Raw genomic sequence first — 57,671 nt, 5'->3', positions numbered from 1 at the left:
AGCATCCTCCATGAACGTATCCACCGACTCCTCATCCGCCACATCACCGGTGAGGGGAACTGCTTTTATTCCAAACTTAGTTTCCAGGTACCCGGCATATCCTGTAAGCTGCGTCAGCCGGGATGAAATATCCATCAGCGCCACATCCGCCCCCAATTCCGCAAAGGCATGGGCACAGCTTCGTCCAATCCCTCCTGCAGCCCCTGTCACAAGGGCCTTTTTCCCCTTTAGCCCAAACATGTCCCTGACACTCCCCAGCTGTTCCATTTTCAACGAATTATAATCCATTAAGTAACCTCCTCCTGTAAATCTCCTTCTGTTTTCAGTTAACCCCATTATATCCGCACTTAACTTTTACCATAAAGTTCATCTTGCGACATCTTTGTCAAAGTTGTGGCATTATTTGAACTACTAATCCTCCTGTCATTGTTCTACATTAAATTCAGATTGACTTTAAGGAGGTGACAAAATGTCAGAATGCAGATTTATGCATGTGGGCATGACAGTCAGTGATCTTCAGCAGACCGAGGCGTTCTATACACGGTATTTTGGTTTCAAAAAGACTCTGGACAGCTGCTTTAAGCCGGAATTTTTTGCAGCCTATGGATCCCTGTATCATCTTCCCAATGGCACGGGATGCCGCTTTGGCTTCCTGGAAGCGCCGGACGGAACTGTCATTGAGCTCTTCCAGTTCAGCGTCCAGGTTCCATGCGAGGCAGCTGTTTGGAACAAGCCCGGCTATCACCATATCTGCCTGAGGGTACCTGATATAAAAGAGATCTGCCAACGCATGGAAGAGGAAGGCGTGGAGTTCTTTTTTAAACCGTCTGAGCGCGGAAAAAAGGGAGAAGACAAGTACTGGGTATTCTTAAAGGATCCTGACGGAAACATGATCGAACTTCAGCAGAATTAGGAGGTAACCTATGAATGACAGGAACGAAGTGGACAGGCTTAAAGATCTGGCCTGTGAAATGAGGAAAAAGCTGCTGTACCTGTGCGGTCACTATGAAGGCAGCGTTCATATTGGAGGCGACCTTTCCATGGCAGACCTTCTGATCGGTCTTTTTCACCACGGACTCCATGTGGACCCGGAAAACATTTCCATGGAGGACAGGGACCGGTTTATCCTATCCAAAGGCCACGGAGCCGTATGTATGTATATTGCCATGGCCATGAGAGGATTTTTTGATTATGATGAGATACTATCCACCTACGGAAAACTGGACAGCGCATTCGGAATGCATCCCTGCAAGGTCCAGCTGCCGGGCGTGGAATGCTCCACAGGTTCTCTGGGGCACGGACTGTCCATGGCCGTGGGAATGGCCCTTTCCGCCAGGTATAAAAAACAGGGACACCGCGTTTTCTGCATGCTGGGAGATGGTGAGACCACCGAGGGATCCGTATGGGAAGCCGCCCTTACCGCCCCTTCCTACAAGCTGGGAAACCTGATTGCCCTGATTGACAGAAATAAACAGTTTATGACCACGTTTTCCGAGAAACCTATGATCCTGGAGCCATATGGGGATAAATGGAAAGCCTTTGGCTGGAATGTGAAAGAGATTGACGGACATGATATGGCGCAGATTATAAATGCCCTTGACAGCCTGCCCTCCTGTGATTCGCATGTGCCCACTGCTATTGTATGCCACACAGTCAAAGGAAAGGGCGTATCTTTTATGGAGCGCAACATTGGCTGGCATGCAGGTTCCCTTTCCCTGGAGGATATGGAACAGGCCATTGCCCAGGTAGATGCTGCGCGATGCAGGGAAAGGAGTGTGACATCATGAGTAAAACCACCAACTTCAGCCTTCGTCTATCCGGTAGAAGCGTGATTGGGGACACGCTCCACGAAATCGGAGCAGCGGACAGCCGGCTTTTTGTGTGCACTCCGGATATTGGCGGTGCATTAAAGTCTTTCCGTGACGATTTCCCGGAGCGGTATATTGACACCGGCATCACGGAACAGAATGTCATTGGCCTGGCTGCCGGACTGGCCCTGGAAGGCAATATTCCCGTGGTCATGGGAATGATCCCATTCCTGTCCATGAGAGCCTGCGAACAGGTGAGGACCGATGTGTGCTACCAGAATCTGCCTGTGCGCATCATTGGGACAGGGGGAGGCCTTACCTCCGGCGGCGGCTCCACCCATAACGCCATGGAGGACATCTCCATCATGAAAACCTTTGTGAATATGACCGTGCTCTCCATCGGCGACCCCAACCTGATACGTGACGCGCTGTATATTGGAATGGAATACCCGGGTCCCATGTATATCCGCCTGGCACAGGGTAAATCTGACACTGTCATCTATGAAAAGGGCAGCGTATCCCTGTCCATAGGAAAGGGAATCGTGGCAAGGGACGGCCGGGATCTGACCATCTTTGTCCACGGCGAACTGATCGTGGATGCATTGTCCGCTGCCCGGATGCTGGAAGAACAGGGAATCCAGGCCCGTGTGGTGGATATGGTATCCATCAAACCCCTGGATGACGAACTGGTCCTACGGTGCATCAAAGAAACCCAAAATATCCTGGTCCTGGAGGACCATCTTATGTACGGAGGACTGGCAAGTTCCATCGCCGACCTGATCTGCGACCGTCAGGTCTTTCCCAGACAATTCAGACGGATGGGAATCCCCCAGGTCTATGCCGGTTTCGGAAGCGGCCCCCAGCTGCGGGAAAAATACCATTACGACAGCCGGTCATGCTTTCAGGCCGCCCTGGAAATGGTTAAAGGGCCGGACGGAGCAAATTAGCTGCCGCCTGACCCCTGGAGTATATTAACCCCTGGAGGATGTTAATGCATCTCGCCCTTCCGCCCATACCTGCCCTCAATCTCCTGCTGGGATCTGCCGCCGGCCTCCAGCATGTTTTCCAGGATCTCTTCCTTTGTCCTGCCTGCGGTGTCCCTGCCCGCAGGTATGACATAGTTGCATTCATTGTCATCCATAAAACGGGCGGCTTCCAGAAGGCGCCTTTCATCCTCCCTGGGGATGGCCAGGAATCCATGCTTATCTGCATGGATCAGTTGTCCCGGAAGCACAGGGCAGCCAAATACTTCCACTTCACAGTTCCATCTCACCGGTATACTGTGGGCATGGCCCACACACATGCGCCGGGCAATGGCCTTAAACCCCGCGTTCATCATCTCATCCACATCCCGGACCGCACCGTCCGTAATGGTTCCCACGCATCCAAGGGCACGGTGGGCATTGCTGCTGACTTCTCCCCAAAAGGAGCCGTAAGTCTCAGGCTTATCCAGGTCCTGAAGCACCACGATCTTGGGACCCGGTATGCCGGCCACATATTCCCTGTATTCTTTCCATGCAGTCTCATTCTTCTTATGGTCCTTGTTGGAAGGCTCAAACTGCAGAGTGACCGCATATCCTACCATAGGCCCCATATAAGGCATGAAGTCCGTCACCGCTTCTTTGTTAAAATGTCTGGTAATATCATGGTTTGTAATCTGCTCCCATCCATTGTAGATCGTTGGCGTATTCCATCGTTTCAGCTTTAACAGCTCGCTGATCTCCAGTCTGTCACCATTACTGCTGCCCATATCTTATACCTCCTGCATGCGTTTTTCCTGTATGAAATGATTTCAGGATGCTATTGTAAGTATATCATATAGGTTGAGCGGGGAACAGATGACAATATATAATTTAATAATATCCATCCCTTGTCCACTGTACCAGGGGAAGCTCCCTCGCCCATGCAAGTTTTCCCATTTCCCCTGCAATGCGGTTGGCCGCTTCATTAACCTCTTCAGTGATATGCTCCTCATTACCTGTCAGTAACTCTCTATCTTCAATTACAAACCGCCCATCAATGATTACAGATTCTATCTCACTTCCCCTTGCGGAGTATACAAGATTGGGAACCAGATTCCGTATAGGATATTCATAAATAGGGTTCATATGAGGAGCTGACAGATCAATTATTATTATGTCTGCTAATTTTCCTTCTTTTAAAGATCCAACCGTGTCTGCCATATTCAATGCCTCTGCCGCTTCAATCGTAGCCATGCGCAAAATCTTCCAGGACGGCATACATGTTGCATCATGGTTCTTATATTTATGGATCAGGGAAGCGTACTTCATTTCATCAAACATAACCGTACAATTACAAATCTGGTCTGTTCCCAGACCTACCCTCCCTCCAAAATCCGCAAACTCCTGGGCAGGAGGCAGCGCTCCTCTAACAACGGAAATACTTGTGCTGCACAGCGCCAAAGCAGCCCCTGATCTGGCTACCTGGCATACCTCGTCCATGGTTGCATATGTCATATGGGCTGCCAGCAATTTATTATTGAGATATCCCAAAGAATCTAAAAGTTCTACCGGCCGTTTTCCTGTTCGCAGCTGTGTCTGTATAATTTCCTCTTTTGTCTGCACCAGATGTGTAAATATCCCCACATCATCTTTATCTGATAAATATTTAATTTCTTCTAGCATTTCAGGTGAACACATAGCGGCTGAATGAGGGCCATAGCGACAGGTAATCCTCCCTCCAAAACTTTGGTGATATTGCTCCACTAATTTTCTGTTGTTTGACAGCTTTCTCTCTCCCACCGCAGGGTCCAGAGGTATCAGCTCCTCCACTTCAATTACAGACACATCCGGCGGCAGTTCATTGATCATGCCGCTGACAACGGCCCTGGTTCCTAATTCTATGTGATTTTTTACAATCTCTGTCATAGGAGAGTAGTAATCCCCAAATGTTGTAATACCGGAATGCAATGCTTCTACAATATTGAGACGGGAGGCTTTTATAAAATCATCAGCATCAGCAACCCCCAAAAGAGGCAAGATCCCCTTAAATCTCCATATCTTTCCCGGCAGGTCCTGGGCACAGCTACGTACAATGGCATCACCTGTATGCATATGTACATTAACAAATCCCGGCATCACCGCCTTACCCTTAGCATTTATATAACGGTGTGCCTTGTATTGGGCAAGGACCTCTTTTTCTGTCCCCACTGTTATGATCTTATTATCTTTGACCCCAACAGCTCCCTGATTAATGATTCCGGTCCCAGCACCCTCCATTGTGATCACATAGCCACCATGGATAATAAAATCAAGCGTCATAGTCATTTCCTCTCAAAATTGTCTATTTGAATCCCAGGTATGCTTCCTGGATAAAGGGATTGTTCAGAAGTTCATTTCCTGTTCCACTCATTTGGATCTTTCCCAGATTTAAAATGTAGCCCATATCAGCGGTTTCAAGCGCAAGCTGGGCATTCTGTTCCACAATCAGCATTGTTGTGCCATGGGTTTTATTAATCTGTCTGAATTTATCAAACATTTCATCAATAATAATGGGTGCTAAGCCCAGAGATGGTTCATCCAGCATCATCAGTTTGGGAGCAGCCATCAACGCCCTGCCTACGGCCAGCATCTGTTGCTCTCCTCCTGATAAAGTACCACTCATTTGCTTTGCCCGTTCCTTTAACCGCGGAAAGAGTTCAAAGACCTCTTCAATCCGGTCTTTGATAACCGATTTACTTTTTTCTGAATAGGCCCCTACTTTCAGATTATCCAATACGGTAAGATTGACAAATATTTTCCTACCCTCCGGTACCAGACAAATACCGTTTTGTGCGAACTGGTAGATTTTAGGGGGCAGTTTTTTTCCTTCAAACTCTATGGTTCCGTTTCCAATTTCTTTATCACCTGCAATGGCCTTAAGCAACGTTGACTTACCTGCACCATTTGCGCCGATAATTGACACGATCTCTCCCTTCCGGATATCCAGAGAAATACCATGAAGGGCTTGGATTCCCCCATAAAACACCTGCAGTTCTTTTATGGACAGCAATAGATCGTCCTTATATTCAGGCATCGTGTCTCCTCCTCTCCCCCAGATATGCAGTAATCACATCCGGATTTTTCTGAATTTCTTCCGGAGTTCCTGTCGCCAGCATTTGTCCAAGATTAAGGACATGGATGGTCCGACATACTTCCATAACCACCTCCAAATGATGCTCAATTAAAACAATGGCAATACCGGTATCTTTGTGAAGCTGTCTCAAAAAGGATACCAGTTCCAAACTTTCCGCTGTATTCATTCCGGCAGCCGGCTCATCTAAGAACAAAAGCTGGGGATTCGTTGCCATTGCACGGGCAATCTCCACTTTTCTCTGTATGCCGTAAGGAAGAGAACCAACCTCTGTATCCTTATATTGTAAAATCCCAACCTGATCCAAATAGTGAAGACAGGTTTTCTCTATCTCCCTGTCCTTTTTAGATACATAGGGTAAGCGCAGCATTGCAGACACTGTATTATAGCTAGGACGGCTCTCAAGTCCAATTGCCACATTATTAAGGGCTGACATCTTTGGATAGATACGTATATTCTGAAATGTCCGGGCAATTCCCAAATGTGAGATTTTATCCGGTCTGATGCCATTTAAACGCTTCCCGCCAAAATAAACATCTCCCTTAGTCGGTGGAACAACTCCGGTAACCGCATTAAACACCGTAGTTTTTCCTGCTCCATTAGGACCGATCAGCCCCACAAAATCTCCCTGCTCTAAAGAAAAAGACACATCCTGCACTGCCTTCACACCACCGAAATAAATTGATAGGTTTTTGATATCCAGCAAAGCCATGGCTACACCTCCTTTTTCTTTTCATGCCTGCCGGTCAGCTGCCCTATCCACCTTAAAACCGGCTTTAACGATAATTCCTTATATCCCATCAATCCTTCCGGCCGCAGGCGCATGGTAAGAATTAACACCAAACCATACATAGGAAGCCTCCAATTGGACATGAATCGGAGCATTTCCGGTGCGGCTGTAAGTGCCGTAGTTGCCAATGCAGGGCCTGTAACAGAGCAGACTCCCCCCAGAACAACCGCTGTCAACAGATTCGTTGACATCGTGCCTCCGAAAATATTTGGAACAATATATGTATAATAATGGGCCATCATCCCTCCGCCTACACCGCAGAAGAAAGCACTGATAATAAGCGCTTTCAGTTTTTCATGAAAAATATTTACACCTATCAATTCCGATGCATCCGCGTGGTCCCGTACCGCAATAGCTATTTTCCCATGCTGGGATTTAGCGTAGTTTCGTGCAAACCATACCGCCACAACAGCCAGAAGCACGGCCTTAGGTAAAGTGGTAAGGGAATCCAGACCGGAAAGCCCTAATGCACCGCCTACATAAGGATGATTCACATTGGACATAACCACCCTGGTAGCCTCCCCAAAACCAAAGGTAGCAATGGTAAAGCAGTCCGCGGACATCTTTCCCCGCAATGTAGGAATACCGATGATCAGACTAAATATTCCCGCAACTGCTCCTCCCCCAAGCAATGCGATAAAATAAGGAACACCAAAAAATTTTGTAAGAATTCCTGCTGTATACGCTCCCAAACACAGAAAGCAGGCATGTCCCATGGAAAACAACCCTATATAACCCGTCAAGATTGCCAACCCGGCAACGCAGACAATATTTATACAGGCACTGATCATAATTCCCTCAATATATCCCATTTGTTTTCCCCCTTTCTATAATTTGTCATGGGCGCTTTTGCCCAGCAGTCCATTTGGTTTAAATATCAGGACAACTACCAAAAGTCCGTATGCAACCAAATCCCGATAGGTTGTTGAAACATAAGCTGAAATAATCGTTTCCAGGAACCCCAGGATCAGGCCTGATATCACAGCTCCCGGTAAACTTCCAAGCCCTCCTACGGTAGCTGACACAAATCCCTTTGTGGCTACTACTCCCATATTGGGATATACCGAATATTTCATCCCATAAAAGCAGCCTGCCAATCCTGCTGTAGCTCCTGATAAAAGAAATATAACAGCAGCTACACGGTTTACATTTATTCCCATAAGTCCTGCTGTATTGGAATCGAAGGCGCTTGCTCTAATACCAAGCCCTGTTTTTGTTTTGTATAAAAAACACCATAAAAGTATTAGAAGAATGACCGAGAGCACTGCTGCCAGAATATCTGATCTGGGAACAGATACATTGTTAAAACGAATCACTACCCTTGCCCAGTCAGAAGGGAACGGACGAACCGCTCCCCCCCATAACTGTATGCAGAAATTAGGTATACACGTATTGATCCCCAAGGCCGCAATCATTAAATAGACCTTCAATGCCTTTTTCTGACGCATTGGCCTGTATATTATAACCTCCATCAGATATGATACAAAGCCGGCAACAATTAATGCAAGAATAATTCCTGCAAACAACCCCATGCCAGACTGGGAAATAGCAAACAGCGCACCAAATGCTCCCAGCATCATGACCGGCCCAAAACCAAAATTAGAAAAGTTAAATACGCTGAATACCAATGCGTAACCTACGGCAAGAAGCGCATAAACACTGCCAATGGAAACCCCAGTAATTAATTGTTGAACAATCATTTGTTAATCCCACCTTCTTTTTATTCTTCCGTGGAATCTCCGCATACAAATAGCACAAACCGTCTTTTCTAGTTGGCAGGCATTGCATATTTGCCCAGAGATTCAAACTTGCCGTCTTTTACTGTTTTAATTGTAAATTCCAGACCCTGTAAATTATGGGTCTCGGGTGAATAACCTTTATTAGGGCTGGTTATCATATCAAACCCTGTTGTTTCATCCAGTGCTTTGCGCATCTCATCCGGATTTGTTGATCCACTGGTGAGAATCGCATACTCAAGAATTTTTGCCTCGTTAAACGCTTTCAGTCCCGGCATATGCAGTGCCATACCTGTTGCCTGCTGGTAATCTTCATATTCGGCTTTAATCTCATCAAACCGCGAATCGCTCAGGTCTCCATCTGTGGCAAAAATACACCCTTCCAATGCTGGTCCTGCAAGTGTCAGCAGATCTTCGGTATCGTATACGTAATTTCCGAGAAGCTTAATATCACTAAGCCCCAGTTCTACCAACTGCTGAGCAACATATCCCGCTTCTTTGTAGCCCATAACCGGCATAAAAATGTAGTCAGGCTCCGACTGGGACAAGCTTGTCAGCTGTGCTCTAAATTCCACATCATTAATCTGATAGGTGGCTTCGGATACGATCTCGCCTCCCAACTTTGTATAAGTATCTTTGTATGCATTTGCCATATCAACTGTATCCACCTGCGTGGTTTCATATAAAACAGCTACTTTAGGGTTATTTAATTCACTATATGTATAGGAAGCCATGGTGGCGACCTGATCCGTATTTACAGGACCGCTGCGGTATGTATAAGGACGGACGCTGCCGCTGTCATCCACAGTCACAAGCTGGGATGCACTGGATGGGATATGGAGAACTCTCGCCCGGTTGCACAATTCAGCAACTGCGGCTCCCTGAGTAGAGTTACTGGGTCCAAGGATAGCCACAGCCCCTGACTGAATCAGTTTATTAGCTGCGTTTACGGCCTCTGAAAAGTCACCATCCAGGCCGGATATATCGTATGTTCTAAAATCAATTTCTCTTCCAAGCCACCCGCCTTCTGCATTAACCTTTTTAAAATAGGTTTCCAGAAGATGCTGTGGAACCAGCCCGTACATAGCGTCTGCACCGGAAGACCATCCCAGGAATCCTACAATTATTGGCCCTTCCTCGCTTTTTTTGTCAGCGACAGAACTTTCTTTCTGCGACTCTGTTTGTACGTCATTCTGTTGTGCACTTGTTTTTTCCTCGGATGGAGCCGGTGTAGCGCTCCCTGAATTTCCCGAACATGCCATTAACCCCAGCGCTAATGCGCCTGCTAAAACTACACTTAAAGCTTTCTTCATTTTTTTCATTCTACTCTTCCTTTCTAAACATGAATTTTAATATTTTAAGTACCAACTCTTACTTTACTGGCACAAGTTTCATCAAAAAGTGACGGTCATAGGTGGACAGGGGCATCAGGAACAGCTCTCCCTTTGAGTTGCCGCACATGCCATGGGCGCGGATCGGGGAATTATAAAAGCCCAGCTGGGCCACAATCTCCATATCCATATCAGCAATGGTAAGGCCGCCTCCCCGCTCAGCAATATAGACATAGGTATCATCTGCCCAGATTCCAGTTGGCTGGTACAGGTTTTCACTCATATATGCCAGTACTTCGCCGTTTTCATCAAATACATGTACGCTGTTGGCTTCCCGGTCCCCTACCCAGACCCGGTTGAACCTGTCTACCCACAGGCTGTGGGGTATGTAGAACCTGCCGGGCTCATCCCCCGGGCCGCCCCATGTCCTTAGCAGGGTACCGTCCTTGGAAAAACGGTGGACCGCAGCATTGCCGTAACCGTCACTGACAAAGATATCTCCCTTTGGCCCCATACATACGCCTGTGGGCCTGTTAAATGGAGGCGCCGCCCTTCTGATGGTCTGCACCCCGGCCCAAAAGGACCATCCCTTGTCAAAGGCCACGTCCGTGGGTACAATCTTCCCCCTTCGCTGCATCCTGCGCCACACATCTTTTTCAAAACCACTGTCACTGGGAACTCCCAGATTGCCCAGGTCCCTGATCCACTCACCGTCCTTTGTCAGTTCCCGCACCACATGGAGTCCTGTATCCACGCACAAAAGCGTGTCCTCCTCTGTTACACACAGGCTGTGCACCTCCTGGAACAGCCCCTTTCCAAAGCTCTTCACATAGTTTCCCCTGGCGTCCAGCATTACCACCGGATGTTCCGTGTCGCGGCACATCATAAACAGGTTGTCCTCTTTGTCACAGCAGCCGCCGGAATACATGGAAAACTCAAATTCATCCGGGAAATTCCCGTATTCCGGAATCAGCTCATATGACAGGCCGTTATGACTGAAAACCGAACGCCCACAGCGGTCCCTCTCCTCAAACCCTTCGATCAGCTTCATCTTTTCCTCCCTCCGCTTTGAATTCTTTATGTTTATGCCTCGCATTTAACAAAGGCTCCATATCCTGCCTGACATAGGATCTTTCCATCCCCGTAAACACGCTCGCCGCGCACATAGGTGTCCGTTACCCGGCCCTTAAGCTCCATTCCCTGATACGGTCCCTTAACACTCTTTGTCTTTGAGAAGGATTTGCTTCCGTCATAAACCCAGTTCTCATTGGGATCAATAAAAATAAAGTCCGCATCAGCTCCTGGCAGCAGGTTTCCCTTCCTGGGATACAGTCCCAGCATCCTGGCTGCATTTGCAGATGTAAGGTCCGCAAGCTTTTCCCATGACAGGCCTCTGCGGTTCACACCCTCGGATATCATGGCTGCCAGCATCACGTCATTGCATCCGAATCCACAGAACTCCTTCCAGAAATCATTGGCTCTCACCTTTTCTTCATCCGTGTATGGCCCATGGTCCGAACCGATTACATCAATGGTCCCGTCCATCACATACTCCCACATCTTCTCAACATTCTCCCTGCTGCGGAACGGAGGCGTACATTTAGCAAATGATTTTTTCTCTCTCAGCACATCCCTGTCAAAAATGAGATAATGGGGACATGTCTCCACATATACGCGCGTCCCTTCCTTTTTGGCATTGCGAAGGAATTCCGCTCCCTGGCTGATGGTGGTATGGCAGATCTCCAATCTGGCACCTGTCATTTTTGCAAACAGAACCGCCCTCTGGATCGCATCATACTCTGTCCACCACGGGCGGGCATCATCAAAGCAGGCTTCGTCCTCACACCGGATCCGGGAATAATGCTGGCATCCAAAATCCGCTGCCTCCGCATTCTCAGCATGAAGTGCGATCAGACCATCAAAGGAAGCAGCCGTCCGCATCCCGTCCACCAGATAACCATCCGTAATACGTGGATAGGCGTCTGTTGCAAAGCACATAAACCCCTTAAATCCAATACAGCCAAGATCATGCATTTCCTTCATATCCTTGATGCTGGAGGGGATCAATCCTCCCCACAGGGCAAAATCCACAACGGAGCGCTGCTCTGCAATGCCCTTTTTCAGTTCAAACCCCGGCCGGTCAATGGTGGCCGGTTCTGAGGGAAGGGGCATGTCACATATGGTAGTGATACCGCCCGAGGCAGCGCTGCAGGATCCGCAGTACCAGTCCTCCCTGAAATTATAGGGCCCCGGATCCGCCATGTGATTGTGGCTGTCAATCATACCCGGCATCACGGTCTTTCCCAGTGCATCAATCACCTCACAGTCTGCCGGAACATCCATTCCCTCGTCCAGCAGCGCCTTGATCTTCCCGTTTTCCACTAACAGTGAGACCTGGGATACATGGCCGGGGAGTACCACGTTCCCATTTACTATCAACTTTTTTTCATGTTTCATTGTGCAATCTCCACATTTTTTTGAATTTTCGATAATATTATCTTAACAAAATGAACAAAAGCTGTCAATTCAACCAATCGACAGCTTTCTGTGGATATTATTCATATTTTGCAACATAAATTTGTTGTTTTACTGACAATTCCAAGACTTCTCCACACTTCCCTGGGATGCGGCCACCACCTTTACATTAATGTCAGCCCAGGCCTTTACCTCCTTTGAAGAAATATTCCAGTCTGTAAACACATAATCGATCTGTTCCGCGGAACAAACTTTATTGAAGGCCACCTCGCTGAATTTGCTGAACTCGCACAGGACCATACGGGTATGTCCGATTTCCAGCATCTTCTTTAACACGGCCGCCTCCTCTGTGTTATATTCCGTAACCCCGTCCTGAATGGAGATCCCGTCAATGCTCACAATGGCCTTATCCACCCTAAAGTTGCCCAGCGTGTCACTGCTCATACTGCCTACCAGGCTCCGGTTGTGCTTGCGCAGGTATCCTGATGTCAGATATACGCTGCTGCTCTTATTTTCATTTAAGACAATGGCCACATCAGGTGAATTGGTGATAACAGTGAGCTGGTTCTTGCGTTCTGCCAAACATCTGGCCAGCGCCAGGGAGGTGGTCCCATTGCTCATGGCAATGGCATCCCCGTCATTGATGTATTCGGAAGCCAGCCTGGCTATGGCCTGTTTTTCCATCTGGTGCTTTTCCATCTTCCGCTCAAACTCCATCTCCTGGGCCCTCAGGTTATTGTACACAGCGCCTCCCCTGACCCGCTTGATGGAAGATTCCTTTTCCAGCTCCAACAGATCCCGGCGGATGGTTTCTATGGAAACCTGGAACACCTCTGCCAGCTGCTCAATCTTAGAAAACTTTACCTCAGACAAATACCGTACGATCTCACCCTGTCTCTTATTCTGCATGACCCACGCCCTCCCACGTTTTGTTTTCCCCCAAATTCCACATTTATTCCACATAATTTCACCGAAAAAGGGTTTTTAAAACTTTTTTTATTAAGTCTTATAGCTGAAATTTCCTGTATATTACCCATGTTTACTTTATTTTCTAAATCAAAAAACACGGATTTTTCTGTCTTGTGGAAATGATTTGGAAAAATCGCTTAGAAAACCATATTTTCTACCGCTATTTTAGCATGATAAAGTTTGGGATTCAATGACAACTTAGAAGTAGTTTTGACTATAAGCAAGGAGAGGGGGATATTTACAGGAAAATTCTACTCATTTGGCATTAATATTTGACATAATATGTAATTGAGGTTTGTGGAATCCAAAAATCCGGGAGGCGCTTTCAACATCCAAATACTCCCCGAAATAACCAGAAAAAGGGGCAAGACCGAACACCAAATTTCGGTCTTGCCCCTTCTGATCCATAATACTTACATTCTTATCCGCCGGACCGCCTTATATTACACGATCCCCTGGCCCAGCATGGCTTCTACTACCTTCTCAAATCCCGCGATATTAGCGCCCGCCACATAGTTGCCGGCCACGCCGTATCTCTCAGCCGCATCAGCAGCCTTTGCAAAGATATTGACCATGATCGTATGAAGCTTCTCATCCACTTCCTCAAAGGACCAGGACATTCTCAGCGCGTTCTGGCTCTGCTCCAGACCGGAGGTTGCCACGCCGCCTGCGTTTGCTGCCTTTCCAGGCATGAAAAGGATCTTCTTTTCAACAAACAGCTCTGTTGCCTCCAGGGTGGACGGCATGTTAGCGCCCTCTGCCACTGCAAAGCAGCCGTTTGCCAGAAGTGTCCTGGCATCCTCCAGGTTCAGCTCGTTCTGGGTAGCGCATGGAAGAGCGATATCGCATGGAATGGTCCAGATTCCCTTGCCCTCTGTGTAAACAGCGGTTGGAACAGCATCCACATACTCCTTGATGCGTGCCCTGCGGACTTCCTTGATCTCCTTAACAATATCCAGCTTAATGCCGTCCTCGTCATAGATATAGCCATTGGAGTCGCTTAAGGCAACTACCTTGGCACCCAGCTGCTGTGCCTTCTCGGTTGCGTAGATGGCAACATTTCCTGAACCGGACACAAGTACGGTCTTTCCCGCCAGTTCCTTGCCGTTGTGCTTTAACATCTCATCCAGTATATACACCAGGCCGTAGCCGGTTGCCTGTGTCCTTGCCAGAGAGCCGCCAAAGGTCAGGCCCTTGCCGGTGAGAACGCCCTCGTATAAACCGGTGATTCTCTTGTACTGGCCGAACAGGTATCCTACCTCTCTGCCGCCCACACCGATGTCGCCTGCGGGGATATCCGTATCCTTTCCAATATGACGGTACAACTCTGTCATAAAGCTCTGGCAGAACGCCATAACTTCCCTGTCGGACTTGCCCTTGGGATCAAAATTGGAGCCGCCTTTTCCACCGCCCATGGGGAGGCCGGTTAAGGAATTCTTTAAGGTCTGCTCAAATCCAAGGAATTTAAGAATGCTCTGGTTTACAGATGGGTGGAAACGAAGGCCGCCTTTGTAGGAGCCGATCGCGCTGTTAAACTGCACTCTGTATCCCTTGTTTACCTGAACCTTGCCGCTGTCATCCACCCACGGTACTCTGAATGAAACAATGCGTTCCGGTTCTGTAAAACGTTCCAGGATTCCTGCCTTGCGATACTTTTCCTCGTTGGCATCAATTACCAGTCTCAGGGAATCCAGAACTTCCTTTACTGCCTGATGGAATTCTGGTTCTCCCGGATTCTGCGATACCACTCTCTCGTAAATCTCATCAACATATGACATTTCTTTCGCCCTCCTAGGTTTATGTATGAAGTGTAGGGATGCCGTCATTTCCGCAGGGTGTCTGAAAATTACTCAAACACCCTCCAAGACACACACTTTAGAAAAAGTATAACAAGTTAATTTGTTAAAGTCAAGAACGTTGTATTTCAATTTTTTTACAGGAATTCCCATATTTTATTCGTTAATGCCCGCCAGCTCTGCCAGCTGGGCCAAAACTCCCCTGCCTCCGTTTAATGATATGGATCCTACCTTGTCGCAGATCCGCTCCAGATATTCCATTTCCTTCAGTTTAAACAGGGTCTGGTTCTCATCCATCAGTCTGGCTGTGTTTAACAGGCTCCTGGTGGACGCCACTTCCTCCCTTCGCATGATCACATTGGCCTGGGCCTTTTTTTCAGCAATGAGCACCGTGTTCATGATCTCCCTGATCTCTCCCGGCAGGATAATGTCCTTGATGCCGGCACCGGTCATCTCCACGCAGTACTCCTCCTGGCGTTCCTTCAGTTTCTCCAGCACATAGGAGCTGATCTCCTCCTTTTGGGCCAGCAATTCATCCAGCCGGTATTTCCCCACGTACTCCCTGAGCTTCAGCTGGGCATAGGTATAGAGCTGGGAAGCCACCCCCTCCACCTGCTGCACCAGACGTTCGGGGTTCACGATCCTGTAATTACAGATCACGTTCAGCCGCACGGCCACCTTGTCCGCGGTCAATATTTCCTGGCCCGAAATATCCAGCTGCTGGATCTTCATATTAAATATCTTGCAGGATACCTCCCTGCCATAGTTCCAGAAATAATAAGTTCCTGTGTCCAGCCGCTTCTCATACCGGTTGTCAAAATACAAAAGTCCGGTCTCCCCATCTTTAATTGTGATCTTCTTATAATACTTCGCGGGCATCAGGTCCATATAGTGCCTTGGCAGGCTGTCCTCCATCCAGGGCTTTGTGATATCAATGGCCTGGAATTCATTTTTCTCAAACACGTTCCAGAACAGCACCTCCGGCCTGGTTATGACCTCCCTGTATGTTTTATTGACAAACCGGATGGCAATACACTCGTCCGGCAGCACGTTTTTTATTACCCTGGATGCAAATTCCTGATCCCTCATCAGGATCTCCTCCGGAATCCCGCAGGTCTTTACCTCCCCTGTCATGGGTACTACATCCACCTGGTATCCCTGCATTTTGAGAAATGTGTATTTCCCTGCTGTCAAAAGCCTTATGAACCTTCCGCCCTTTGACAGGTAACCACATTCCTGGTCTTTGATAATATATGGTTCAACAAGGCAGTTGTTTTTCATTTCCTGAATCCTCCATTCTTACGATCTCAATTCCACATTGAGTTATACTCTTAATGCACTTTCATTTGCCAGGAAAAGTACCATGTCCGGCTTTATCCGTATCCTGGGGGCCATCCCTTTAGCAGGTGCAGTCAGGCAAAACGTCTGGCAGCTATATATATATCTTTCTAGTAAATCTTCCTTGTAAATCTTTCATATATATATAAGCCCGGTTTTCCCGAGATTCCCTGCGGTATCCGGTACGGCGCTGACCGGATACGGACTGCCTTTTTCAGGCCTTTCCATGTAAGATGCACATGGCGTCCTGATCAGGCCAAAGCACGGACATTACTTTTCCATCCTGGTGAAGAAACACTTTGGTTGTGTTTTTCTAATGATTGCTATACCACTTAGCTACATGGCAAATGCCTGCAGGCACTGGCCAGGTGGGATTTGAACCCACGACACATCATCCTATCTATCGATCACGGCAGACAACGGTATACCCCCTGCCATAGGCCGGGGCACCGGGGAGTCCCAGGAGGAAAACTCCGCCATCAGTCAGACTGCCTGTTAACTTACATCCATCCCTATCCTTTTACAACCCCGATGGTCCTGAGCCGTTTGACGGGCACAACAAGGTCCAGCTGGTTATTCATTACTTCCTGGATATCCTTATAGGCAAACCGGCTCTCCTCCGCAACATCCGCCTTTCCCTTCTTTCCCAGGATTACACCCTGTTTCTGAAGATCCACCATCACTTCCTCACAGGAAAATGCCGCCATGGCGCCTTTTCTGGAATAGCGGCGTCCTGCTCCGTGGGAGGAGGAGCAAAAGCTCTCCGGATTTCCCTTTCCCATGACCACGTAGCTGTATGAGCCCATTGCCCCGGGAATCACTGCAAGTTCCCCGTTTCCGGCCCTCACAGCGCCTTTTCTGTGCACCCATACGTCCTTGTCATAGTGGTGCTCCAAAGCCGCATAATTGTGGTGGCAGTTGATATCATGGGAAAACTTAAGCTCAAGATCCGTATATTTTCCTATATATTTTTCCAACACGGATTTTGTGGCAAGCATCATCTTTTCCCTGTTTTCCTTTGCAAAATCCATGGATAGCTGCATCCAGTTTAGGTACTGTCTTCCCTCCCCGGTATCCACGGGCAGGAATGCCAGCCGGTATTCATCCGGCACATCGCTGTACCATCTCCTGTTTAACCCCCTTGCCTTAAAATGGAAGTAATCGCACACCGACTTTCCGATATGGCGGCTTCCGGAGTGGATCATCACGCACAGATATCCCTCGTCATCTGCCTGAAGCTCAATAAAATGATTGCCTCCGCCCAGGGTTCCGATCTGGTAAAATCCTGCTTCCAGCTGCCCTAACAGCTCTGCGTCCTCCTCGTATTTTTCCAGTTCATTAAAGGCATTTTCCATGGTATAACAGGGCATCTCCGTTTTGTGATGGGCAAATCCCACCGGTACATTCCTCATAATATCCCCTACCATGGCCTGGATAAGGGATCCGTTCCCTGTCATGATCTCCCTGATATCATCCACCTTGATATTGGTCTCAGTGTAAGCCATGCCGCAGCCAATATCCACTCCCACTGCATTAGGTATGATCACGCCGTCTGTGGCTATGACCCCTCCGATGGGCATTCCCATTCCCGCATGTGTATCTGGCATGAGGCAGACCCATTTATGAAGAAACGGCAGCTGTGACAGATGATATGCCTGCTCCTGACAGCTTTTTTCCAAGTCCTTGCGTTCCTCCAGCCATACCCTGACCGGGAATCTCATCTCTTCTTTTTCATACATCACAAACATATATCTCACATCCTTCCATGTATTTGTTTTGCTTTGGCGGACCAGCGCCATTACTTTTTATGTTTGTTCCTGATCACAGCCATATCATAACGTATTTTATATGGCAAATCATTTAAAAAAAGTTGCGAACTTCCATTTCTTCCATATATAATCATATTAATATTGCTTATGAGGTGGGTGCCATGGCTGAATTTCAGGAACTAATAAAGAATTTTGACAGAATCCGGGACTATATGCGCCAATTTTACATCTATGGCTTTAAGGTGAGAAATGATTTCCAGGACAAAAGCCCCAGGACCTATGACAATGAACGCAGACGAATTGAGAGCTGGCTCTCCGACTATACCCGGTCCGATTACACATCCAAGGGAAAGCATGTATATATCAATGTGGACAGCAAGTCCATTTCCCAGAATCCCCTGTATGCCGCCTGGAAGTCCAAAAGCTTTACGGATAATGACCTGATGCTCCACTTTTTTATCCTGGACCAGCTTGTTGACGCTCCTCAGGGCATGACTGCCTCCGCCCTCTGTGATGAGATATCCCGGGACTACGGCGTTGTCTTTGACATCCAGACCCTGAGACTTAAGCTGAAGGAATACGAAAGCCTCGGCATCCTCTGCTCTGAGAAATCCGGCCGGAACCTGGTCTACCGGCTGGTGCCGCTGCCACATAATCTGGCAGCTGATCCGCCGCATGGCCTGCCACATGATCTGCCCCCCGGCTTTACATCTGGGCTGTGGCCCGATCTCATAACCGCCGTGGAATTTTTCCAGGGCGCTGCCCCCTTTGGCTTTATCGGCAGTACGGTGCTGGACCGGGAGGACATGGGTAACCGCATGTTCCAATTTAAACATCAGTTTATTGTCCATACACTGGAGGACGGCATACTGGCCCAGCTCCTGGATGCCATCCATAGGCAGTGCTCCATTACATATGAAAATAAAAGCAGCCGCAGCAACGGGATCAGCACCCACAGCGGAATACCCCTTAAAATCTTTGTCAGCACCCAGACCGGCCGCAGGTATCTGTGCATGTATTTACCGGAAAACCGCAGGTTCAGCTGTGCCCGCCTGGATTCCATCCAGAAGGTAAATGTCCTGGAGCCATATGAAGCTTATGATAAGGTTCTGGCTGATCTGAACCAGAACATGGGGAAATGCTGGGGAGTGTCCTTTGGAAGCGGCAGAAGCCGCCTGGAAGAGATCTGCATCAAGCTTTATATTGATGAGGAAAAGGAACCTTACATCCTGAACCGCCTTTACAGGGAGGGACGCGGGGGAGAAGTCATGCGGATCCGTGAAAACCAGTACCTTTACACCGGCGTCTTTTTTGATACCAATGAAATGCTGTCCTGGGTCAAGACATTTACGGGAAGGATTCTGGACATACAGGGAACCAGCCAGTTTGCCATTGCAAAGATTACCCATGACTGGGAAAAGATGTATGAGATGTACTGCACAGAAGAGACAAAGGCAGGTGAAGAACATGGAACTGTTTGATAAAGTATACGGCTGCTACTACAACATTTTAAGGCATATGCTCACGGAAGCGGCATCCCGCCCCATTACCCGCAGGGAGATGGAGGATATCTGCAAAACCTACGGTTTTCAGGAGAGTTCCCTGGCCATTCTGCCAAGGATCGAGGATCATACCTGGCCTCTGTTCCAGGAGGAAACCCCCGGTATCTTCACCTCCCGGCTGCACGGAGCGCCTCCTTCCCTGCCCCTGACAACACTGCAGAAATCCTGGCTGAAATCGCTGATCTCAGATCCCCGACTCTCCCTTTTTCTGGATGACAAACAGCAGCGGGAACTGGAGCGCTGCCTGGAGCATGTCCCTCCCTTATATGACAACAGTGACTTCTATTATTTCGACCAATATAAAGACGGGGACCCTTACCACACGCCTGAGTACAGGGAACATTTCCATACCATACTCACGGCCATCAGGGAAAACAGGGTCCTGCTGGTTGCCTATGAGGGCAAAAAAATGCGCACCCACACCTATGAAGTGGCCCCTTACCAGCTCCAGTACTCCTCAAAGGACGACAAGTTCCGTCTGTGCTGCCTTATGCATTACCGGGGACATTTCTGTAAAGGAACCCTCTTAAACCTGGGTCGTATAAAAGACTGCCGTTTGTCCCCATCTTCCATACCGGATCATTCCAGGGACCTGCGGTTTAAGCCCGTACAAAAGGCTGCCGAGCCCGTCCTGCTGGAGATCAGCGGTGAGCGCAACTCTCTGGACCGGTGTATGCTCCACTTTGCCAACTATGAAAAACACACGGAATATGATGAGGAACAAAAATGCTGGCTCTGCTCCATCTATTACGACATGGCGGATGAAACCGAGCTGCTCATAGAGATTCTGTCCTTTGGACCCGTGGTCCGTGTTCTGGGACCCGGATCATTTGTACAGCAGATACAAAGACGTGTGAAAAGACAACATGAACTATTTTATGATACATTGGGTGACGAGAGTCATGCAGAAGCTTCCATATACAAATGCGGCTTCTGAAATATTGATAAAACAGGCAGCTGCTTACGGATCAGGCAGCTGCCGCTTTTTATGTCCAGATCAATGATACGTTCCCTATTCATTCCCGGCCTTCAGCCAGCGGACCATTTCATCCGCCAACATTTCCTTTGAAGTACTTTCAGGTTTATCTCCAGTAATATATCGATATGCTTCCACCCATTCTTCCATGGAATAGGAAGCTATATTTATTTTGCGAAGTGCATATAAAATATCTTCTGTGTAAAAGCTATTATGCAGGTCTGATAAATACTGGCAGCCAGATAAATATTGCAGTCTGGGCAACAGCCCCCCCTGGTTTTTATTTGACTCCATAGAAACTCCTATTCTGCTTTTCAGCATCTATATTTTCAAATTCCCCGGTGCAACCTATACATTGCAATTATATACGACATTTATCGTAAAATCAAGGAAATGCAACCTATTTATTGCACTATGGAGGGTGACATGGAACAAAAACTAAAGCAGGATCTAAGATTGGGACCCAACATCCGTAAATACCGCCTGCAATCTCACATGACCCAGGAGCAGGTAACCGCAAAAATGCAGCTCATGGGCATCAACATTTCACGCAGCATATACTCACAGATCGAAGGTGGGACTTATAATATCCGTGTATCCGAGCTTGCCGCAATGAAGGAAATATTTAAAGTAAATTATGATTCATTCTTTGAGGGGATCACCCTGAACACCAAAGAGAAATAGAGCCAAGATGCGTGCGAACAGGCCGCCTGTCAAATGACAGGCGGCCTGCTCCAAACACAAAGGATAAAGGTATTACCCACAATGGGTACGAATTATTTACCGTAGTATGCTTTCAGATACATTTCTTTGATCTCGCTCATCAGAGGATATCTTGGGTTGGCGCCGGTACACTGGTCATCAAATGCCTGTTCTACCATGTCATCCAGCCTGTCTAAGAAGTCCTTCTCGTCAATGCCGTAATCTTTGATGCAGGCCTTGATCCCGACCGTCTTCTTAAGTTCCTCAATCTTAAGGATCAGCTTCTTAACTGCTTCCGCATCATCCTTGGCCTGGATTCCGCAGAATCTTGCACACTCTGCATATCTTGCCTGGGTATGTGGATACTGGTACTGTGAGAAAGTACCCATCTTGCGTGGATTCTCAGCAGCGTTAAAATCCACTACCAGGGAAAGGAGCAGTGCGTTTGCAACGCCGTGTGGCAGGTGGTGGAATGCGCCCAGCTTATGTGCCATGGAGTGGCATACGCCCAGGAACGCGTTGGCAAATGCCATACCAGCCATACAGGAGGCATCGGCCATCTTCTGACGGGCCTCTACATTAGTTGGTTCATTGTAAGCAGTGGGCAGGTAATCAAACACGTTCTTCATTGCTTTCAGGGCAAGGCCGTCCGTGTAATCAGTAGCCATAACGGAAGCGTATGCCTCCAGTGAGTGCACCAGAACGTCCACGCCGGATGCGCTTGTCAGTCCTCTTGGCTGGCTCATCATATTATCCGTATCCACAATTGCCATGTTTGGCAGAAGTGCATAGTCTGCCAGCGGATACTTGATACCTGTCTCCTGATCTGTGATAACGGCAAATGGTGTAACCTCGGAACCAGTACCGGAGGAAGTCGGAACAGCGATAAAATATGCTTTCTCGCCCATTTTCGGGAATGTATATACACGTTTCCTGATATCGATGAAACGCATTGCCATGTCCATGAAGTCCACTTCCGGATGCTCATACAGAACCCACATGATCTTGGCAGCATCCATTGCGGAACCGCCGCCCATTGCGATGATCACATCAGGCTCAAAGTCTCTCATAAGCTTTGCGCCGGCCTGTGCATTGGCCAGGGTCGGATCCGGCTGTACATCGGAGAATACAGTATAGGTAAGTCCCATCTCATTAAGACGGTCTGTAATCACATGCGTATATCCATTCTTATACAGGAAGGAGTCTGTTACGATAAATGCCCTCTTCTTGCCCATTACATCCTTAAGCTCATTTAATGCCACAGGCAGACAGCCCTTCTTAAAGTATACCTTCTCAGGCGCACGGAACCACAGCATGTTCTCTCTCCTTTCAGCAACGGTCTTTATATTCAGTAAATGCTTTACACCAACGTTCTCAGATACGGAGTTTCCGCCCCAGGAGCCGCAGCCCAGTGTTAAGGAAGGAGCCAGCTTAAAGTTGTACAGGTCACCGATGCCGCCGTGGGAAGATGGAGTGTTGATGACAATACGGCAGGTCTTCATCCTTGAAGCATGCTTCATGATCTTCTCTTCCTCGTTCACATTCACGTACAGGGAAGCGGTATGACCGTATCCGCCGTCTGCTACCAGACGCTCTGCCTTATCCAGCGCCTCGTCAAATGTCTTTGCCTTGTACATAGCCAGTACAGGAGACAGCTTCTCATGAGCAAACTCCTCGCTGATATCCACGGACTCAACCTCACCGATGAGGATCTTGGTATCTTCCGGTACCTCCACTCCTGCCAGCTTGGCAATGGTTGCTGCCTTCTGTCCAACGATCTTGGCATTGAGGGCGCCGTTTACAAGAATGGTCTTGCGGACCTTCTCGATCTCACCCGGCTTTAAGAAATAGCAGCCTCTGTATTCAAATTCGTTTCTTACATCATTATAGATGGACTCCAGAACAGTTACAGACTGCTCGGAAGCACAGATCATACCATTGTCAAATGTCTTGGAGTGGATAATGGAGTTAACCGCCATCCTGATATCAGCCGTGTCATCAATGATAACTGGTGTATTGCCTGCGCCAACGCCCAATGCAGGTTTTCCTGAGGAGTAAGCGGCCTTAACCATTCCAGGTCCTCCTGTTGCCAGGATCAGGTCAGCATCCCTCATAACCTCGTTGGTCAGTTCCAGTGAAGGCACATCGATCCATCCAATAATACCCTCCGGCGCACCGGCCTTGACTGCTGCGTCCAGAACCACCTTAGCTGCCGCAATGGTGCATCCCTTTGCGCGTGGATGTGGGGAAATAATGATCGCGTTACGTGTCTTAAGAGCGATCAGGGTTTTAAAAATAGCGGTGGATGTGGGGTTGGTCGTGGGGATAACTGCTGCAATCAGACCGATCGGCTCAGCGATCTTCTTGATCCCGTACTCCTTATCTTCCTCGATCACACCAACTGTCTTGGTATCCTTATAAGCGTTGTAAATGTACTCTGCCGCGTAGTTGTTCTTAATAACCTTGTCTTCCACAATGCCCATGCCAGTCTCTGCAACTGCCATCTTGGCCAGAGGAAGACGCATCTTGTCTGCCGCGCTTGCTGCTGCAAAGAAGATCTTATCTACCTGCTCCTGTGTATAGGTAGAAAAAACTTTCTGCGCTTCACGCATAGCGTTCATTTTTGCGTTCAGTCCGTCCACGCTGTCGATGATTTCCGGAACAACCTGATCGATTTTTTTTGCCATTTCCTTTTCCTCCATTTTTCCTTGTGTTTGTGGTACACTTAGGCTGTACCTGCCTGTTAGGTCTAGGTAATTTTCACTATTGATAATTAATTAACAATCTCACTGTTTGCATTATAAACCTTCGTTAAAATTATGTCAATATATATTTTAAATATTTTTGACTTTTAATCATTTCACACCGGATCATCCTATATATCACTCTATGTATCGTTAAAATTAAATCAAAAAAACGGCAAGAAAAAAGAGAAACAGCCCCGGATCTTCCCGATCCAAAACTGTTCCCCTTCTATATAAAGAATCCACATAAAAAATACTTCTATTGCATTTTATTTTACAGGATAAAATCCTGTGGGCGCCTCACTGAGGTTGATCATAATATTTTTCATCTGGGTATAGTGCTCCAGCATCACCTTGTGGGTTTCGCGTCCAATGCCTGATGCCTTATATCCTCCAAAGGGCGCCCCCTCCGGGATGGCATTATAGGTATTTACCCACATACGCCCTGTCTCGATTGCCCTGGATACCCGCAGGGCCCTGTTGATATCCCTGGTCCATACAGCCCCTCCAAGGCCGTATTCACTGTCATTGGCCATTTGGACCACTTCATCCTCTGTCCGGAATTTCAGGATGCAGGCAACAGGTCCGAAGATTTCTTCCTGAGCCACCCTCATATGGTTTGTGACATTTCCAAGAAGGGTTGGTTTGAGGAAGCAGCCGTTTTCCAATCCCTCAGTCTTTAGCTGCTGTCCTCCGCAGAGCACGCTGGCACCTTCTGATTCTCCCACTTCTATGTACTTAAGGATCTTTTCCATCTGGGCCTTGCTGATCTGGCTTCCCATCTGGGTATCCGCTTCCCATGGAAGACCTACCTTGACCTGGTCAAAGCGCTTTACAGCCTCTTCCACAAACCGGTCATATATGCTTTCCTGGACAAAGACCCTGGAACCCGCGCAGCAGACCTGGCCCTGGTTAAAGAGGATTCCCATCTGCAGGCCGTCCATTGCCATTTCCCAATTGCAGTCCTCAAAGAAAATATTAGCCGACTTTCCCCCTAATTCCAGTGTGGAGGGGATCAGCCTCTGGGCAGCTGCCAGGGCAACGTTCCTGCCCACTTCCGTGGAGCCTGTAAATGCCAGCTTTCTAAAGCCCTTGTGCTCCAGCATATACTGGCCGGACTTGGACCCTGAACCGGTGATCACATTAAACACGCCTGCGGGCAGCACATCCTGGATCAGTTTTGCAAACTCCAGGACGCTTAAGGGCGTGGCGCTGGATGACTTAAACACGGTACAGCACCCGCTTGCAAGCACGGGAGCCAGTTTCCAGGCCGCCATAAGAAACGGGAAGTTCCACGGCACGATCTGTCCCACCACACCGATGGGTTCCCTGAGGATCAGGCTTAAGGTGCTCTCCCCAAGCATGTTGGCGCTGCCCTCATCTGCCATGATGCAGCCGGCAAAATACCGGAAATGCTGGGCGGACATAGGGATATCCACAGCCATGGTCTCCCTGATGGGCTTTCCGTTATCCAGCGATTCAACCATTGCCAGGTGTTCCTGGTTCGCGTCAATGATATCCGCAATCTTGTTTAGGATCACAGCCCTCTCATTGACCGTTACATGCTTCCAGGATTCAAACGCCTTCCAGGCCGCCTTCACTGCCTCATCCACATCCTCCCTGGTAGCTTCCGCGCACTCTGCCAGGACACTTCCGTCCGCCGGGCAGATGGTCTTAAATGTTTTTTTGTCGGAAGCATCCTTCCACTGGCCCCCGATCAACAACTGGTATCTCTCCTGCAGCCCTACATTATGCATAATAAATTCTCCTCTCAACACTTGGTACAGTATTCAGGCGGGCTTTTTGGGCACAAAAAAAACATGTATCTTAAAGCCAGCCTAAAACCGCCCTAAAACACCATGTTTCCAGAAAAACCTTCCTTGCCGGAAGATTAATACGGTTGTGTTACCCCTCTGGCCACTATGATATATCATGGGACAGGTAATAGTCAACAAAAATCTTTTATTTAACAAACTTTTATTGTTAACATTGCCTTAACACCAGGGCGCGCCTGATGGTCTTCCTCCGGCACGCCCTGACAGAGCCTATTCCCCAACGTAGGCCTGGCGGTAAATTTCAATGACCTGTTCCCTGGTTGCAGTCCTTGGATTGGTCAGCTGGCATACGTCCTTTTTAGCGTTATCCGCCATGATGCCAAAGTCCTCTTCCCTTACTCCCAGCTGCTTTAGATCCGATGGGATCTCCAGCTGCCTGCTCAGCTTCTTAATGGCTTCAATGGCCTTTTCCGCCGCACATGTAACGGAAATCCCCTCCACCTGAACACCCATTGCCTGGGCCACATCCCTGAAGCGGTTCATGTTGCCGATCAGGTTATAGCTCTCAACATAGGGCAGAAGAATGGCGTTGCAGACACCGTGGGGCAGATTATAAAAGCCGCCCAGCTGATGAGCCATGGCATGGACATAACCCAATGACGCATTGTTAAATGCAATGCCCGCCAGGTACTGGGCATACGCCATCTTATCCCTGGCCTTCATGTAATTTCCATTGGCCACCGCCTTGGGAAGGTAATGGGCGATCATCTTGATGGACATAATGGCTGCAGCATCTGTCAGAGGGTTGGCGTCCGTGGACACATATGCCTCAATGGCGTGGGTCAATGCATCCATTCCCGTGGAGGCAGTCAGAGCCGGCGGCATACCTTTCATAAGCTCCGGGTCATTGATGGCGATTTGTGGTGTAACCCTCCAGTCCACAATGGCCATCTTCACCTTGCGTGAGGTATCCGTGATAATACAGAACCTGGTAATCTCTGATGCGGTTCCCGCAGTGGTGTTGACCGCCATAAGAGGAACCATGGGGTTGGAGGATTTATCAACGCCTTCAAAATCAGCAATCTTTCCACCGTTGGCAGCCACCAGGCCGATTCCCTTTGCGCAGTCGTGGGAGGAACCGCCTCCCAGGGAAATGATGGAATCACACTGGTTTTCCTGGTAAAATACTGCTCCTGCCTCCACGTTTTTATCCGTTGGATTGGGCTCGGCTCCTGCAAAAATACTGGCTTCCACCCCTGCCTTTTTAAGGATCTCCTGTACCCGGTCGGCCATTCCGATCTTTCCCAGATATTTGTCCGTGACAATCAGACATTTTTTTGCCCCTAAACTCTTAACTAACTCTCCTGCCTCCTGAACCGCTCCCTCACCAAAAACATTCCGTGTTGGTAAAAAATAATATGTAGACACACTGCTACCCCCTTATGGTTATAATTGCATCCCATCTCATCTGCCATTAGCAGGACGGGTGCTCTAATGCTGATTATAGCCAGGGAATTTATTCTGTCAATTAAAATATATATTTAACATTTATTTGATAATTATTAGATTTATCTCGATTTATAATTAACATTTTTTATATAATTTTGCTTGTTAAGATTTTTTAACATGTTGTCTGTGATTATCCTGTGTTTAAAAAATTGCTACATTATTAGTTGGAAAAATGTGACGGCGAACTTCCCGTAAGATCGCTCCATGTGCCTGTGATGCCATCCAATGTATTGAGAGTCTCACAGCGCCAGATATGTTATAGTTTTAACATATTGAAGACAAATTTTTTTAGAATATAAAAATAATATTTTTTAAAAGCCGTAAAACTTTGAATATATTTTAACAATATTTCAAAATTCTACAGCTTTTTTTCAAGCATACAGGGTGGTATTTACCTTGTACCCCTTAAATAAAATTAGAAAATTGATAAAAAACACTTATATGTGAATGAATTAACACATCTAAGTCACCTAATCTTTTTCTGTTTTTGTGAACATCCATCTTCGGCTATATGCCCGGATCCATTACCATGGTATCCAACAACTCCAAAATTAAGATCAGATCCCTTGCAATGTGGAACGGATCTTTGACCGGAAGTGCTACCACCTTGTCCTGAGGGCTTCCTTCCCGCTTGCAGATCTGTTTCCACTCCCTCACCTCAGGGTCTTGATTGGGAAATGTCCGGAAGGTGTAAGAAAATACTTTTTCATGCCACTCCAGAAACTGCGTTTTTCCAGTACGGTGATAGCACAGCAATGTGGTGTACAGTGCTTCCGCATGGACCCACCACAGCTTATCTCCCCACCCTTCCAAAACCTGCCGCTCCACAGGTTCCGTGATAACGGTATCCGACCGCGCAAAGGTTTGGGGCTTCATTTTCCCAGGCATGTCCGTATATGTCTCCCTGGGCATACCTGTATGCATATCCCCAGGAGGGCCGCCCTCCACCGAGCTATAGTGAAGAATTCCGCCAAATTCCTTGTCCCATCCAATATTCAGCGCCTGCTCGGTGATATGAGCGATCCGTTCCACCATTTCCTCCCGCCCAAGCAAATCTGCAGCATCCATCATAAACCACATGTCCTCAATGGTATGTCCCGGATTGGCATGCTGACCCAGCACCCCCTTCACCTGGCTGTTGTCTGCGGCGATCACCTCGTGTATTACATCCTTCTCATCTGTAAAATGGTATAAAATGTCATCTACAAATACGCGCAGGTGTTCCCTCAGCGTGTCACGGTACCCCGGGTCCAAATGTTCGGCAGCCGTATACAGTTCTCTGGTCACGTTGGAGAGGATCATGGGAATACCATGGGCCCGATAGCAGCTTGACAGCGGGTACGGCAGGGTATTGAATGTTCCGGTTCCGATCCGATCCAGAATGGATTCATAGAGCTGTTTTCCAAATCCGTACGCCTCCGGGTCACCGGCAGCTGCAGCGTAACCGGCCATGGCCAGCACTACAAAACAATCCGCGTAAATACTCATATCCAGAGGCTCCCACCCCTCAACATGCTTGGGAGTACCGTCCCGCTCCATCAGATAAACACAGCGCACATCCTTTGGCCCCATCAGGCTGTGTTTGATCAAGAAATCTCTTCCCACCTTTGCCAGCCGTATAAATTCATTTCTCTGGGATTGGGAAAAAATTCTCGTTTTTGTATTGGCCAGACGTGAAAACAGCCACACAAAACGTCCCTGGCTCCAGGTATATTTGTCATAACTCAGCAGACGCTCCCCTGTATTGTCAAAGCAGTTCACATATCCGCCGTGCTCTTTATCCAGACACCTGGGCAGCCAAAAGGCTAAAATATGGTTGGTCAATTCATTTTCGTAAAAGCCTTTTAGGCGCAGCAGCTCATTCCGATTCATCATTTACCTCATTTCCCGGACTCAAAGGAGCCGTATACAACATTCCCCCGCACCATGGCAGCGCTGATACGTATGTCCTCATCAAAGCAGATCAGATTGGCGGTTTTTCCCGGCATGATGCTTCCCACCTGATTCCCTATCCCCATGATTGCAGCCGGTGTCAGACTCATCATACGTACACAGTCCCACAACGGCACCCTGGCCTGACGGTACATCACCCGTACCAGCCGGTCGTCCGTAGCAATACTTCCTGCAAACGCCATGCGGTCCGGCATTTTTGCAACATCATCCTCAATAATCACCCTCTGCCCGTTTTTTAGGCTGCCCAGCACAGACTCCTTCACATTCTGCCCGGCACAGCGCATGGAGTCACAGGTCAGCGCCATTTTGCCCGGCCCCTTGATCCGATACACCATCTCCAGGATTTCTGCCGGCAAATGACATCCGTCAGCAATTACCTCCACGGTCAGATCATCAATGCAGAACGCACTTTCGATCAGGCCAGGATAGCGGAAGCCACCCTTTCTCACCATACCGGACATGGCGGAATAGAGGTGCGTCACATGGCTGATTCCATTGTGGTATGCCTCCAGGACCTGGCTGTACTCCGCATCCGTATGGCCCATGGAAGGCACAATTCCATGATCGATCAGACAGCGGGCAAACTCCATGGCTCCCGGCAGTTCCGGTGCCAGGGTCCATCGGGAGATCGCGCCTTCTCCGTAGAAGATAAACTCTTCGTACTCCTCCCGCCGGGGATTACGGATGTATCTCTCGTCAATCGCTCCCTTCTGCTTAGGATTCAGATAAGGTCCCTCCATATGAAGACCCGGCAGTTCCGGGCCGTCCGTCATAATACGCCGGGCGGATCGAAGCCCATCAATACTGTTAAAAATCTCCTCCCGTCTGGCGGCCAGGGTGGTGGGAAACAGCGTGGTGGTACCGTGCTGCAAATGGGTTCTTGCCGCTGTTATTACTGCCTCTGCGGTGCCGTCCATAAAGTCGCAGCCTCCGGCACCATGACTATGTATTTCCACAAACCCAGGGGATAAATATTTCCCCCTCAGGTCAAATACCTGATCCCCACGGTTGACCTGTGGAAATCCTGTTCCCGCTGCCTGGATCTTATGCCCCTCCACTGTGACAAATCCCTGCTCAATACGATCCGGATAGATTAATGCAGCATTAACAAAATGTACACTCATGGATAACCTCCCATCGCTCAGATACTACAACACATAGTTTGCAGACTCGCGATCCAGATACAGGACCGCATCCCTGTGGGTAGTCAGAATGCTGGCCGGGCAGCGCTCAGATACCTGCCCGTCCAGCATATCCCGCACAGCCTCAGCCTTAGTCGCTGCGGGCACGCTGCAGACCATTGATCCCGCCGCCATAAGCCCCGGGATCGTCACTGTTACAGCGTGGGTGGGCACCTGGCAAAGTTCCTTAAAGCATCCGTCATGGACTTGTTGTTCTCGGCATTTTTCCTCCAGCTTCACCACTTTAGCCATTACCGGGTCACGGAAGTCTGCTACCGGAGGATCATTAAAGGCCAGATGCCCGCTCTCTCCCACCCCCAGCAGGCAGATGTCTGCTGGATTTTTTTCCAGAAGCCTGCTGTAGCGGAGCGCCTCCGCATCAGGATTATCAGTATTCCCATTAATCAGATTGATGGAGCGAAACGGAAGGAGGTCAAATACCATGCGTTTTAAGTAATTGCAAAATCCCGCCGGATGCCCCGGGTCCAGGCCTACATATTCGTCCATATGGTAAGCGTTGACACGCGTCCAGTCAATTCCATCTGCATTTACCAGTGTTTTTAATGTCTCATTTTGAGAGGGCGCGGCTGCAAAGATCACATTGACCACTTCTTTATCTCCAAGCAGGTCCCGGATACGTCTGGCAGCCTGTTCCCCTGCCTTACGGCCCATGGCCTCACGTGTATCAAATACCATAATGTGAAGCCGGCCCGTATAATAGTCTTTTAACATTGTCATCTCGTTTCTCCTTCATCATTCATATAAAAATGCATCTGCCCCGCCGCTCATAGCCGCTACCCGGCAATCCTCGTACTCTGCCACCGCGTCATCCACTGCCTGCTGGAGAGCGGACAGGGGATAATATTTACATCCGCATTGTGCCATCTGCTCTGCAGTGACCCCTCCTCCCACTACCACCAGCTTCCGGCGGCGGCGCATCTTGGACATGCTGTTTCCAACTGCAATCGCTAACCGGTCACCGGGAATCTCTTCCCCGGCAATACAGGCCCGCACAATATCATCTCCATCGTCCCGGGACATGTATTCCGGATATTCCGGATGGGGGCCAATCCCCTCATGGTTGGGGCTGATCATGATTATGGTTCCGCCTCTATCCCCCTTTAAAGCCGGCTCTGCCCCATACATGGCTTTGGGAGACTGCCAGAAATCCTGGTCCGCGGGATGAGAACTGACGATCACTACATCTGCTTTTTCAGTAACCTTACTTCCCAGGATCGTCCTGCCGATCCTGACCCCCTCCCGGTGAGCCTTTATGTAATCGCCGGCAACCACCCTGCAAAGTTTCAGCTCCGGGGTCAGTATGGTATTGATGATAAAATCAAGACCGATACGCCTTACCCAGCCCTCCATCATATCCCGGATAGGCGTGGTATTCCGGCCAAACATATTTTCATCATACAGACTGGCCTTTAAGTGAAAATATGAGACTGTATCTTCTCCTGCCACACCGGGAAAGATGATTTTCCCTCCCCCTCCCCAGCCCATCACCGGATGGGGGACAAGGTTTCCCACCCCGATACGCACCTGCGCATCCATGATAGCGCTGGTAGCCATAAGGGGCGCCCCCTCCTCCGTGTCACCAATATAAACCAGATGTTCCGGGTCCCTGAATTCTGAATTCATGACAGGGTAGGTATCATAGATCGTATCTCCCACCCGTTCACGCATCTCTTCCTCGGTCATATAACGATGACTGCCCAGAGCGATCACAATTTTAATGTGTTCCGGCCTGGCCCCGCAATCTGTAAGCTTTTCCATGAGCACAGGCAGAATGGTGCTGATGGGTGTAGGGCGGGAACCATCGTCCACGATCACGGCAATCTTCTGATCCGGTGAAATGATGTCCTCCAGCCCTCTGCCGCCGGTCGGATGCTCAATGGCATACCGGATTTCCTGTTCCGGATATTCGGCCGGCTGTGCCTTTGGCGGATCGATCATACCGATAAAGCATTGGTCCGGTACTTCCATTTCCACCATCTCATTTCCATAAGGAAGACTGATCATCATAGCCCAATACCTCTCTTTTTCATTACTGCTTTACGGATCAGTTCCATCCGTTCCCGATACTGCTCATCCGTCAGTATGATCTTATCCTTTTCTTCGGGGAACAGCACAAAGGGACCTCCCCAGCCCAGCCTGCCCTTATACTTGGGGCAGAGCGTGTAGTGTACATGGGTCACCTCATCGCCGTAAATTGCATAATTGATCTTGTCGGCCCCAAACAGATCTTTGATGGTCCAAGCCAAGGCACAGACATCATCCATGTACTCATCCCGCTCTGCTTTAGGAATCTCAAACAACTCGCTGTAGTGATCCCGGAACATGATGGTACAGCGGCCGGCCAGTGTCTGATCCTTACACAGAAACACACTGGAGGCCTTTAAGTCGCAGATTTTAAACAGCAGGCTGCGAAACCCCTTGTCCTGATCACAATAGTAGCATCCTTTTATATCTTCCATTACAAATACCCTCTCTTTTATTTAATTGCTCCTGCTGTGTGGTCCCCGGTAATATAATTGCGGATACAGATAAACAGGATCACCAGCGGCACGGTGGTATACATAGCTCCGGCCATCACATAATGCCAGGGGATCCCCACCGCCGGATTATTCTTTAAAATTTCATAAAGGCTGACTATGATCGGCTTTTTCTCCGTTGTTGAGATAAATGTGAATGCAAATAAAAATTCATTCCATGTCCTGGTAAAGGCAAATATAACCGCTACCGCGATTCCGGTACTGGACACCGGTAAAAATATTCTGGTCATTACCATAAAAGGACTGCATCCATCGATCTTAGCTGCCTCCACCACCTCTTTGGGCACTCCGTCAAAGGTGGCTTTCAACATAAGAACGATAAATGCCAGATTAAAGGTAGTGTTCATAAGTACCAGGCTAAACCAGCTGTCGATCAATCCCAGCCTGTTCATCATGGTGTACAGAGGAATGATGACAATGACCGGTGCAAACATCTGGCTTACCAGGACCAGATAATATATCTGCTTTTTGAAGTAAAAATCCAAGCATGAAAATGCATAGGATGCCGGTATGGCGATTACCATGATCAGGGAGATCGTCAGGCCGGTAATGATCAGGCTTGCCTTGAAGCCGTTTAAAATATGCATTTTCTCAAATACCTGCACATAATTCTCAAAGGCAAAGGTCTTGGGGATCCAGGTTACAGGCATGGTAAACACATCATTGGCCTTTTTTAAAGACACGGAGATCATGGCTGCCACCGGGAACATCAGAACCACGATAATTAAGAGCACCAGCAGGACAAACAGAAGCTTTTTGATATTTTTTTTAGTTCTGTATTTATTCATACCGCGTATCCTCCCCTTTGGAATTTACATAGAGCACTGCAAATACAGACAGGATCAAAAAGCTGACCACGCTGATTGCTGCTGAATAGCCCCGGTTATTAAATTGGAACGCATTCTGATATATAAAATTCACCATTATGGAAGATGAATTGGCCGGGCCGCCCTGGGTCATCATATAAATGACATCAAAGGTGTTAAACGCCCAGATCCCAATGAGCAGTCCCAATGTCCGCACCGAAGAAGTGATCAGCGGCAGTGTAATTGAAAAAAACTGCTGTCTGCCGTTTGCCCCGTCTATTCTGGCCGCCTCGTAGATATAGGAGGGGATCGAATACATAGTGGACAGGATATTAAGGGCGCAGAAGGGCGCTACTGCCCAGATGTTGACGATCATTACTGCAATCAGCGATGTCTTTGAGTTTCCCAGAAAGTCCATGGGCAATCCCAGAATGTGCGTGTCCATTAAGAACTGAGTAATATGTCCGAACATGGGATTATACATCAGACGCCAAATCATGCAGGAAACCGCTGCCGGCATTGCGTAGGGGATCAGCATGATCGCTGTCATCATTTTTTTACCCAAGAATTTTTTGTACAGAATCAGGGCCATGAAAAGTCCCAGAAGCAGTTTGAATGCCACCCCTACAAATACCCACAAAAATGTATTCTTAAACATGCGCGGTGTATCCGGGTTGGCAAACAGGTCCGCAAAGTTCTGCAGACCTACAAAGATCATGCTTCCATTTACCTTCCGCTCAAAAAAAGACATGTAAAATACCTGTGTGATTGGGTACAGAATAAACAGGAGAAAAATCGCGAGCATGGGAAGAACGTATAATAGATTAACCGCCCTGTCGTGCTTTTCCTTTTTCGAGAAACCATTCATTGTCCATCTCCCTCATCTAAAAAAGCGGACGGGGAAGGAAACCGCCCGCTGATTCTATTGTCATTGTTTTGCCAGTAATTCATCCACCTGATCGCCGGCCAGTTCCATAGCCTGTGCCGGGCTGATCTCTCCCATAACAGCTTTGGTAACCGCATCCGCCATGGCCTTTTGTACCTCTTCCCAGCATGTGATAGACGGCTTAAATTTTGCCATGGACTCCATTGCTGCAAATGGGGCTACCATCACATTGGCAGGATCCGTAAACTCCGGAATCTCCTTAAAGTAACTCTGCTGATTGGGAACAAAACCGGACTGATTGATCACCTGTCCCTGGTACTTAGCAGTATGCCAGAATTCCAGCCATTTTGCCGCCGCCTCCTGGTTACCGGTATTAAACACCAGGTCTATGTCCATGACACCCAGAGAATACCTGGAACCGGAAGGTCCTGCCAACGGCTCTGTAATCTCAGCCCAGCTGTAATCCTCACCAGCCTCCTTAAGAGCTGCCAACCCCTGGGCATTGTGGAAATAAGCCGCTGCTATCTGTGTTGTAAAGTTGTTTTGGGTACTGTTGATATCCGCCTGTCCATAGTCCGGAACAGCGTATTTTGCAAGGTCCACATACATTTGCAGCGCCGCTATCCCATTTTCATTGTTAAATCCATTTGCGGTTCCATCTGCATTCATCACATCTGCATCATAAGCCCAGAGAATGGGAAGGAAGCAGTCCAGCGTATTTTTAGGATGCCCTGCCACCATGGTGTATGCGTATTTGCCTGAGGAGGGATCGGTCAGCTTTTCCCCGTCCGCCAGAAATTCCTCCCAGGTAGTCGGAATCTTTTCAATGCCGGATTCTTCCATTCTGTTTTTGTTAAACAGCATTCCGCGGATGGACATGTATGACGGCATGGCCCAAAGTTCATCACCCACAGAACACACCTCCAAGGCTGCCGGTGAAAAGTCATCATAGAGTTCCTTGCTGATCAAGTCGTTAATAGCTACCGTGTATCCAGCCTCCCGAAACTGCTGAGTCCAGGAAGAAAAGCCATACATGGCATCCGGCATATTGCCTCCCTCTGCCAAGGTCAGTATTTTCTGGTACGCATCACTGTAAGCCCAACTCTCCAGCTTTACCTCAATGCCGGTCTCGCTTTTAAACGCTTCGGCGGCCTCCTTCAGAAGTTCCATACCCGTATCCCCCAGGGTGACATAGGTAATGGTCGTGCCATCCCCTGCCTTTGGTGCTTCAGTACCCGCATCATTCCCGCTGTTTGACTGCGCTCCATTGGCAGGCGCTGCCGTATCGGCCGGAGCCGGATTTCCGGAAGAACAACCGCCCAGAGCGGACAGCATGGCTACGGAAAGTATCACAGAAACACATTTCTTTAGTTTTCTCATAGGTTACTTCCTCCCATCATTTTTAATGACTTTATTATACAGGGTTTCCCTTTCATTGTATTTACATTTTTTAGGTCAGTTTTTTACATGTTTAGAATATATTTTCTATAAGTTGTATATTTTTTAATCATATTTTCCCATATTTTATGTAATATTTGAAAAATATAACTTAATATGATATAATCATCATATGAATGAAAGCGCATAGATAATGTCTGTAGGAGGTGTTTGTATGGTTGTTCAGCGCACAAAACTTTCCGATCAGGTGGCGGATCAGCTTCGCTCCATGATTACCGGGAAACAGTACCGTCCGGGCGAAAAACTTCCAGTGGAGGCTGAGCTGGCAGCCCAGTTTGGAGTCAGCCGCATCACTGTCCGGGAGGCGATGCACAAGCTGGATATCATGGGTATTGTGGATGTGCGCCAGGGCGCCGGAACCTTTGTGCGTGAGATCACCCCCAATGCCTACATAAAAACACTGCTTCCCATGCTGTCCATGGACAACAACAGCCTAAAGGACATTTTTGAGATACGCCAGATCATTGAGTGCAAATCCGCGGAATTGGCTGCATTAAATGCCACCCCCGAGGACCTGGCCCAGGTAAAGCTGCCCTTGTCCAAGATGGCGGAGACTGCACGCACGGGAAAACTCCGGCAGTATAACGAGTTGGATGTGCAGTTTCACTATGCAGTTGCCAAATGCACCCATAACCAGATTTTGATCACCATCCAGGAGCTGTTGAGCGACCTGGTGGAGGGTTCCATCAGCATGGGGATCACACCATTAAACGCACTGGAACACTCTGTGATCTTTCACCGCAAGATTTATGAGGCCATTGCCAAACACGACAGTATCAGTGCCGCAGGCCTGATGAACGCCCACATTGAAGGCGGAGTCAATTATGCCAAGAATATCATGCAGGATAACTACGGAAAGGAGCAGCCATGATACAGGACATCCGCCTGGTAGGCTATGATTTTCTGGACAAGCCGCTTCTGCCCATGGCTATGCAACGTCAATTCCACCTGTTTTATGTATTTGATGGCAGCGGTGTTCTGATTGTGGACAGCAGCAGCTATACCTGCTCCAGGGACAGCCTATTCCTTTTTCCCTCCTTGGAGGTGGCTATACCAACCCCAGCAAGCCGCTCCTCCCTGACAATTCTTCATATAACCTTTACTTGTGCCTCCCCTGACATGGACAGGGAGTTTACGCTGCTGCCCAGGCTCCTTCCTTTTTCCGCTGAGAATCGCAGCCTGTTAATGGAAATTCTGCATGAATGCATCCTTAAGCGGCCCATATATGAAGACCTGTGTTCCCTGTATCTGGAGCAGCTTCTGATTCCCCTGGCTGCAGCCGCATATCGGGAATGTCAAACTGATTCCCACTTTCCAAGGATATCCAGACAGCCCGAAGGACCCTTGTCCGAAGCCTGTTTATACATTGATCGTCATCTAAGTGAGGACTTATCCTCGGACATACTGTGTGAAGCCTGCCGCATAAATGCACGCCAGCTCAACAGCCTTTTTAAGAAGACGTTCCATCAGTCCACTATTGAGTACATAGGGAACCGCCGTCTGGCCCGGGCCCGGGAGCTGCTGTGCTTTTCTCAGCTCTCCATCACCCAGATTGCCGAGTACACCGGCTTTAAGTCCGTCCACTACTTCAGCCGCGTTTTCAAAGAAAAGGAGGGCATTCCGCCGGGCGAATACAAAAAGCGGATTGCCCGTTCCCTCACCCTCTGACTTTCTCACTCACAGAATCATTTTATAAAGACAATAACAGGAATAAATACATAACCGAAGGAGGCATTACACTCTATTGGTGCAATGCCTCCTTATCTCGTTTATACCTATCCAGTATTATTCAATCCCACTGTTTACAGATAAGATCTCAGCAGCTCAACCTTATCCAGCTTCTCCCACGGCAGATCCAGGTCATTACGTCCAAAATGTCCGTAAGCAGCGGTCTGCTTGTAGATCGGACGGCGCAGATCCAGCATCTTAATAATGCCGGCCGGACGCAGGTCAAAGTTGGAGCGGATGATCTCCACCAGCTTCTCATTTCCCAGTTTTCCTGTTCCGTAAGTATCCACCATAACAGAGGTTGGATGTGCCACACCAATGGCATAGGACAGCTGGATCTCACACTTGTCGGCCAGTCCGGCTGCCACGATATTCTTGGCCACATACCGGGCCGCATAGGCTGCGGAACGGTCCACCTTAGTACAATCCTTGCCGGAAAACGCGCCGCCGCCGTGGCGTGCGTATCCGCCGTAAGTATCTACAATGATCTTACGTCCGGTAAGGCCGCTGTCTCCCTGCGGGCCGCCGATCACAAAACGTCCGGTGGGATTGATGAAAAACTTGGTATTCTCATCCACCATATCCTGGGGAAGGATCTGGTCAAAAATGTATTTCTTTACATCTGCGTGGATCTGCTCCTGGGTAATACTCTCGTCATGCTGGGTGGAAAGCACCACTGCATCCAGGCGCACCGGCTTATCATTCTCATCATACTCCACCGTAACCTGGGACTTTCCGTCCGGGCGGAGATAGCTGAGAGTGCCGTTCTTTCTCACCTCGGTCAGGCGTTTGGTCAGCTTGTGTGCCAGGGAAATGGCATATGGCATGTACTCTTCCGTCTCATTGGTGGCAAAACCAAACATCATGCCCTGGTCGCCTGCACCAATGGCATCCAGCTCCTCATCAGACATCCTGTTCTCCTTTGCTTCCAAGGCCTTATTCACCCCAAGTGCAATATCCTGTGACTGATCATCAATGGCAGTGATCACGCCGCAGGTGTCGCAGTCAAATCCGTATTTTGCACGGTCATATCCAATCTCCCTGACTGTCTCACGGACAATCTTCTGGATATCCACATATGCATTGGTTGTGATCTCTCCCATGACCAGCACCAGGCCGGTTGTGGTAGCTGTCTCACATGCCACACGGCTCATGGGATCCTGGGCCATCAGCGCGTCCAGGATCGCGTCTGAGATGGCATCGCACATTTTATCCGGATGTCCTTCGGTCACGGATTCAGATGTAAAAAGTCGTCTTTCCATAATAATCGTTTCTCCTTTTCATTCAAACAAATATTAATAGGTTTTGCAACATTTCTCCCGATGATCGGAAAATTACAAAAAATAAAGTCCGCAGCAATTGCGGACTTGAAAATATCATTAAATCTTCAAATCCTCTTATTGCTCGATTAAGCTTGCGCAATGCGCACGCTCCTCGCTCAGGCTGGCACCTTCCGGCCCTTTTGCATGCCATCAGACAAACTCTGACATACTCAACCGGGGTTGCCGTGACTTCACAGGTCCTTTGTACCTCCATCACTCTGAATAAGGGATATATATTTATTTACGAACTTTTTAATTGTAAAAGATGTTACCTTCCATATAGTAATGCATTTGCACATGCATGTCAACACCTTATTGTGATATATTTTATCAGCGCCTTTAATATTGGGGGCGGGGGGCTTGCTTTCTATGGTGGATAATTTCCCCAAAAGGCGTACGGTTCATTTTCTGCCGCAGTTCTTCCCGTATCTCCCCCATATTACAAAGCACCGGTCTTTTATCTCTTACCAGGCAGCTGCCCGCCACATACACATCCCTTACATTATCTGCCCGTGCGCTGTACACAAGGGCCGCATAAGGGTCATATACGGGAAACATGTTGGGGGACTCTGTTTCCACCACCGTGATATCCGCTGCCTTACCCGGCTCCAGGGATCCGGTCACCTCCCCCAGCCCCAAAGCATTGGCCCCCCATATGGTCGCCATAGAGACTATATCCTTTGCGGGAAAGGCGCTTCTGTCTTTTAATTCATTCTTATGGAAATTAGCACAAAACCTCATCTGTGTAAACAGATCCAGCGTATTGCCGCTGGCAGGACCATCGGTGCCCAGCCCTACGGCTATCCCCTGATCCAGCATGGAACTTACCGGTGCAACGCCTTTGGCCGCCTTGGTGTTGGAGCCGATGCAGTGAGCTGCACCGCTGCCTGCGCTGCCCATAAGACTGATATCCTGCTGTGATACCCGGATGCTGTGGGCACATACGGTGAGGGGATCCAGCACTCCCAGCCGGTCCAGATATTCTACCGGGGTACATCCAAACTGTTCCCTGAGATAGGACATCTCATAATCCATCTCAGCCACATGGAGGGTAAATGGAACCCCATATTCCTGATCCAGCTCATGTATCTTCTGAAGAGTACTGCTGCTGCAGGTTGTTGTGCCATGGGGTGAGATGCAACCCATAATCCGTGGATGGTTCCTATACCTCCTGATCAGTTCTTCCCCCCGCGCAATGGACTCCCGGGGCGTTCCCGCATCACAGGTGGCATCCTCCATCACCGTTTCCCCTGCAATTCCCCTGATGCCCATCTCATCCATAACCTCTGCCACTGCATCCTCAAAATAATACATGTCCATGACCGTGGTCACACCGCTTAAAAGAAGTTCGCACACCGCAAACCTGCTTGAAAGCCGGACCAGCTCCCTGTCCATGGCCTTAAACTCCATGGGCAGGAGAAAGACCCTGAGCCTGTCTCTGCAGTCATCTCCCAGCCCTCTAAAGGGGATCATTCCCATATGACAGTGTGTATTGACCATGCCGGGCATTACAATGGCATGGCCTGCATCTATGACCATCATCCCCTGCCTGTCTCTATATGCATCATACCCTGTCATGGGACCCACCTCTGATATCCGGTCATCCTCCATGATCAAATATCCATCCGGGTACACATCCATTCTGCTGTTCATTGTCACTATGATGCCATTTTTGATCATTGTTTTCATAACAAAACTCCCCTAATCCATATAGTCCTCAATAAGAGGAAGCTGCTCCTGGCTTCTCACATCCAAAAGTCCGTAATCCGTCAGCTTCAGCTGCGGCGACACAGGCAGAGCCAAGGTGGACATGGACATGATCTCATTGTTGTTCTCATACCCCAGCCGTCTCATTGCCCTTCTCACCCCTGCCAGATCACGGGCCAGTTCCTCCACCGGCCCGTCATATATGATCCCCCCGACAGGAAGCAGGGCCTGGGCCGTCACCTTACCGCCCTCAGCCGCCACATAACCGCCCTGGAGTGTTACCACCCTGTTCTGTGCCACGGCCATGTCCTTTTCACAGGTTCCCAGCACCAAAAGGTTGTGGCTGTCATGGGACCATGTTGTGGCAATGGCTCCAGGCCTTTTTAAGGCCCCTTCCACCAGTCCGTAGGATATATTCCCGTTCTTCCCATACCGTTCAAAGATCACGGCCAGGGACAGACCTGCTTCCTTCCAGCACAGGATGCCGTCTTTTACCTCCAGCTCCCTTATGACCCTGGATGTAGCGGTCCCAAAGGCCTGGATCTTCATTACATTTACCCTGACCCTATGACAGGGCCGGGCTGCTTTCAGAAAGAAATCCTCCTCCCTGGCCATGGAACATTTCACTGAATGATAAAATGCTTCAGGTACAATGGTATTCCCCGCCCGGCCATCATCTGCCTCAGCGACCTGTTCTTTTCCGTACACGCATGTTCCGTTTTTATATACAGCCCTTGGCTGAAAATCTTCCAGATCATCCAGCAGCACAAAATCAGCCAGCTTCCCCGGCGCGATCATTCCCCTGTCATCCAGATGCATTCTTCTGGCCGGGGTCAGAGTGGCGCAGTAGATTGCCTTTTCCACCGGCATACCCATTTTGACAGCATGGCTTAGGATCCTGTTCAGCTGCCCTTTTAAAAGCTGGTCCGGCATGGTGTCGTCCGTGATCAGGGCAACATTTTCATATAACCCGAATCTGTTCACGGTCTCTACAACCTCCCGTGTCAGGGACTTGTACTGGAGTTCCATGAACATGCCCATATCTGTTTTTTCCAGAACCGACTCCGGTGTCTGCTGGGTGTGGTCCGCATCCACCCCCTCATAGATAAACCGGCAAAGATCAGTGCCGGTAATCCTTGGACAATGGCCTTCAATCCGCATTCCGGACCTGGGGCCTCTCCCTTTTCCAGATGTTTTCCCGGTTTGGGAACCATCCCTGCATATCCTTACCAGCCGTTTGATCAGTGTATCATCCTGGGACGTCAGATCCTTAAAATTCATAACCTCACCAAGGCACAGCACTCTGTTATTTTCAGCCAGGACCTTTGTCTCTTTTTCCCCAATCCTTGCCCCTGAGGTTTCCAGCCTTTCGTTGGTGGCGGGCACGCTTGATGGAATGGCATAAAATATGTCCTGATCTGTTTTTTGCCCCATAAACCATTCGATCCCCGCCATGCCGAACACATTGGCGATCTCATGGGCATCCGCCACCACAGCGGTCACGCCATAAGGCAGGGTGATGCGGGAAAACTCAGCCGGATAGGTCATGGAGCTTTCAATATGCATATGGATGTCAATAAGGCCTGGGATCATATATCTGCCCCTGCCGTCTATGACCTTTGCTCCCGGATAGCAAAGCGCAGGGGAAACCTCAAAAAACCTTTCCCCTGCAACTGCTACATCCCTTTTTTCAAAACACTGCCTGTAAGTCATAAAGACCAAGGCATCTTTTACCACGAAATCAATTTTCATAAATTCTCTCCAGGGATCTAATTGTTGATGATCCTGTTCCACTGGTCGATCCAGGCATTTAACTGCGGATTTACAAAGGAGTAGTCCAGAACCTTGGCATTGGCCGCATTTTCACCGTAGGTCATGTTCTTTGATTCCTCCTCAGTGAATTCCACTTTGCTGTTGGTAGGCGCCTCATTCAGGGCTTTGCCTGTCTTGGCCTGAAGCTGCGGGCTTAAGCGGTAGTTCAGGTACTCATAGGCCAGTTCTTTATTCTTACAGTTCTTTGTAATGCTGATGGTGTTAAAGTTGGCGTATGTGGTATCAGGCGTCATATAAACCAGATCAGGATTTGCGGCCTGGATGGTGGGCACGCCGAAATCCCCCACAACAGCCACCGCCACCTCACCTGAGGTAAACATATTGATCAGGTCGGAAGACTTGGTGTAAGTCTTTACCAGGTTTGGCTTCAGCTGTTCCAGGGCCTGAAACGCCGCCTCTGCCTGGTCACTCTTAATGTCTGCCCCCGCATGATCGCTTGCCATATAAACCATGGCCGGTCCAAAGGTAGTGGTGATCTCCGGAATGGATACCATGCCCTGGAGCCTTTCATCCCACAGATCGTCAAAGCTCTTGATCTCAAAGTCTACTGCATTGGGATCATACATGATACCAATACTGTTAATGGTGTAGGCAACGCCCTGCCCTGCCTCTGCCATGGTCTTGGCGGCTGTGATCATATCCTTTGCGTTCTCAATCTTACTTAAGTCAATGTCCTCAAACAATCCCTCCTCAATCCCCTTTGCCGTCATGGCCTGGGAGAGCTCGATCACATCAATACTGGACTGACTGTCGGCAGCCAGTTTGGTATAGCGGTCATTGGTGCCCCCTGTCTCAGTGACGATCTCACAGTTAAACTCCTGCTCAAAGGGCGCGTATACCTCCTCTGCGGAAATGTCCTCGCTCAGCCCGTAGGTGGAAAGCACCAGTTTCTGCCGACCGCCCTCATCTGTCTTGCCATCCCCTGAAGCTGAACCGCCGCAGGCTGTCAGTGTCATTGCTGCGCAAAGTACCATTGCAATTGTCTTTTTCATCATAATCTCCTCTTTCTTCCCCCTGTGGGAGGTTTATTCATAGATTTGCTTTAAAACCGCCGGTCATTTACCGGCCAACCAATACCAGCTTGTCCTTTGGAAGATACAGCCTCAGTTCCTCCCCCTCCCTGAACACATGGGAGGTATCCATATTCACCTTTAGTACTCCTGAGGCCGTATTTACCTCATACTGATAACTCTTGCCCAAAAAGGTCCTGACACCCACTGTGCCGGTCAGCACATTCTCCTGCTGTCCAGGTTCTGCCAGACGTATATCATCCGGCCTGATGGTTCCGGCAAAGTCCGGTCCATCCCACTCCATGTCCACCTGGAACCTGCTGTTGTCCCTTGCCCGGTACTCATGATCCCCGCTGCGCTCCAGTTCAAGGAAATTCTCAAAGCCGATAAACCTTGCCACAAATTCCGTTGCAGGCCTTGTATAGATATTCTCGGGAGAATCGTACTGCTCAATCATACCGTTGTTCATCACAGCCACCTTGTCAGAGATGGAAAAACACTCCTCCTGGTCATGAGTCACAAACAGGGTGGTGATGCCCAGCTTTTTCTGAAGGCGCTTGATCTCCACCCTCATGCTGATCCTTAGCTTGGCGTCCAGATTGCTTAAAGGCTCATCTAAAAGCAGCAGCTTCGGCTCGATTACAAGCGCCCTTGCCAGAGCTACCCTCTGGCGCTGTCCGCCTGACATCTGCTTTGGAAACCTCTGGGCAAATTCAGTAAGCCCGCAGACCTCCAGTATATCCTTAACCTTTGTATCGATCACTGCCTTGTCCATTTTCCTGGTGCGCAGCCCGAATGCCACATTGTCATACACGCTCAGGTGGGGAAACAGGGCATAGCTTTGGAATACCAGGCCAAAATTCCTCCTGTGCACGGGAACCTTTGTCATATCCTCCCCATCCAGGCTGAATGTACCGCCCTGGGGATCGATGAATCCCGCCACCACTCTCAGCGTGGTGGACTTACCGCAGCCGCTGGGCCCCAACAGGGAAACCAGTTCTCCCTTTTCCACCTTTAGATCAAGTCCCTTTAAAATCTGTCTCTTTTTATCATAACTAACATCAATCTGGTTCAGGGTCATAAATGCCATTGTTATCCTCCTCCTATTTAGCCAGGGCAGCAATGCCCAGGGTTCTGTCAACGATCACCATTATGATCACGGTCGCTGCCATGAGAAGCACGGAAACAGCTGAAACAGTGGGATCATAATTGTACTCAATGTAGTTCATAAGGGTGGAGGGAAAGGTGCTGACTCCCGGCCCTGACAGGAACATGGATACAGGAATATTGTTAAAGGAATTGATAAATGCCAGCATAAAGGCGGAGGATATCCCGGATGTCACATTGGGAAGCACCACCTTAAAAAATGCGGAACGTTTGGGGCATCCCAGACTCCAGGCCGCCTCCTCAATGGAAAAATCAAATTGTTCCATGGAGGATCCCACCACACGGATCACATAGGGAAGGGTTACCATAAAATGGCCGGCCAAAAGGCTTACAAACACCGGGATCCTCAGTGTAAGAATCAAAAACTGGTACAAAATAAAGCCAATGACAATGCCGGGTACAATGGTGGGGGACAGGAAGATGGATTTCAGCATCTGCTTTCCCTTCACCTGGGAGCGCGCCAGAGCATAGGCCGCCGGTATCCCTACCAGCAGAGCGATCAGGGTTGCCAGCAGGGCCACCTCCAGGCTGGTGAGAAAGGATCTGCGAAAGGATTTCAGTGCAAACACATTGGCAAACCATTTTAAGGAAAATGATTCAATGGGAAATGTAATGGCGCTGCCGCCTCCAAATGCCGTGACCGTGATAATGAGCAGCGGCAGTCCCAAAAAGGCAAACACCAGGACCGCATATGCGGTTAGCAGCTTATTCTTATGCATAATTCTCTCCCCTCCTGTCCAGTCTGGCGGCCAGGGCATTAAATCCCTTGATCACAGCCAGCGTGATCACGATCATGATAAATGCAATCACCGATGCCCCGGTCCAGTCACCCACGGACATGGCCCTCTGGTAGATCAGTGTGGCCATCACCATGTTGCTGTTGCCTCCAAGAAGCTGAGGCGTGGTATAAGCGGTCAAAGTACCTGTAAACACCAGGATTCCGCCCACAATGATCCCCGGAAGGCTCATGGGGAAGATCACCTTCATAAACGCTTCCATCCTGGCGGCGCCCAGACTCTGGGCCGCCTCCATCATATCGTCATCAATATTCTCCATCACGCCTGTGACCGTGACGATCATCAAGGGCAGAAACAGGTAAATGGATCCAATGATAATGGCAAAGTCCGTGTACAGCAGCTTGGCAGGTTTATCCACAAAACCCGCGGCTAAAAGAAACTTATTCACAATTCCATTGCTTCCAAGGATATTGATCCACGCAAAACTCCTGATAACGGAGTTGGTCATCATTGGAAAAATGGAAGCTGCCAAAAGAAGTCCCCTGTACTTTTTCTGACACCGGCTGATAAAGTAAGCGGTGGGAATCCCTCCCAGCATACAGACAGCGGTTGTGATCACGGCGATCTTAACCGTGCGCAGGAATATTTTCAGATAATACCCGTCCTTAAAAAAGTCCACGTAAAAGCTGAAGGGATAATCTCCCGAAAAAATACTTGGCGCCAAAACCCGCAGTAAGGGGATGGCAAGGCACACCAGCAGGATCACAAGGCCAGGTACCAGCATGATTAATGCACTGCTCTTTTTCATGATTTTCACACTCCATGCTGAATCAAAAGATTTATTAAGGTTGCTTATTTTAGGCTTTACGTTTATTATAAAAAGTAATATAATATACGTCAAATATATAAATTCTATATTTTTTATGCAGTAAAGCTATATTCACCTGTTTTTTTACAAATCATTTCCGTATCATAAAAGTAATGCCCTGTCAGGAGGAATTTTATGGATTTAAAAGAAGCACGCTACATCCTGGCCATTGCCAGACAGGGGAGCATCGGCAAGGCCGCCGAATCCCTGTTCATTTCCCAGCCCTCCTTAAGCAAGTATCTTAAAAACCTGGAAAACCAGCTGGGCGGGCCGCTCTTTTACCGCATGGACAACTGCTATACCCCAACCTATATGGGCGAACGCTATCTCCACTACGCGGAGCAGATTGCTGCTTACGGGGAGCAGTGGAACCGGGAATACGAGGATATCAGCCACAGGAAATACGGCCGCCTCAATATTGCCATCCCAATCATGATGGGAAGCACCCTCATCCAGCCCACCCTAATGGAATTCCACAACCTCTACCCCCATGTGACCATCAATGTGATGGAAGCGGTTAACTTCATAGCCGAGACAAGCTTAAAAGACCATTCCATTGACCTCACCTTTTATAATGTCCATGTATTCCCCAAATTATTGGACTATGAGGTCATGCAAAGGGAAGAAATTGTATTAATTTTATCAGCGGGACATCCACTTGTGTCCAGAGCAGTGGATAAACCTGGCTTTAAGCATCCCTGGATCGATTTAAACCTGTTTTCCGGGGAAAATTTTATCCTCCTTTATCCGGACCAGAACACGGGCGGCATTGCCCTTAAACTGTTTGAGGATTACAATATGGATCCTCCCGTACTTTTGCACACACGCAACAGCGAGATGTCCATCAAACTGGCCATGGAAGGACTTGGGATTGCATTTGCGCCGGAAAGCTACTATCACATGGCCGCTTCCCATGGCAGCCATCCGTCCCTCTGCCTGTCCATTGGAAAAAGCCCCATTGTCACAACCACCATCGCGGCTTATCCAAAGGGACGGTATCTGCCTCAGCATGCAAGGGATTACATGGAGATCATACGGAAATATTGCGCGGGGAAGCGGTAAACCGGGTTATTCTATTCCAAAAGAAAAAGACCCCCGGAGAGCGGCAGCTCTCCGCGGGTCCTTATGTGACATAATGAACCTGCTCTTCTTTTCCAATACTACTGAATCCGTATCCTTCCCTGACCCAGGGGATCCGCATACTCTGCGGTCACAGCCCCGCCCAGGCTTCTGATATAGGAGGACAGCACATCCACGTCCACCATCACCTCATCCTTGATCACATTGCATCCGTTAAACATGGTCATACCATCGCCTCCGGACTTTAACATATAATTGTGGGAGGCCACTGTGTAAGTACGGCTTAAATCAATGGGTTCCCCGTTTACCATAATGTCCTTCACCCTGTAAGGGCCGTTTACACTGATGAAATTCCCCTTCTCATCCAGTTTCACACTGGAGTTCACGGATGAATCAATGGTGTAGGTCAAACCAGACACCTGCAGGAATCCGCCGCACTCCTGGGGATAATCCCTGGACGCCATCTCCAGGGCATCCTTGATGACCTGTCCTGTTGCCTCAACCACGCACCCCATATTTCCATAAGGGAATACTGCCAATGTATCATTGTAGGTGATATTTCCCGGCTTAATATCAGCCCTGATGCCTCCGCCGTTGCTAAGGCCGATATCAGCGCCCAGTTGTGTGCGGTAAGCATCCGCTGTCAGATCTCCCAGATTTGTCTCACCGCTTCTTACCCGGCGGTTTCCGTCTGCGGGATCGTTTACTGTAAGCAGGTAGGGAGTGGTCCCAAGCACTGTTTTTAATGTCTCATTGTACTGGCTCTGTATCCCCTTAATAAAGCGGTCCGTGGTGTAATCCACTGCTTTTCCGTTTTCATTGACAATGCTTCCCCCGGGGATCAGCAGATAGAGTCCCACCGGCAGCAGGTCCGCATTCTTAAGCTTGTCCAGATTGTGGTTGTAGATATCGATCCATCTGTCATAGGAACCCAGCTCCCTTTTTGCGATCCTGCTAAGGGTGTCGTTCTTCCGGACCACATAGTCCCTGGCCAGATCCATTGCCAAAACCTCTGACACCAGCTCTGTGCGTATGGTACCGTCCGTGCCAATGGTCAGCTTCCCAATGTTGTTCAGCTTTGTACCTGTCTGGGTAATGATTACGTCCTGTCCGTCCCTGTTTTTTGCTGTCATGCTTGGGGTAGTCTCATGGGAATGGCCGTCAATACACACATTGATTCCCGTAGTGTTCCTGATTATATTAACAGCACTCCACCGGTCCGTAACCCCTGTCTCTCCCAGATGCCCCACCATGATCACATAATCGGCGCCTTCATTCCTGGCAGCGTCCACACTTGCCTGGACTTGGCTGTACAGACTCTGTCCGCTTTCATCCTCACAAAAGGAATAGATGTAATTACCGGCCCCGTCCTGGAAATAAGCGGGAGTGGACTTGGTAAAGCTCTCCGGTGTGGACACGCCCACATATGCTACCCTGGTATCCCCGTATGTGATCATCTTATAAGGTGCAAACACGGCTGCGCCTGTTGCCGTGCTGATAAAATTACAGGAATAATAACCGCAGTTTAATTTTCCCGCCAGGTCCAAAAACCTTGCCATGCCATAGTCAAATTCATGGTTGCCCGGAACAGCCACATCATATCCCACCTGGTTCATGATATCAATGAGATATCCGCCCTCGGACAGCGTGCCGATCGGCGCTCCCTGAATGGCATCCCCTGCGTCCACAAGGGTAACATAGGGTGTCTGCTGCTGCATCTGCTTTTTGTACAGCGAAAGCCCTGCGTAGCCGATGTTGTCATCCACTCCGCAGTGGACATCGTTTGTGTAAAGCACCACAATATCCTGATCCGCGCCAAATGCAGTGACAGGCATACCGGCTGTAAGGGAACAGATCATTCCCACGGCCAAAAGCAGTGACAGCAGCCTTTGTTTCATTCTTTCTTTCATGAACTTCCTCCTCTCATACTTGAACTTTTAGGGTTAATTTAACTATAGCACATAAAGGGCAATGGCGGAACATTTTTCCAGTCATTAACAGCCAAAAAAATCAGGCCGTACATAGGATACCATCACCATGTACAGCCTGACTGCTCTTCAACCTCTATTATCCAACCCTCAGCTTAAACTTCTGAAGATCCCTGTCAGAATCCACTTTCTCGATCATTGCCCCAAGTCCCTGGAGCTTATCCTCAAAGCACTCATACCCTCTCTGGATATAACCGATCTCATCCACCACCGTATATCCCTCTGCTGCAAGACCTGCGATCACAAGGGCCGCCCCTGCCCGTAAGTCCGGCGCGTTTACCTGCGCTCCCGTAAGGCGCTTCACTCCATCAATCACAGCCACATTTCCCTCTACCTTTATGTTGCTGCCCATTCGGGCGAGCTCATCCACGTACTTAAAACGGTTCTCAAAAATGCTTTCCGTCACCATACTTGTACCACTGGCCAGCACAAGGGCAACCGACATCTGAGGCTGCATGTCCGTTGGAAATCCAGGATACGGCAGGGTCTTTATATCTGTGTGGCGCTGTGACGGTTTACCCACCACGCGGACCGCGTCATCAAATTCAATCACCTCACATCCGATCTCTATGAGCTTAGCGGAAATGGCTTCCAAATGCTTAGGTATTACATTTTTGATCATAATATCCCCTCTGGTAGCCGCGGCAGCGCACATAAACGTACCTGCCTCGATCTGGTCAGGGATAATGGAATATTCAGTTCCATGGAGCCTGTCTACGCCCCTGATACGGATGGTGTCGGTTCCGGCTCCCTTAATATTGGCTCCCATGCTGTTTAAGAAGTTTGCCACATCAACAATATGGGGCTCCTTTGCCGCATTCTCCAGAATGGTCTGCCCCTCTGCCAGGGCGGCTGCCATCATAATGTTAATGGTCGCTCCCACGGAAACAACATCCAGATAAATATGGCTTGCTACCAGGTCAATGGCATGGGCGATCACTGCCCCGCGCTCAATGACTACCTCTGCTCCCAATGCCCTGAAGCCCTTGATATGCTGGTCAATGGGCCTGCTGCCGATATTGCAGCCTCCGGGAAGGGGAACCTGGGCACTCTTATACTTACCCAAAAGAGCGCCTATAAAATAATAGGAGGCGCGGATCTTACGGATATATTCATCGTCAACGGATACTTCTTTTATATTGCCTGCGTTAATCTTAACAGTGTGTCTGTCAATCCGTTCAACCCTTGCGCCGATCTCCTGAATTGCCTCTAACAGTACATTGATATCTCTCACATCCGGCAGATTATCAATTAAAACATCTTCATCTGTCATGATCGAAGCGGCCAGGATACCCAGTGCAGCGTTTTTCGCTCCGCTTACGGTCACATCACCCACTAACGGGTTACCGCCTTTGATTATATATTGTTCCATTCCACACCTCTGATATTTATTTAAACAAATCTCATTTCTATGGATAATAGTCCTAAATAATTACGTAAAAATTTGTTCATAATTTATTTACATCTTTCTTAGATTATACCATAAGAATCAGATTTGTAAAGTAAAACGCGCCGTACAGGCCCCGGCCCATTCCATCCGCGGGCTGATCCAAAGGCTCTTTAAATATTCCGCCGTCTGTTTACATCCATGCAGACTGCCGGAAAAAAGACAAAAGGACACGGCCCGGATCCAGGTCCGTGGAAAGATTCCACAGACATGATCTCAGGCCGTACCATTTACCGGAGCTTATTGGTTTTTACTGAAAAAACAGTGTATTTACATCCAGTGCTTCTTCGATCATATCTGACTCCAGCATAAAATCAGCTGTTTTCTGGAAGCCGTCTCTGTCCTCATCGCTGATTTCCATGGAGAAATCATAATATCCATACATTTCCTTTACTGCCTCTTCCTCCAAATCCAGTTCCTGAGCCACAATTTTTAATGCCTCCTCCTGGTTATCCTGCATAAATCCGGAAATTTCTTCCTGGGCTTTCATGAAACGCTCAATCACATCCTGGTTTGCATCATAAAAATCCTGTCTTACCGCCACTGCAATGATGGCTTTGATCAGACCTTCCCCGTCAGCCACCATGTGGTATCCCTGCTGTTTTGCCTGATAAGCCGTGGCTCCTGCGATCAGCGCCACATCCACGCTGCCGCCATCCAGGCCCGCTTTTGCATCAGGGATTCCCATATTCACATAGTTAACATCCTCAATAGTCATACCGCCCTCTGCAAGATAGGCGACCAGCAGCTCATGAAGATTTGTGCCCGCCGGTCCGGCGATGGTCTTTCCCTTCAGGCTCTCCGGTGTGGTCAGGCTGTCATCCGTGGAATACATGCAGAATGCCTTGGGGGACCGGCTGTACATGTTAAGCACCTTGATATCAGCTCCATTGGCAGCTGACAGGATCACGGAGGTTGCGCCTACTGCATAGAGGATCTGCACATCCCCTGATGCCAGGGCCTGGGTCTGGTCCGCCCCTGAATTGATCTCCGCATACTCCACGGAAATCCCCATATCCTCAAAGCTCTTTGCAAAGATTTCCTGGTTCTTTTCAATGATGGAAGGTACGTTAAGAGGTGAAACCACATAGGTAAATACCAGCTTGTCAATACCTGACGCTGCTTTCTGTGTATCCGTATTCTCCTCTGTATTTCCTGCATCCTTGCCGCTCTCAGAGGAATTGCTCTCCTCTGGTGATTCCTTCTCTGTCTGTGACTGCTGTTCTGTCTGGGCCCCGGTCGCTGCTCCCGTGGAAGATCCGCCACACCCGGTAAGTGCTGTCACCCCCATGCAGATTGCCATTCCTAATGCCATTAATCGTCTCATAATCCATATCCTCCTGATTCTTACTTTGAATTTTTATAACTTTTCAGTACGGCCCATCTTCTTGACCGGAAAAACCGGTCAAGAAGCATCGGATGTCCATCCGATGTGAAAATGGGTGCAAAAACGGACTTATAAGCGAGCTTAACGCCCGCTTTTGCACCCATTTTCCCGCCGTGCTGAACTGTTACAAATTTTTTATAATATCCCTTTTCAGGGAAATAAACATGTCATCCAGCAGATTCCGTTCCCCTGTGGTCTCAGGAACCTGATACTGGGCCTTTACCAGCCCTTTTTCGATCACTACGATCTTATGCCCAAGGATCAGGGCCTCATCAATGCTGTGGGTCACAAACAGGATACTGCTCCCCTGTTTTTTCTGGACCCGCATAAGCTCCTTTTGCATCTGCTCCCTGGTAAAATAGTCCAGTGCCGCGAAGGGCTCGTCCATCATAATAAAGGACGGCTCATATGCCAGTGCTCTTGCAATGGCTGTCCTCTGCTGCATCCCCCCGGAAAGCTGGGAGGGATAAGCTTTCTCAAATCCATCCAGTCCAACGGTAGCAACAATGTCAGCTATTTTTTTACTGTCCTGCTCCTTTTTGCCAAGCCCAAACCTTATGTTGTTCCACACCGTAAGCCATGGCATCAGCCTTGGCTCCTGGAATACAAAGGCGGTCCTGTGGGATTCCCCGTATCGTATTTCCCCTTGGTCCACTTTCTCCAGACCGCCTGTCAGGCGCAGAAGGGTTGTTTTGCCGCATCCGCTGCGTCCCAGGATCACGGTGATCCGGTTGGACGGGACCTGCAGGCTGATGCCGTTCAGGACCTGGACCGCCCTGTCTTCCACTAAGTACTGTTTGTGTACATTTATAAGCTCAATCCCAGCCATTATCACAGGATCCTTTCAATAATTTACTGATTGCCAGGGCAAAGATACGATCCGTCACATATCCCACCATACCGATGACCAGGATTCCCACGATCACCTTGTCTGTTCTGGACATCTGCTGGGCAAACAGGATCATGTGGCCCAGTCCGGTGGATGCCGCCACCATCTCAGCCCCAATGATCGCCCTCCAGCTGTATCCCAGGCCAATGCGCATACCCACCAGAATATCCGCTGATGCATAGGGCAGGATGATCCGCAGGAACTTACGCCCTCTGGAGTATCCAAACATGTCCCCCACTTCCAGAAGCTTCCTGTCGCATCCTGTAAACCCTTTTACTATATTTAAGTACATGGGGAAAAAGGATGCCAGCACAATGATCACGGTCTTCGTTGTCTCCCCGATCCCACACCATAAGATCAAAAGCGGTATCATGCTAAGTGGCGGGACATTGCGGAAAAACTGGACCATATACTCATAATATTTGCCGGACGCAGGCAGCAGGGCCCGCGCCATTCCAAGGACAAAGGCCAACACAAAGGCAATTGCAAATCCCTTCATGACGCGGATAAAGCTTATATATATATCCTTCCACAGCTCCCCTGTGACCAGCATTTTTATAAAACTCTGCAGCACCTTGGACGGCGGAGGCAGCACATAGGCGCTGAGGATACCGGACCGGCTTACCATGTACCACACCAGCAATACGGCCCCGATTCCAATGAGGGGCGCCGCCGCATTTTTCCACCTATGCTTCATCCTTTACCACCCCATCTCCATTGTGACAGCCCCTGTGGCAATACAGCATTTCCACCAGACGGACCGTTTTCCACTCCCCGCCTTTTACATATTGCTCAATATCTTCCCTGCCTGTGAGGCTCTCCGTTTTAAATCCCAGCTCTTTAAAAAATCCAGGCGGTATGGGGCTGGACTCGATCACCTTTCCCTTGGGGCTCTGTCCCAGCTCCTTAAGCAGCCCGTTCCACGTGACAAACCGGGTATCCTTTAACTTCAGTGCATTGCCCATATCCGCCAGGGAACGGCATGGGGTTGTAATGATCTTCTTTCCATCCCTCAAGTCTTCCCGTCCGCTGATCTCCCTTGCACAGTGGATCAGAATAGGCTCGATCTTTGCCACCTTCATCACATCCTTTACCAGTCCGCTGGCCATGGGACATCGTGCATCCGCCACTGTTTCCCCGCTTTCCTCAGTAAGCTTTTTATACTTGTCCTTTACGATCCGGCCCCAGTCCGTCTCACACCGCACCTGGTCCAGATCATGGGCTTTTAAAAATGCATCCAGTATACCGCTTTCATACATACTTTCCGTTACCGGATTAATCCATATATATGTCAATCCTCATTTCTCCTCACCTTCAAGGTTAGATTACCCTAACCAGCTTATACAGCATATCAAATAACAAGAAAAAAGTCAACTCCCTCCCAGCCCATATCCTGTCTCTGAGCACTGGAAGAAATTGACTTTTTACTTTTGACTTTTTACTTTTAACTTTTATGCTTTTGACTTTCTATTCTCTAATTCACGGACAGGGCGCACAGAAAATCATTCTGCAGATTATTAAAATACTCCGTGGCATCCCCCAGTCCCATTTTCCTGGTCTCCTGTGTTTGGGGATCATAGATGGTCACATTGTACTGATCGTATCCTGAAAGCAGTACATACTGTCCTGTCTCAACATAGGCGATCACGGGAATTCCCTTATCAATATAATACAGCACCTGGCTCAGACTGCAACCGTCCGCATCAATAAGGATCAGTCCGTCCTCATACATATTGCTTCCCGTAAAGGAATCCAGGTACTTTGTCACCTTCCTGGCTTCATCCACCGGCGATTTAATGGTTCTGATATTTCTCCGGTTAATCCTATCCCACACAATGTGCTGGTTTCCGTCCGTTACAAATCCCATCTGTCCATATGCCATTGACACCGCGGTGCTGAAGTTTCTGGATGCTCCTATATAATGGCCGCCCCCATACGCATAAAATACCATATCGGAATCCGCCTGCACGGCGCTGGCCGTACTCACATCCAGGGTGCTTGTATATTCATAGGAAAATGCTTTTGGCGCTGATGTCTTCACCTTGTCCGCATTTGTATCATGGTCCGCCTGTACAAAATATACCCTTCCCTTTTCCTTGGAAGCAAAATACCCGATACCTGCCATGACATCCTGATCCACCTTCTGATTGCAGACAATGGTGTCCTGGTCCTGGTACATGTACTGGTTTTCCCCCAAACGCACCAGGCGCTTCAGATGGATCCTGCCTTCCTCAGCCACCACATCGGCAATGTAAATTCCGTCTTTCCTGTACTCGCTTTCCACCTGCATCTGGTTGTCCACAATATACATAGCGTACATGGGGCTTCCCTTTCTCCGCCCATTGACGATCCAGCTGTCCCTGGAATTGCTAAGACCGTAGATCAGGTCATTCCCAACAAATCCCAGCACTCTCACATAATCTCCCTGAGCTCCTACGATTTCCTGTTTCTGGGCTGTGTTAAAGTCCATCACATGCACCTTATCCGACTCATAGAGCTTGGAACCTTCCTGCCAGGCAACGCGGCTTCCGTCCCCGCTTACTGCAAAACTTCCCTCTGTAAGGCCCTGGGCAACCACCAAAGACTCATTGCTCTTTAGATCGATCCCATACACACTTCCCTCCACCATCAGGTACATCATATTATTGGCACTGAGGTAGGAAAGGTTGTTTACATCCTCCCGGATCTTTTCAAAGGATTCCGTGGCCGGCAGATAAAATTTTTCATTGACCGTATCCTGTGCCCAATCATAGCTGTAAAACACGATTCCCATTCGTCCTTCATATTTACCCCTGTTCATATATCCATAGACAAGAAAATCCACGGTTCCATTGTCCTGAACAGATAATATTTTCACATCATGCTTATTGTAATTACTTCTGACACCGTCATCCTGGCTGCTGTCAAATGTAAATACACGCACCATCTGGTTTTCCTTCTGGTCGTAGCACCACAGATCTCCCCCTGTTTTAAAGGCCAGATATTGGGAATTTGTACTTTTGGCAGCTCTCACCATGGTATCATTTGTAATTCCAAGGAGTATTTTCTTACCTGAAAATGCTTCCGCGCTTCCCTCAAATATCTCATTTGCATTCCGCTCATAATTCATGAGATAGATGCGCTGTTCATTCCATTTCATGGTAAAATTGTCCTCGGTATCGATCAGAACGGGCGTATGGCCGCTTTCCTCCAGGGATACCGTGTACCTGACCCGGACCTGACCCATGATCCCGTCAAACTCCTGAAGTGTTATCTGTGGTTCTCCCACCATTTCCACATCCATTCCGTCCCAGGTCAGGTGATTAAAGCTGGCCCTGATGGTAACATGTCCAAGAGAACTGTTATCCTCCGTATCACTGGTCTCCAGAAATGACACAAGGTCCCTGGCCTGATTGTAATCCAGGCTCTTCCTGGTAAACTCTTCAGCCAATGTCACCATATCATCCGCATACGTGTTATCAGGCCACATGATCCTGGTATAATAATGGATCGTCTTTTCGCTGGTATTGACCGTCAACGTAAGGAAATACGGCTCGTTCCTGATCAAAAGATTCTGGATCGGCAGCGTGGCTTCCGTACTTCCACCACTGCTTTCCCATTGAGAAAGCTCGGTCCGTTCGATCAGCCGGTCCATGGACAGGTTTCTCACCTCATAGCTGATACCTGTAATGGTATTTCCATATTCCGCAATCCGTATATTCATTCCACGGTTTTCAGGCAGCACAGAGATACTCTCCCTGGCTGCCTGATTCCCCATCTCCTGCATATAACCATGCAGGCAGTTGATCTCTTTTCCATTTAACTCAGTATATATGACCGGCAGTTCCGGTTCATCCATAGAGGTGTATACAGTATACTCCTTCTCCATGGTATTTCTGGCACTTACAAAATAAACGATAATGGCCGTTATAAATATCAGGAATAAAATCCCTACTTTTTGTAATGTTCTTTTCATATGTGAATCGTTTCCTCATAAACAGGTTTGTTTTGTATCTTTCTATTATTTTATATAATAACCATGAAAACTACAACTTAATCTTTTCTAAATTTTATTAATGCTAAACCCCTGGTACAGCCTTTATTAAATAACCGGGTATATATGGTGTGGTCATTCAAACGATCGTTCCTTTTCTAAAAGATACAAAATCCCCTTGAACACCGCCTGTTAAACATCTCATTGAGAAGCAGCACCTTGATCATATCCCTAAGCCATGACTGCCTTGGATCCGGCTTTGGTCTGGGCGGCGGGGGTACCGGCCTGGGAGGCGGGGGTACCGGCCTCGGCGGCTGCGGT

49 protein-coding genes and 1 riboswitch (1 of these 50 running past the window's edge) are annotated in these 57,671 nt (G+C 48.7%); of the genes, 9 read left to right on the top strand and 40 right to left on the bottom strand.

All coding sequences use genetic code 11. The annotated features are described in order from the left end of the window. On the bottom strand, positions 1–288 hold the start of the coding sequence (locus CLFS41_RS04525; RefSeq protein WP_048929207.1) for an SDR family oxidoreductase. 543 nt of this gene lie to the left of the window's left edge; the window shows 288 of its 831 coding nt (coding positions 1–288); it begins with the start codon at positions 286–288; its stop codon lies beyond the left edge, outside the window. A gap of 181 nt (positions 289–469) precedes the next feature. On the opposite strand from CLFS41_RS04525, the gene CLFS41_RS04520 reads away from it, so the two are divergent. From CLFS41_RS04520 to CLFS41_RS04510, 3 genes are read left to right on the top strand one after another with little or no spacing between them, the layout of a single operon-like run. Further along, positions 470–913, top strand: coding sequence for a VOC family protein (locus CLFS41_RS04520; RefSeq protein ID WP_045091594.1), 444 nt, complete (start codon positions 470–472; stop codon positions 911–913). Positions 914–923: 10 nt separating this feature from the next. Beyond that, positions 924–1,787, top strand: coding sequence for a transketolase (locus CLFS41_RS04515; RefSeq protein WP_045091593.1), 864 nt, complete (start codon positions 924–926; stop codon positions 1,785–1,787). Next, positions 1,784–2,755, top strand: coding sequence for a transketolase C-terminal domain-containing protein (locus CLFS41_RS04510; RefSeq protein WP_048929210.1), 972 nt, complete (start codon positions 1,784–1,786; stop codon positions 2,753–2,755). The genes CLFS41_RS04515 and CLFS41_RS04510 overlap by 4 nt, the downstream gene beginning before the upstream one ends. A gap of 41 nt (positions 2,756–2,796) precedes the next feature. Here CLFS41_RS04510 and CLFS41_RS04505 read toward each other — a convergent pair whose 3' ends face one another. The 13 genes from CLFS41_RS04505 to CLFS41_RS04445 form a co-directional block, all read right to left on the bottom strand. Next, on the bottom strand, positions 2,797–3,558 hold the full coding sequence (locus CLFS41_RS04505) for an RraA family protein (RefSeq protein ID WP_007862515.1): 762 nt from the start codon (positions 3,556–3,558) through the stop codon (positions 2,797–2,799). Positions 3,559–3,661: 103 nt separating this feature from the next. Then, positions 3,662–5,089: an amidohydrolase family protein gene (locus CLFS41_RS04500; protein ID WP_045091592.1), complete on the bottom strand. Its 1,428-nt coding sequence runs from the start codon at positions 5,087–5,089 to the stop codon at positions 3,662–3,664. 22 nt (positions 5,090–5,111) lie between these two features. After that, positions 5,112–5,819, bottom strand: coding sequence for an ABC transporter ATP-binding protein (locus CLFS41_RS04495; RefSeq protein ID WP_045091618.1), 708 nt, complete (start codon positions 5,817–5,819; stop codon positions 5,112–5,114). 16 nt (positions 5,820–5,835) lie between these two features. Next, positions 5,836–6,612 (bottom strand): ABC transporter ATP-binding protein, encoded by a 777-nt coding sequence (locus CLFS41_RS04490; RefSeq protein WP_045091591.1) that lies wholly within the window; start codon positions 6,610–6,612, stop codon positions 5,836–5,838. Between the two features lie 2 nt (positions 6,613–6,614). After that, the gene (locus CLFS41_RS04485; RefSeq protein WP_045091590.1) at positions 6,615–7,502 is read right to left on the bottom strand and encodes a branched-chain amino acid ABC transporter permease; all 888 of its coding nucleotides are present in this window, start codon (positions 7,500–7,502) and stop codon (positions 6,615–6,617) included. A 15-nt stretch (positions 7,503–7,517) separates the two neighbouring features. Beyond that, positions 7,518–8,390, bottom strand: coding sequence for a branched-chain amino acid ABC transporter permease (locus tag CLFS41_RS04480; protein WP_045091589.1), 873 nt, complete (start codon positions 8,388–8,390; stop codon positions 7,518–7,520). Between the two features lie 68 nt (positions 8,391–8,458). Further along, entirely contained in the window at positions 8,459–9,748 is a 1,290-nt protein-coding gene (locus CLFS41_RS04475; RefSeq protein WP_045091588.1) for an ABC transporter substrate-binding protein, read from the bottom strand. Between the two features lie 49 nt (positions 9,749–9,797). After that, on the bottom strand, positions 9,798–10,808 hold the full coding sequence (locus CLFS41_RS04470) for a hypothetical protein (protein ID WP_007862528.1): 1,011 nt from the start codon (positions 10,806–10,808) through the stop codon (positions 9,798–9,800). Between the two features lie 32 nt (positions 10,809–10,840). Next, positions 10,841–12,214 carry an allantoinase AllB gene (gene allB / locus CLFS41_RS04465; protein ID WP_007862530.1) on the bottom strand — a complete coding sequence of 458 codons (1,374 nt, stop codon included), beginning with the start codon at positions 12,212–12,214 and terminating at the stop codon, positions 10,841–10,843. 129 nt (positions 12,215–12,343) lie between these two features. Next, positions 12,344–13,141 carry a DeoR/GlpR family DNA-binding transcription regulator gene (locus tag CLFS41_RS04460; protein ID WP_007862531.1) on the bottom strand — a complete coding sequence of 266 codons (798 nt, stop codon included), beginning with the start codon at positions 13,139–13,141 and terminating at the stop codon, positions 12,344–12,346. Between the two features lie 503 nt (positions 13,142–13,644). After that, entirely contained in the window at positions 13,645–14,979 is a 1,335-nt protein-coding gene (gdhA, locus tag CLFS41_RS04455) for an NADP-specific glutamate dehydrogenase (protein ID WP_007862532.1), read from the bottom strand. Between the two features lie 174 nt (positions 14,980–15,153). Beyond that, the gene (locus tag CLFS41_RS04450; protein WP_045091587.1) at positions 15,154–16,278 is read right to left on the bottom strand and encodes a slipin family protein; all 1,125 of its coding nucleotides are present in this window, start codon (positions 16,276–16,278) and stop codon (positions 15,154–15,156) included. Positions 16,279–16,847: 569 nt separating this feature from the next. Then, positions 16,848–18,083: an RtcB family protein gene (locus CLFS41_RS04445; protein ID WP_045091586.1), complete on the bottom strand. Its 1,236-nt coding sequence runs from the start codon at positions 18,081–18,083 to the stop codon at positions 16,848–16,850. Between the two features lie 182 nt (positions 18,084–18,265). On the opposite strand from CLFS41_RS04445, the gene CLFS41_RS04440 reads away from it, so the two are divergent. Both CLFS41_RS04440 and CLFS41_RS04435 read left to right on the top strand, forming a co-directional pair. Continuing rightward, positions 18,266–19,585 carry a WYL domain-containing protein gene (locus tag CLFS41_RS04440; RefSeq protein ID WP_045091585.1) on the top strand — a complete coding sequence of 440 codons (1,320 nt, stop codon included), beginning with the start codon at positions 18,266–18,268 and terminating at the stop codon, positions 19,583–19,585. After that, positions 19,572–20,603 (top strand): WYL domain-containing protein, encoded by a 1,032-nt coding sequence (locus CLFS41_RS04435; protein ID WP_007862536.1) that lies wholly within the window; start codon positions 19,572–19,574, stop codon positions 20,601–20,603. The genes CLFS41_RS04440 and CLFS41_RS04435 overlap by 14 nt, the downstream gene beginning before the upstream one ends. Before the next feature lie 75 nt (positions 20,604–20,678). Here CLFS41_RS04435 and CLFS41_RS04430 read toward each other — a convergent pair whose 3' ends face one another. Continuing rightward, positions 20,679–20,936 (bottom strand): hypothetical protein, encoded by a 258-nt coding sequence (locus tag CLFS41_RS04430; protein WP_007862537.1) that lies wholly within the window; start codon positions 20,934–20,936, stop codon positions 20,679–20,681. A gap of 132 nt (positions 20,937–21,068) precedes the next feature. On the opposite strand from CLFS41_RS04430, the gene CLFS41_RS04425 reads away from it, so the two are divergent. Beyond that, the gene (locus CLFS41_RS04425) at positions 21,069–21,326 is read left to right on the top strand and encodes a helix-turn-helix transcriptional regulator (protein ID WP_007862538.1); all 258 of its coding nucleotides are present in this window, start codon (positions 21,069–21,071) and stop codon (positions 21,324–21,326) included. Between the two features lie 92 nt (positions 21,327–21,418). On the opposite strand, the gene adhE is transcribed toward CLFS41_RS04425, so the two are convergent. The 11 genes from adhE to CLFS41_RS04370 all read right to left on the bottom strand — a co-directional run bounded on the left by adhE (position 21,419) and on the right by CLFS41_RS04370 (position 36,136). Next, positions 21,419–24,031 (bottom strand): bifunctional acetaldehyde-CoA/alcohol dehydrogenase, encoded by a 2,613-nt coding sequence (gene adhE, locus CLFS41_RS04420; protein WP_007862540.1) that lies wholly within the window; start codon positions 24,029–24,031, stop codon positions 21,419–21,421. A 326-nt stretch (positions 24,032–24,357) separates the two neighbouring features. Then, positions 24,358–25,845 (bottom strand): aldehyde dehydrogenase family protein, encoded by a 1,488-nt coding sequence (locus CLFS41_RS04415; protein WP_007862542.1) that lies wholly within the window; start codon positions 25,843–25,845, stop codon positions 24,358–24,360. A gap of 288 nt (positions 25,846–26,133) precedes the next feature. Beyond that, positions 26,134–27,291, bottom strand: coding sequence for an iron-containing alcohol dehydrogenase (locus CLFS41_RS04410; protein ID WP_007862543.1), 1,158 nt, complete (start codon positions 27,289–27,291; stop codon positions 26,134–26,136). A 588-nt stretch (positions 27,292–27,879) separates the two neighbouring features. Continuing rightward, on the bottom strand, positions 27,880–29,247 hold the full coding sequence (locus CLFS41_RS04405) for an AGE family epimerase/isomerase (RefSeq protein WP_242856770.1): 1,368 nt from the start codon (positions 29,245–29,247) through the stop codon (positions 27,880–27,882). A 5-nt stretch (positions 29,248–29,252) separates the two neighbouring features. Then, a complete protein-coding gene (gene nagA / locus CLFS41_RS04400; RefSeq protein WP_045091583.1) occupies positions 29,253–30,449 on the bottom strand; it encodes an N-acetylglucosamine-6-phosphate deacetylase in 1,197 nt (398 codons plus the stop codon). Positions 30,450–30,473: 24 nt separating this feature from the next. Beyond that, positions 30,474–31,244, bottom strand: coding sequence for a glucosamine-6-phosphate deaminase (locus CLFS41_RS04395; RefSeq protein WP_045091582.1), 771 nt, complete (start codon positions 31,242–31,244; stop codon positions 30,474–30,476). 15 nt (positions 31,245–31,259) lie between these two features. Further along, positions 31,260–32,534: a nickel-dependent lactate racemase gene (gene larA / locus CLFS41_RS04390; protein WP_007862553.1), complete on the bottom strand. Its 1,275-nt coding sequence runs from the start codon at positions 32,532–32,534 to the stop codon at positions 31,260–31,262. Beyond that, positions 32,531–32,986, bottom strand: a complete 456-nt coding sequence (locus CLFS41_RS04385; RefSeq protein WP_007862554.1) for a hypothetical protein — start codon at positions 32,984–32,986, stop codon at positions 32,531–32,533. Before CLFS41_RS04385 ends, larA begins: the two co-directional genes overlap by 4 nt. 17 nt (positions 32,987–33,003) lie before the next feature. Continuing rightward, on the bottom strand, positions 33,004–33,852 hold the full coding sequence (locus tag CLFS41_RS04380) for a carbohydrate ABC transporter permease (protein WP_007862556.1): 849 nt from the start codon (positions 33,850–33,852) through the stop codon (positions 33,004–33,006). Beyond that, entirely contained in the window at positions 33,845–34,588 is a 744-nt protein-coding gene (locus CLFS41_RS04375) for a sugar ABC transporter permease (RefSeq protein WP_227884317.1), read from the bottom strand. The genes CLFS41_RS04380 and CLFS41_RS04375 overlap by 8 nt, the downstream gene beginning before the upstream one ends. A gap of 210 nt (positions 34,589–34,798) precedes the next feature. Next, positions 34,799–36,136, bottom strand: a complete 1,338-nt coding sequence (locus CLFS41_RS04370; protein WP_007862561.1) for a sugar ABC transporter substrate-binding protein — start codon at positions 36,134–36,136, stop codon at positions 34,799–34,801. Positions 36,137–36,368: 232 nt separating this feature from the next. Here CLFS41_RS04370 and CLFS41_RS04365 point away from each other — a divergent pair, with 232 nt between their 5' ends. Both CLFS41_RS04365 and CLFS41_RS04360 read left to right on the top strand, forming a co-directional pair. Next, entirely contained in the window at positions 36,369–37,085 is a 717-nt protein-coding gene (locus CLFS41_RS04365; protein ID WP_007862563.1) for a FadR/GntR family transcriptional regulator, read from the top strand. Next, positions 37,082–37,882 carry an AraC family transcriptional regulator gene (locus CLFS41_RS04360; protein ID WP_007862564.1) on the top strand — a complete coding sequence of 267 codons (801 nt, stop codon included), beginning with the start codon at positions 37,082–37,084 and terminating at the stop codon, positions 37,880–37,882. Before CLFS41_RS04365 ends, CLFS41_RS04360 begins: the two co-directional genes overlap by 4 nt. Before the next feature lie 134 nt (positions 37,883–38,016). Here the strand turns inward: CLFS41_RS04360 and metK are convergent, their stop codons facing one another. From metK to CLFS41_RS04325, 7 genes are all read right to left on the bottom strand, one after another. After that, positions 38,017–39,204 carry a methionine adenosyltransferase gene (gene metK, locus CLFS41_RS04355; RefSeq protein ID WP_045091581.1) on the bottom strand — a complete coding sequence of 396 codons (1,188 nt, stop codon included), beginning with the start codon at positions 39,202–39,204 and terminating at the stop codon, positions 38,017–38,019. Between the two features lie 132 nt (positions 39,205–39,336). Next, a riboswitch (SAM riboswitch) is annotated at positions 39,337–39,493 on the bottom strand. A gap of 110 nt (positions 39,494–39,603) precedes the next feature. Beyond that, positions 39,604–40,953, bottom strand: a complete 1,350-nt coding sequence (locus tag CLFS41_RS04350; RefSeq protein WP_045091580.1) for an amidohydrolase — start codon at positions 40,951–40,953, stop codon at positions 39,604–39,606. Between the two features lie 12 nt (positions 40,954–40,965). Further along, the gene (locus CLFS41_RS04345) at positions 40,966–42,723 is read right to left on the bottom strand and encodes an adenine deaminase C-terminal domain-containing protein (protein ID WP_045091579.1); all 1,758 of its coding nucleotides are present in this window, start codon (positions 42,721–42,723) and stop codon (positions 40,966–40,968) included. A gap of 17 nt (positions 42,724–42,740) precedes the next feature. Continuing rightward, positions 42,741–43,799, bottom strand: coding sequence for an ABC transporter substrate-binding protein (locus CLFS41_RS04340; RefSeq protein ID WP_330376598.1), 1,059 nt, complete (start codon positions 43,797–43,799; stop codon positions 42,741–42,743). A gap of 64 nt (positions 43,800–43,863) precedes the next feature. Further along, positions 43,864–44,904: an ABC transporter ATP-binding protein gene (locus CLFS41_RS04335; protein ID WP_007862570.1), complete on the bottom strand. Its 1,041-nt coding sequence runs from the start codon at positions 44,902–44,904 to the stop codon at positions 43,864–43,866. Positions 44,905–44,917: 13 nt separating this feature from the next. Further along, on the bottom strand, positions 44,918–45,700 hold the full coding sequence (locus CLFS41_RS04330; protein ID WP_045091578.1) for an ABC transporter permease: 783 nt from the start codon (positions 45,698–45,700) through the stop codon (positions 44,918–44,920). Further along, a complete protein-coding gene (locus CLFS41_RS04325) occupies positions 45,693–46,526 on the bottom strand; it encodes an ABC transporter permease (RefSeq protein WP_045091577.1) in 834 nt (277 codons plus the stop codon). Before CLFS41_RS04325 ends, CLFS41_RS04330 begins: the two co-directional genes overlap by 8 nt. A 195-nt stretch (positions 46,527–46,721) precedes the next feature. Here CLFS41_RS04325 and CLFS41_RS04320 point away from each other — a divergent pair, with 195 nt between their 5' ends. Then, entirely contained in the window at positions 46,722–47,648 is a 927-nt protein-coding gene (locus tag CLFS41_RS04320) for a LysR family transcriptional regulator (protein WP_045091576.1), read from the top strand. Positions 47,649–47,746: 98 nt separating this feature from the next. On the opposite strand, the gene CLFS41_RS04315 is transcribed toward CLFS41_RS04320, so the two are convergent. The 7 genes from CLFS41_RS04315 to CLFS41_RS04285 all read right to left on the bottom strand — a co-directional run bounded on the left by CLFS41_RS04315 (position 47,747) and on the right by CLFS41_RS04285 (position 57,332). After that, the gene (locus tag CLFS41_RS04315) at positions 47,747–49,576 is read right to left on the bottom strand and encodes a 5'-nucleotidase C-terminal domain-containing protein (protein ID WP_045091575.1); all 1,830 of its coding nucleotides are present in this window, start codon (positions 49,574–49,576) and stop codon (positions 47,747–47,749) included. Positions 49,577–49,733: 157 nt separating this feature from the next. Then, complete coding sequence (locus tag CLFS41_RS04310; RefSeq protein ID WP_007862585.1) at positions 49,734–51,026, bottom strand: UDP-N-acetylglucosamine 1-carboxyvinyltransferase; 1,293 nt, start codon at positions 51,024–51,026, stop codon at positions 49,734–49,736. Between the two features lie 325 nt (positions 51,027–51,351). Then, positions 51,352–52,428 (bottom strand): NrtA/SsuA/CpmA family ABC transporter substrate-binding protein, encoded by a 1,077-nt coding sequence (locus CLFS41_RS04305; RefSeq protein WP_007862587.1) that lies wholly within the window; start codon positions 52,426–52,428, stop codon positions 51,352–51,354. Between the two features lie 184 nt (positions 52,429–52,612). Next, the gene (locus CLFS41_RS04300; protein ID WP_045091574.1) at positions 52,613–53,317 is read right to left on the bottom strand and encodes an ABC transporter ATP-binding protein; all 705 of its coding nucleotides are present in this window, start codon (positions 53,315–53,317) and stop codon (positions 52,613–52,615) included. Next, complete coding sequence (locus tag CLFS41_RS04295) at positions 53,304–54,074, bottom strand: ABC transporter permease (RefSeq protein WP_007862589.1); 771 nt, start codon at positions 54,072–54,074, stop codon at positions 53,304–53,306. Before CLFS41_RS04295 ends, CLFS41_RS04300 begins: the two co-directional genes overlap by 14 nt. After that, positions 54,064–54,672 carry a hypothetical protein gene (locus CLFS41_RS04290; RefSeq protein ID WP_007862590.1) on the bottom strand — a complete coding sequence of 203 codons (609 nt, stop codon included), beginning with the start codon at positions 54,670–54,672 and terminating at the stop codon, positions 54,064–54,066. Before CLFS41_RS04290 ends, CLFS41_RS04295 begins: the two co-directional genes overlap by 11 nt. Positions 54,673–54,851: 179 nt before the next feature. After that, the gene (locus tag CLFS41_RS04285; RefSeq protein ID WP_045091573.1) at positions 54,852–57,332 is read right to left on the bottom strand and encodes a hypothetical protein; all 2,481 of its coding nucleotides are present in this window, start codon (positions 57,330–57,332) and stop codon (positions 54,852–54,854) included. Between the last annotated feature and the right edge of the window lie 339 nt (positions 57,333–57,671).

Source organism: Clostridium sp. FS41, from assembly GCF_000954015.1.
Classification (GTDB): Bacteria; Bacillota; Clostridia; order Lachnospirales; family Lachnospiraceae; genus Enterocloster; species Enterocloster citroniae.
The sequence above is the reverse complement of the archived record's forward strand: the minus strand, read 5'-3'. Positions and strand labels throughout refer to the sequence as shown.

Excerpts from the sequence above, each read along its gene's own strand:
- CLFS41_RS04520 (WP_045091594.1), top strand. The coding sequence starts at position 470 with ATGTCAGAATGCAGATTTATGCATGTGGGCATGACAGTCAGTGATCTT.
- CLFS41_RS04515 (WP_045091593.1), top strand. The coding sequence starts at position 924 with ATGAATGACAGGAACGAAGTGGACAGGCTTAAAGATCTGGCCTGTGAA.
- CLFS41_RS04510 (WP_048929210.1), top strand. The coding sequence starts at position 1,784 with ATGAGTAAAACCACCAACTTCAGCCTTCGTCTATCCGGTAGAAGCGTG.
- CLFS41_RS04505 (WP_007862515.1), bottom strand. The coding sequence starts at position 3,558 with ATGGGCAGCAGTAATGGTGACAGACTGGAGATCAGCGAGCTGTTAAAG.
- CLFS41_RS04500 (WP_045091592.1), bottom strand. The coding sequence starts at position 5,089 with ATGACGCTTGATTTTATTATCCATGGTGGCTATGTGATCACAATGGAG.
- CLFS41_RS04490 (WP_045091591.1), bottom strand. The coding sequence starts at position 6,612 with ATGGCTTTGCTGGATATCAAAAACCTATCAATTTATTTCGGTGGTGTG.
- CLFS41_RS04485 (WP_045091590.1), bottom strand. The coding sequence starts at position 7,502 with ATGGGATATATTGAGGGAATTATGATCAGTGCCTGTATAAATATTGTC.
- CLFS41_RS04480 (WP_045091589.1), bottom strand. The coding sequence starts at position 8,390 with ATGATTGTTCAACAATTAATTACTGGGGTTTCCATTGGCAGTGTTTAT.
- CLFS41_RS04475 (WP_045091588.1), bottom strand. The coding sequence starts at position 9,748 with ATGAAAAAAATGAAGAAAGCTTTAAGTGTAGTTTTAGCAGGCGCATTA.
- CLFS41_RS04470 (WP_007862528.1), bottom strand. The coding sequence starts at position 10,808 with ATGAAGCTGATCGAAGGGTTTGAGGAGAGGGACCGCTGTGGGCGTTCG.
- allB (WP_007862530.1), bottom strand. The coding sequence starts at position 12,214 with ATGAAACATGAAAAAAAGTTGATAGTAAATGGGAACGTGGTACTCCCC.
- CLFS41_RS04460 (WP_007862531.1), bottom strand. The coding sequence starts at position 13,141 with ATGCAGAATAAGAGACAGGGTGAGATCGTACGGTATTTGTCTGAGGTA.
- gdhA (WP_007862532.1), bottom strand. The coding sequence starts at position 14,979 with ATGTCATATGTTGATGAGATTTACGAGAGAGTGGTATCGCAGAATCCG.
- CLFS41_RS04450 (WP_045091587.1), bottom strand. The coding sequence starts at position 16,278 with ATGAAAAACAACTGCCTTGTTGAACCATATATTATCAAAGACCAGGAA.
- CLFS41_RS04445 (WP_045091586.1), bottom strand. The coding sequence starts at position 18,083 with ATGTTTGTGATGTATGAAAAAGAAGAGATGAGATTCCCGGTCAGGGTA.
- CLFS41_RS04440 (WP_045091585.1), top strand. The coding sequence starts at position 18,266 with ATGGCTGAATTTCAGGAACTAATAAAGAATTTTGACAGAATCCGGGAC.
- CLFS41_RS04435 (WP_007862536.1), top strand. The coding sequence starts at position 19,572 with ATGGAACTGTTTGATAAAGTATACGGCTGCTACTACAACATTTTAAGG.
- CLFS41_RS04430 (WP_007862537.1), bottom strand. The coding sequence starts at position 20,936 with ATGGAGTCAAATAAAAACCAGGGGGGGCTGTTGCCCAGACTGCAATAT.
- CLFS41_RS04425 (WP_007862538.1), top strand. The coding sequence starts at position 21,069 with ATGGAACAAAAACTAAAGCAGGATCTAAGATTGGGACCCAACATCCGT.
- adhE (WP_007862540.1), bottom strand. The coding sequence starts at position 24,031 with ATGGCAAAAAAAATCGATCAGGTTGTTCCGGAAATCATCGACAGCGTG.
- CLFS41_RS04415 (WP_007862542.1), bottom strand. The coding sequence starts at position 25,845 with ATGCATAATGTAGGGCTGCAGGAGAGATACCAGTTGTTGATCGGGGGC.
- CLFS41_RS04405 (WP_242856770.1), bottom strand. The coding sequence starts at position 29,247 with ATGATGAATCGGAATGAGCTGCTGCGCCTAAAAGGCTTTTACGAAAAT.
- nagA (WP_045091583.1), bottom strand. The coding sequence starts at position 30,449 with ATGAGTGTACATTTTGTTAATGCTGCATTAATCTATCCGGATCGTATT.
- CLFS41_RS04395 (WP_045091582.1), bottom strand. The coding sequence starts at position 31,244 with ATGACAATGTTAAAAGACTATTATACGGGCCGGCTTCACATTATGGTA.
- larA (WP_007862553.1), bottom strand. The coding sequence starts at position 32,534 with ATGATGATCAGTCTTCCTTATGGAAATGAGATGGTGGAAATGGAAGTA.
- CLFS41_RS04385 (WP_007862554.1), bottom strand. The coding sequence starts at position 32,986 with ATGGAAGATATAAAAGGATGCTACTATTGTGATCAGGACAAGGGGTTT.
- CLFS41_RS04380 (WP_007862556.1), bottom strand. The coding sequence starts at position 33,852 with ATGAATAAATACAGAACTAAAAAAAATATCAAAAAGCTTCTGTTTGTC.
- CLFS41_RS04375 (WP_227884317.1), bottom strand. The coding sequence starts at position 34,588 with ATGATCTTTGTAGGTCTGCAGAACTTTGCGGACCTGTTTGCCAACCCG.
- CLFS41_RS04370 (WP_007862561.1), bottom strand. The coding sequence starts at position 36,136 with ATGAGAAAACTAAAGAAATGTGTTTCTGTGATACTTTCCGTAGCCATG.
- CLFS41_RS04365 (WP_007862563.1), top strand. The coding sequence starts at position 36,369 with ATGGTTGTTCAGCGCACAAAACTTTCCGATCAGGTGGCGGATCAGCTT.
- CLFS41_RS04360 (WP_007862564.1), top strand. The coding sequence starts at position 37,082 with ATGATACAGGACATCCGCCTGGTAGGCTATGATTTTCTGGACAAGCCG.
- metK (WP_045091581.1), bottom strand. The coding sequence starts at position 39,204 with ATGGAAAGACGACTTTTTACATCTGAATCCGTGACCGAAGGACATCCG.
- CLFS41_RS04350 (WP_045091580.1), bottom strand. The coding sequence starts at position 40,953 with ATGAAAACAATGATCAAAAATGGCATCATAGTGACAATGAACAGCAGA.
- CLFS41_RS04345 (WP_045091579.1), bottom strand. The coding sequence starts at position 42,723 with ATGAAAATTGATTTCGTGGTAAAAGATGCCTTGGTCTTTATGACTTAC.
- CLFS41_RS04340 (WP_330376598.1), bottom strand. The coding sequence starts at position 43,799 with ATGATGAAAAAGACAATTGCAATGGTACTTTGCGCAGCAATGACACTG.
- CLFS41_RS04335 (WP_007862570.1), bottom strand. The coding sequence starts at position 44,904 with ATGGCATTTATGACCCTGAACCAGATTGATGTTAGTTATGATAAAAAG.
- CLFS41_RS04330 (WP_045091578.1), bottom strand. The coding sequence starts at position 45,700 with ATGCATAAGAATAAGCTGCTAACCGCATATGCGGTCCTGGTGTTTGCC.
- CLFS41_RS04325 (WP_045091577.1), bottom strand. The coding sequence starts at position 46,526 with ATGAAAAAGAGCAGTGCATTAATCATGCTGGTACCTGGCCTTGTGATC.
- CLFS41_RS04320 (WP_045091576.1), top strand. The coding sequence starts at position 46,722 with ATGGATTTAAAAGAAGCACGCTACATCCTGGCCATTGCCAGACAGGGG.
- CLFS41_RS04315 (WP_045091575.1), bottom strand. The coding sequence starts at position 49,576 with ATGAAAGAAAGAATGAAACAAAGGCTGCTGTCACTGCTTTTGGCCGTG.
- CLFS41_RS04310 (WP_007862585.1), bottom strand. The coding sequence starts at position 51,026 with ATGGAACAATATATAATCAAAGGCGGTAACCCGTTAGTGGGTGATGTG.
- CLFS41_RS04305 (WP_007862587.1), bottom strand. The coding sequence starts at position 52,428 with ATGAGACGATTAATGGCATTAGGAATGGCAATCTGCATGGGGGTGACA.
- CLFS41_RS04300 (WP_045091574.1), bottom strand. The coding sequence starts at position 53,317 with ATGGCTGGGATTGAGCTTATAAATGTACACAAACAGTACTTAGTGGAA.
- CLFS41_RS04295 (WP_007862589.1), bottom strand. The coding sequence starts at position 54,074 with ATGAAGCATAGGTGGAAAAATGCGGCGGCGCCCCTCATTGGAATCGGG.
- CLFS41_RS04285 (WP_045091573.1), bottom strand. The coding sequence starts at position 57,332 with ATGAAAAGAACATTACAAAAAGTAGGGATTTTATTCCTGATATTTATA.